The organism is Chelativorans sp. ZYF759 (assembly GCF_012911015.1).
Lineage (GTDB): Bacteria > Pseudomonadota > Alphaproteobacteria > Rhizobiales > Rhizobiaceae > ZYF759.
Genome location: NZ_WVVV01000005.1, coordinates 168,246 through 223,820 on the forward strand (window position 1 = coordinate 168,246; position 55,575 = coordinate 223,820).

The 55,575-nt window shown below is 64.3% G+C and carries 56 protein-coding genes (2 of these 56 running past the window's edge); 35 read left to right on the plus strand and 21 right to left on the minus strand.

The window, feature by feature from the left end; genetic code table 11:
* The 4 genes from GRZ55_RS10275 to GRZ55_RS10290 all read left to right on the plus strand — a co-directional run.
* Positions 1–1,793 carry the 3' portion of a YhaN family protein gene (locus tag GRZ55_RS10275; protein WP_169286819.1) on the plus strand. The gene continues 1,669 nt to the left of window position 1, outside the view, so the window shows 1,793 of its 3,462 coding nt (coding positions 1,670–3,462); the start codon falls outside the window, past its left edge; the stop codon is at positions 1,791–1,793.
* Between the two features lie 85 nt (positions 1,794–1,878).
* A complete protein-coding gene (locus GRZ55_RS10280; protein WP_169286820.1) occupies positions 1,879–2,409 on the plus strand; it encodes a MarR family winged helix-turn-helix transcriptional regulator in 531 nt (176 codons plus the stop codon).
* A 16-nt stretch (positions 2,410–2,425) separates the two neighbouring features.
* Positions 2,426–3,307, plus strand: coding sequence for an amidohydrolase family protein (locus GRZ55_RS10285; protein ID WP_210257305.1), 882 nt, complete (start codon positions 2,426–2,428; stop codon positions 3,305–3,307).
* A gap of 107 nt (positions 3,308–3,414) precedes the next feature.
* Positions 3,415–3,921 (plus strand): ferritin-like domain-containing protein, encoded by a 507-nt coding sequence (locus tag GRZ55_RS10290; RefSeq protein ID WP_169286821.1) that lies wholly within the window; start codon positions 3,415–3,417, stop codon positions 3,919–3,921.
* Between the two features lie 71 nt (positions 3,922–3,992).
* Here the strand turns inward: GRZ55_RS10290 and GRZ55_RS10295 are convergent, their stop codons facing one another.
* The 4 genes from GRZ55_RS10295 to GRZ55_RS10310 form a co-directional block, all read right to left on the minus strand.
* Positions 3,993–5,222, minus strand: coding sequence for a cytochrome c (locus tag GRZ55_RS10295; RefSeq protein WP_169286822.1), 1,230 nt, complete (start codon positions 5,220–5,222; stop codon positions 3,993–3,995).
* The gene (locus tag GRZ55_RS10300; RefSeq protein WP_169286823.1) at positions 5,219–6,982 is read right to left on the minus strand and encodes a GMC family oxidoreductase; all 1,764 of its coding nucleotides are present in this window, start codon (positions 6,980–6,982) and stop codon (positions 5,219–5,221) included. The genes GRZ55_RS10295 and GRZ55_RS10300 overlap by 4 nt, the downstream gene beginning before the upstream one ends.
* A gap of 23 nt (positions 6,983–7,005) precedes the next feature.
* Complete coding sequence (locus tag GRZ55_RS10305; protein WP_169286824.1) at positions 7,006–7,665, minus strand: gluconate 2-dehydrogenase subunit 3 family protein; 660 nt, start codon at positions 7,663–7,665, stop codon at positions 7,006–7,008.
* A 207-nt stretch (positions 7,666–7,872) separates the two neighbouring features.
* Positions 7,873–8,061, minus strand: a complete 189-nt coding sequence (locus GRZ55_RS10310; RefSeq protein ID WP_169286825.1) for a hypothetical protein — start codon at positions 8,059–8,061, stop codon at positions 7,873–7,875.
* 203 nt (positions 8,062–8,264) lie between these two features.
* On the opposite strand from GRZ55_RS10310, the gene GRZ55_RS10315 reads away from it, so the two are divergent.
* Positions 8,265–9,323: a DNA topoisomerase IB gene (locus tag GRZ55_RS10315; protein ID WP_169286972.1), complete on the plus strand. Its 1,059-nt coding sequence runs from the start codon at positions 8,265–8,267 to the stop codon at positions 9,321–9,323.
* Between the two features lie 26 nt (positions 9,324–9,349).
* Here the strand turns inward: GRZ55_RS10315 and GRZ55_RS10320 are convergent, their stop codons facing one another.
* Together GRZ55_RS10320 and GRZ55_RS10325 are read right to left on the minus strand one after the other, a co-directional pair.
* Positions 9,350–9,538, minus strand: a complete 189-nt coding sequence (locus tag GRZ55_RS10320; RefSeq protein WP_169286826.1) for a DUF3008 family protein — start codon at positions 9,536–9,538, stop codon at positions 9,350–9,352.
* Positions 9,539–9,608: 70 nt separating this feature from the next.
* A complete protein-coding gene (locus GRZ55_RS10325) occupies positions 9,609–9,896 on the minus strand; it encodes a hypothetical protein (protein WP_169286827.1) in 288 nt (95 codons plus the stop codon).
* A gap of 128 nt (positions 9,897–10,024) precedes the next feature.
* On the opposite strand from GRZ55_RS10325, the gene GRZ55_RS10330 reads away from it, so the two are divergent.
* The 3 genes from GRZ55_RS10330 (at position 10,025) to GRZ55_RS10340 (ending at position 12,952) form a co-directional block, all read left to right on the plus strand.
* Entirely contained in the window at positions 10,025–10,600 is a 576-nt protein-coding gene (locus GRZ55_RS10330) for a sigma-70 family RNA polymerase sigma factor (protein WP_246734660.1), read from the plus strand.
* A gap of 279 nt (positions 10,601–10,879) precedes the next feature.
* Complete coding sequence (locus GRZ55_RS10335) at positions 10,880–11,665, plus strand: hypothetical protein (RefSeq protein WP_169286828.1); 786 nt, start codon at positions 10,880–10,882, stop codon at positions 11,663–11,665.
* Positions 11,666–11,767: 102 nt separating this feature from the next.
* Complete coding sequence (locus GRZ55_RS10340) at positions 11,768–12,952, plus strand: PQQ-dependent sugar dehydrogenase (RefSeq protein ID WP_169286829.1); 1,185 nt, start codon at positions 11,768–11,770, stop codon at positions 12,950–12,952.
* A 105-nt stretch (positions 12,953–13,057) separates the two neighbouring features.
* Here GRZ55_RS10340 and GRZ55_RS10345 read toward each other — a convergent pair whose 3' ends face one another.
* The 5 genes from GRZ55_RS10345 to GRZ55_RS10365 form a co-directional block, all read right to left on the minus strand.
* Positions 13,058–13,420 carry a hypothetical protein gene (locus GRZ55_RS10345; RefSeq protein ID WP_169286830.1) on the minus strand — a complete coding sequence of 121 codons (363 nt, stop codon included), beginning with the start codon at positions 13,418–13,420 and terminating at the stop codon, positions 13,058–13,060.
* A gap of 236 nt (positions 13,421–13,656) precedes the next feature.
* A complete protein-coding gene (gene uxuA / locus GRZ55_RS10350; protein WP_169286831.1) occupies positions 13,657–14,865 on the minus strand; it encodes a mannonate dehydratase in 1,209 nt (402 codons plus the stop codon).
* 43 nt (positions 14,866–14,908) lie between these two features.
* The gene (locus tag GRZ55_RS10355; RefSeq protein WP_169286832.1) at positions 14,909–16,189 is read right to left on the minus strand and encodes a TRAP transporter large permease; all 1,281 of its coding nucleotides are present in this window, start codon (positions 16,187–16,189) and stop codon (positions 14,909–14,911) included.
* A 2-nt stretch (positions 16,190–16,191) separates the two neighbouring features.
* Positions 16,192–16,704 carry a TRAP transporter small permease gene (locus GRZ55_RS10360; RefSeq protein WP_169286833.1) on the minus strand — a complete coding sequence of 171 codons (513 nt, stop codon included), beginning with the start codon at positions 16,702–16,704 and terminating at the stop codon, positions 16,192–16,194.
* 66 nt (positions 16,705–16,770) lie between these two features.
* Positions 16,771–17,751 carry a C4-dicarboxylate TRAP transporter substrate-binding protein gene (locus tag GRZ55_RS10365; protein WP_169286834.1) on the minus strand — a complete coding sequence of 327 codons (981 nt, stop codon included), beginning with the start codon at positions 17,749–17,751 and terminating at the stop codon, positions 16,771–16,773.
* A gap of 76 nt (positions 17,752–17,827) precedes the next feature.
* On the opposite strand from GRZ55_RS10365, the gene GRZ55_RS10370 reads away from it, so the two are divergent.
* On the plus strand, positions 17,828–18,538 hold the full coding sequence (locus tag GRZ55_RS10370; protein ID WP_246734662.1) for a GntR family transcriptional regulator: 711 nt from the start codon (positions 17,828–17,830) through the stop codon (positions 18,536–18,538).
* Between the two features lie 10 nt (positions 18,539–18,548).
* On the opposite strand, the gene GRZ55_RS10375 is transcribed toward GRZ55_RS10370, so the two are convergent.
* Both GRZ55_RS10375 and GRZ55_RS10380 read right to left on the minus strand, forming a co-directional pair.
* Complete coding sequence (locus GRZ55_RS10375) at positions 18,549–20,045, minus strand: ATP-binding protein (protein WP_169286835.1); 1,497 nt, start codon at positions 20,043–20,045, stop codon at positions 18,549–18,551.
* An 88-nt stretch (positions 20,046–20,133) separates the two neighbouring features.
* Complete coding sequence (locus GRZ55_RS10380; RefSeq protein WP_169286836.1) at positions 20,134–20,829, minus strand: phosphoribosyltransferase; 696 nt, start codon at positions 20,827–20,829, stop codon at positions 20,134–20,136.
* Positions 20,830–20,892: 63 nt separating this feature from the next.
* Between GRZ55_RS10380 and GRZ55_RS10385 the strand changes: the two genes are divergently transcribed.
* Positions 20,893–22,083 (plus strand): M20 aminoacylase family protein, encoded by a 1,191-nt coding sequence (locus GRZ55_RS10385; RefSeq protein ID WP_169286837.1) that lies wholly within the window; start codon positions 20,893–20,895, stop codon positions 22,081–22,083.
* A gap of 5 nt (positions 22,084–22,088) precedes the next feature.
* Here GRZ55_RS10385 and GRZ55_RS10390 read toward each other — a convergent pair whose 3' ends face one another.
* From GRZ55_RS10390 to GRZ55_RS10415, 6 genes are all read right to left on the minus strand, one after another.
* Complete coding sequence (locus tag GRZ55_RS10390) at positions 22,089–22,997, minus strand: nucleoside hydrolase (RefSeq protein WP_169286838.1); 909 nt, start codon at positions 22,995–22,997, stop codon at positions 22,089–22,091.
* Positions 22,994–24,328: an amidohydrolase family protein gene (locus tag GRZ55_RS10395; protein ID WP_169286839.1), complete on the minus strand. Its 1,335-nt coding sequence runs from the start codon at positions 24,326–24,328 to the stop codon at positions 22,994–22,996. Before GRZ55_RS10395 ends, GRZ55_RS10390 begins: the two co-directional genes overlap by 4 nt.
* The gene (locus tag GRZ55_RS10400) at positions 24,325–25,386 is read right to left on the minus strand and encodes an ABC transporter ATP-binding protein (protein WP_169286840.1); all 1,062 of its coding nucleotides are present in this window, start codon (positions 25,384–25,386) and stop codon (positions 24,325–24,327) included. Before GRZ55_RS10400 ends, GRZ55_RS10395 begins: the two co-directional genes overlap by 4 nt.
* Before the next feature lie 11 nt (positions 25,387–25,397).
* Entirely contained in the window at positions 25,398–26,186 is a 789-nt protein-coding gene (locus tag GRZ55_RS10405; protein ID WP_169286841.1) for an ABC transporter permease, read from the minus strand.
* Between the two features lies 1 nt (position 26,187).
* A complete protein-coding gene (locus tag GRZ55_RS10410; RefSeq protein ID WP_169286842.1) occupies positions 26,188–27,012 on the minus strand; it encodes an ABC transporter permease in 825 nt (274 codons plus the stop codon).
* A gap of 100 nt (positions 27,013–27,112) precedes the next feature.
* Complete coding sequence (locus tag GRZ55_RS10415; protein WP_169286843.1) at positions 27,113–28,144, minus strand: ABC transporter substrate-binding protein; 1,032 nt, start codon at positions 28,142–28,144, stop codon at positions 27,113–27,115.
* Positions 28,145–28,433: 289 nt separating this feature from the next.
* Here GRZ55_RS10415 and GRZ55_RS10420 point away from each other — a divergent pair, with 289 nt between their 5' ends.
* Positions 28,434–29,369 (plus strand): nucleoside hydrolase, encoded by a 936-nt coding sequence (locus GRZ55_RS10420; RefSeq protein ID WP_169286844.1) that lies wholly within the window; start codon positions 28,434–28,436, stop codon positions 29,367–29,369.
* 52 nt (positions 29,370–29,421) lie between these two features.
* Here GRZ55_RS10420 and GRZ55_RS10425 read toward each other — a convergent pair whose 3' ends face one another.
* The gene (locus GRZ55_RS10425; RefSeq protein ID WP_169286845.1) at positions 29,422–30,330 is read right to left on the minus strand and encodes a LysR family transcriptional regulator; all 909 of its coding nucleotides are present in this window, start codon (positions 30,328–30,330) and stop codon (positions 29,422–29,424) included.
* Between the two features lie 163 nt (positions 30,331–30,493).
* On the opposite strand from GRZ55_RS10425, the gene GRZ55_RS10430 reads away from it, so the two are divergent.
* The 18 genes from GRZ55_RS10430 (at position 30,494) to ppsA (ending at position 50,664) form a co-directional block, all read left to right on the plus strand.
* The gene (locus GRZ55_RS10430) at positions 30,494–31,837 is read left to right on the plus strand and encodes an FAD-dependent oxidoreductase (RefSeq protein WP_169286846.1); all 1,344 of its coding nucleotides are present in this window, start codon (positions 30,494–30,496) and stop codon (positions 31,835–31,837) included.
* Positions 31,838–31,862: 25 nt separating this feature from the next.
* Positions 31,863–33,137, plus strand: coding sequence for an aconitase X catalytic domain-containing protein (locus tag GRZ55_RS10435; protein ID WP_169286847.1), 1,275 nt, complete (start codon positions 31,863–31,865; stop codon positions 33,135–33,137).
* Positions 33,134–33,580 (plus strand): DUF126 domain-containing protein, encoded by a 447-nt coding sequence (locus GRZ55_RS10440; protein ID WP_169286848.1) that lies wholly within the window; start codon positions 33,134–33,136, stop codon positions 33,578–33,580. The genes GRZ55_RS10435 and GRZ55_RS10440 overlap by 4 nt, the downstream gene beginning before the upstream one ends.
* Before the next feature lie 110 nt (positions 33,581–33,690).
* A complete protein-coding gene (locus tag GRZ55_RS10445; protein WP_169286849.1) occupies positions 33,691–34,911 on the plus strand; it encodes a TAXI family TRAP transporter solute-binding subunit in 1,221 nt (406 codons plus the stop codon).
* 101 nt (positions 34,912–35,012) lie between these two features.
* Positions 35,013–37,010, plus strand: a complete 1,998-nt coding sequence (locus tag GRZ55_RS10450; RefSeq protein WP_169286850.1) for a TRAP transporter fused permease subunit — start codon at positions 35,013–35,015, stop codon at positions 37,008–37,010.
* 25 nt (positions 37,011–37,035) lie between these two features.
* The gene (locus GRZ55_RS10455) at positions 37,036–37,914 is read left to right on the plus strand and encodes a TauD/TfdA family dioxygenase (protein ID WP_169286851.1); all 879 of its coding nucleotides are present in this window, start codon (positions 37,036–37,038) and stop codon (positions 37,912–37,914) included.
* Positions 37,911–39,008, plus strand: a complete 1,098-nt coding sequence (locus GRZ55_RS10460; RefSeq protein WP_246734664.1) for an amidohydrolase family protein — start codon at positions 37,911–37,913, stop codon at positions 39,006–39,008. Before GRZ55_RS10455 ends, GRZ55_RS10460 begins: the two co-directional genes overlap by 4 nt.
* Positions 39,005–40,108 (plus strand): amidohydrolase family protein, encoded by a 1,104-nt coding sequence (locus GRZ55_RS10465; RefSeq protein WP_169286852.1) that lies wholly within the window; start codon positions 39,005–39,007, stop codon positions 40,106–40,108. Before GRZ55_RS10460 ends, GRZ55_RS10465 begins: the two co-directional genes overlap by 4 nt.
* Positions 40,105–40,554 (plus strand): Rieske 2Fe-2S domain-containing protein, encoded by a 450-nt coding sequence (locus tag GRZ55_RS10470; protein WP_169286853.1) that lies wholly within the window; start codon positions 40,105–40,107, stop codon positions 40,552–40,554. The genes GRZ55_RS10465 and GRZ55_RS10470 overlap by 4 nt, the downstream gene beginning before the upstream one ends.
* 9 nt (positions 40,555–40,563) lie before the next feature.
* Complete coding sequence (locus tag GRZ55_RS10475; protein ID WP_169286854.1) at positions 40,564–41,085, plus strand: DinB family protein; 522 nt, start codon at positions 40,564–40,566, stop codon at positions 41,083–41,085.
* A 131-nt stretch (positions 41,086–41,216) separates the two neighbouring features.
* On the plus strand, positions 41,217–42,041 hold the full coding sequence (locus GRZ55_RS10480) for a universal stress protein (protein ID WP_169286855.1): 825 nt from the start codon (positions 41,217–41,219) through the stop codon (positions 42,039–42,041).
* Positions 42,042–42,250: 209 nt separating this feature from the next.
* On the plus strand, positions 42,251–43,507 hold the full coding sequence (locus tag GRZ55_RS10485) for an ABC transporter substrate-binding protein (protein ID WP_246734665.1): 1,257 nt from the start codon (positions 42,251–42,253) through the stop codon (positions 43,505–43,507).
* A 75-nt stretch (positions 43,508–43,582) separates the two neighbouring features.
* The gene (locus GRZ55_RS10490) at positions 43,583–44,485 is read left to right on the plus strand and encodes a carbohydrate ABC transporter permease (protein ID WP_169286857.1); all 903 of its coding nucleotides are present in this window, start codon (positions 43,583–43,585) and stop codon (positions 44,483–44,485) included.
* Positions 44,482–45,375 (plus strand): carbohydrate ABC transporter permease, encoded by an 894-nt coding sequence (locus tag GRZ55_RS10495; protein ID WP_169286858.1) that lies wholly within the window; start codon positions 44,482–44,484, stop codon positions 45,373–45,375. The genes GRZ55_RS10490 and GRZ55_RS10495 overlap by 4 nt, the downstream gene beginning before the upstream one ends.
* Positions 45,376–45,378: 3 nt before the next feature.
* Positions 45,379–46,497 carry an ABC transporter ATP-binding protein gene (locus GRZ55_RS10500; RefSeq protein ID WP_169286859.1) on the plus strand — a complete coding sequence of 373 codons (1,119 nt, stop codon included), beginning with the start codon at positions 45,379–45,381 and terminating at the stop codon, positions 46,495–46,497.
* 38 nt (positions 46,498–46,535) lie between these two features.
* On the plus strand, positions 46,536–47,480 hold the full coding sequence (gene glk, locus GRZ55_RS10505) for a glucokinase (RefSeq protein ID WP_169286860.1): 945 nt from the start codon (positions 46,536–46,538) through the stop codon (positions 47,478–47,480).
* Between the two features lie 431 nt (positions 47,481–47,911).
* Positions 47,912–48,271, plus strand: a complete 360-nt coding sequence (locus tag GRZ55_RS10510; RefSeq protein WP_169286861.1) for a carboxymuconolactone decarboxylase family protein — start codon at positions 47,912–47,914, stop codon at positions 48,269–48,271.
* A 5-nt stretch (positions 48,272–48,276) separates the two neighbouring features.
* Positions 48,277–50,664 carry a phosphoenolpyruvate synthase gene (gene ppsA, locus GRZ55_RS10515; RefSeq protein WP_169286862.1) on the plus strand — a complete coding sequence of 796 codons (2,388 nt, stop codon included), beginning with the start codon at positions 48,277–48,279 and terminating at the stop codon, positions 50,662–50,664.
* A gap of 67 nt (positions 50,665–50,731) precedes the next feature.
* Here ppsA and GRZ55_RS10520 read toward each other — a convergent pair whose 3' ends face one another.
* A complete protein-coding gene (locus GRZ55_RS10520; RefSeq protein WP_169286863.1) occupies positions 50,732–51,541 on the minus strand; it encodes an IclR family transcriptional regulator in 810 nt (269 codons plus the stop codon).
* Positions 51,542–51,709: 168 nt separating this feature from the next.
* On the opposite strand from GRZ55_RS10520, the gene GRZ55_RS10525 reads away from it, so the two are divergent.
* The 6 genes from GRZ55_RS10525 to GRZ55_RS10550 form a co-directional block, all read left to right on the plus strand.
* Positions 51,710–52,249 (plus strand): 2,4'-dihydroxyacetophenone dioxygenase family protein, encoded by a 540-nt coding sequence (locus tag GRZ55_RS10525; protein WP_169286864.1) that lies wholly within the window; start codon positions 51,710–51,712, stop codon positions 52,247–52,249.
* Between the two features lie 120 nt (positions 52,250–52,369).
* Entirely contained in the window at positions 52,370–53,176 is an 807-nt protein-coding gene (locus GRZ55_RS10530) for an ABC transporter permease (RefSeq protein WP_246734667.1), read from the plus strand.
* A complete protein-coding gene (locus GRZ55_RS10535; protein WP_169286866.1) occupies positions 53,173–53,979 on the plus strand; it encodes an ABC transporter permease in 807 nt (268 codons plus the stop codon). The genes GRZ55_RS10530 and GRZ55_RS10535 overlap by 4 nt, the downstream gene beginning before the upstream one ends.
* On the plus strand, positions 53,976–54,734 hold the full coding sequence (locus GRZ55_RS10540) for an ABC transporter ATP-binding protein (RefSeq protein WP_169286867.1): 759 nt from the start codon (positions 53,976–53,978) through the stop codon (positions 54,732–54,734). Before GRZ55_RS10535 ends, GRZ55_RS10540 begins: the two co-directional genes overlap by 4 nt.
* A complete protein-coding gene (locus GRZ55_RS10545) occupies positions 54,731–55,054 on the plus strand; it encodes a hypothetical protein (protein ID WP_246734669.1) in 324 nt (107 codons plus the stop codon). Before GRZ55_RS10540 ends, GRZ55_RS10545 begins: the two co-directional genes overlap by 4 nt.
* 10 nt (positions 55,055–55,064) lie before the next feature.
* Positions 55,065–55,575 carry the 5' portion of an ABC transporter substrate-binding protein gene (locus GRZ55_RS10550; protein ID WP_169286868.1) on the plus strand. It continues 554 nt past the right edge of the window, so 511 of the gene's 1,065 nt are visible here — the first part of the coding sequence; its start codon is at positions 55,065–55,067; its stop codon lies off the right edge, out of view.

Genomic DNA, 55,575 nt, shown 5'->3' on the forward strand with positions numbered 1-55,575 from the left:
AAGAACTGTCGCGCGAGATACGCGGCGTGCAGGCGCTGACGGCGGTGGCCGACACGTTGGTCGACACGGCCTTGCGCGAGACGGAGAGGCTGGCTCGGCTTGCTTCCGCCAGAGAGCGGCAGGCTGCAATCTCGGTGTCAGTCGCGACCGAGGAAACCATCCTGGACGAGGCGCGCGTTCAACTGGCGTCGCTACAGGCGGCCTACGAGGCCTCGTTCCAGGCGACGGGCATTCAGCCGCGTTCGCCCGAAAATATGCTCGACTGGCTCGCCGAGGTCGCACAACTCCTCGAACTCCGCGAAGAAATCGAGACCGAGGCAGAGCGGATTTCCGGCATGGATCATCTCGGGCACTCGCTCCTGGAGCCGTTGCGCCGGATCGGCGAGGGAGTTGGTCTTCCGAACCCTGAGGGCCTTCCTCTGGCTGCGCTCGCTCGTGCCGTCGAGGAGAGGCTCGAAGCGATCCAGCGCGTGTGGGAGGACAGTCGCGAGAACGCCATCCAGCGGAGCCAGTGCGAGGCACGGCTGGAGCAATTCCGCAAGTCACGAGAGGCAGTCTCAGCCGAGAGGCTGCGCCTGCTCGGTGAGTTGCATGAGCATGCAAGGCCGCTTGGCGTGGGAGATACGGCCACGCCCGTCGAAGTGCGGTCGGCACTCGCCGTCTGGAAGCAGGTGCCGCCGCTGCGGCTGGAACGCGAGAACAGGGACAGGCGCGTGCGCGGCATGGAGCGCGACATCGGGGCTTTCGAGAAGGACGTCGCGGAACTCGTGGCACAATTCGCGCCCGACCTGGAGGGGCAGCCGCCCGCTCAGGCCATAGGAGCGCTGAACGAGCGGGCGCGCGAAGCGTCAGTGGCCGCCGCCCGTGAGAAAGAAGCGCGCGCGGAACTGGAAGAGGCCGACGAGGCACTGACGCAGGCGCGTCATGGATACGAAGCTGCGCAAGCGGCTCTCGTGACCTTGCTTGGCGATAGCGCTGCGCCTGAGGAAGCCTCCGCGCTTGCCGAGCGACTCCGCGCGCGTGCGGAACTTCGCGGCAAGCTCGATGCCTGCCGGAACCGCTTTCGCCAGATAGCACCCGACCGAAGCGAAGAAAGTGTCCGCGAGACGTTGCGGGGCCTCGATCTCGTCGAGGCGGATACAGAACTGGCGCGCCTTGAAGCCGAAGAAAAGAGCCTCGATGCCGAGGTGAACGAGGTCTACGCGCAGCTGTCGGCTCTGCGCGCTGAGCGGACGAAACTCAGCCAGGCGCCGGGCGCGGAGGCAGCAGCATTCGAACGCCATGCAGCTGAAGCCGAGATGGTGGCGGCGGCGCGGCACTGGACTGTGTTGAAGCTTGCCTCCCTACTGCTGGGCGAGGCTCTCGAACAGCAGCGTCAGGCCAATGCAGATCCAACGCTGGAACGGGCCGGCGGCATCTTTGGCATGCTGACCGCGGGCGCCTTCGTAGCCCTGTCCAAGCGTTTCGACGAGAGCGACGCGGCCGAGTTGGTGGCTCTACGCGAGAACGGGGCGGAGGTCCGGCTGTCCGGCATGAGCGACGGCACTGTCGATCAGCTGCATCTGGCGCTGCGGCTTGCCTATCTCGCCGACTATTGCCGTAGCAACGAACCGGTCCCCTTCGTCGCAGACGACCTCTTCCAGACCTTTGACGATGCGCGGACGGCCGCCGCGCTCCGTGCGCTCGGCGAATCCAGCGAGATATTCCAGCCCATCGTCTTCACCCATCATGGCAGCGTGGCCGAAGCCGCGCGCGAGGTATGGGGTGACCGCGCCGATATTCTGTTGCTTTAGCGGGTCACGTCGGCGCGGCCGCCGTCGAGGGGACTTGACGCACGAACTCGGGATTGTTTACTAGAAAACAATTTCTGAGGAAACAATGCCGTCTGCAGAAGCCGAAATTGCTGGGCGTACCGCCATGTCGCATTTCTCCGATACGGGGACCGGCCCCAGCGTGGCGGAACGGCAGGCGGCGGTCTCGCTCGGCGAACTCGAACATGTCGCCGGCTTGGCGCTAAGACTTGCGCAGCTCGCGGTTTTTGAACGGCTGTTCGCGTGCCTGGAGCTCGGGGAGATGCGGCTGAGCGAACTGACCGTCCTTCACGCCGTCTCGCGCAATCCAGACATCCGCCAGGGCGTGCTGGCTGATCTCCTGGAGATCAAATGGCCGAACATGACAAAGCTCGTTCGTAGCTTGGAGAAGGGCGGCCTGATCGAGCGCCACGTCCCGCCCGACGACCGGCGCTCTGTCGCGCTGAGAGCCACGCCTGAGGGCGTTCGCCGCGCAGATGCCTTTGTCGGCACGCTGAAGGCGGGGGACCGCGAGGCGTTGGCGATGCTGGACGATGAGGAATATGCACGGCTGCTCGAGCTGTGCCGCAAGATTGCCGGCCGTGGAGCCGGTGCCTGACATTGGGAGAAGATGCATGATCAATCTGGACGAAATTGTTGCCATCGACATCCACACGCATGCCGAGGAACCCTGCTGCGGCCACCATCGCGATGACGGTTATCTGGAATTTCAGGCCGCGATGGCCAAATACTTCAAGAACCCGGCAGGCGCTGACGGCATGCTGCCAACCGTTCAGCAGACGGCCGAATATTACCGTGACCGCAAGATCGCCTGTGTGATCTTCCCCGTCGACGCCGAGCGCGAGACCGGCTTTCGCCGCTACAAGAACGAAGAAGTGGCGGAGATCGCCGCCGCCAACAGCGACATCATGATTCCCTTTGCCTCGATCGACCCGGCAAAGGGCAAGGCCGGTGCGCGCGAAGCGCGGCGCCTGATGCGCGACTATGGGGTGAAAGGCTTCAAGTTCCACCCCACCATGCAGGGCTTCTATCCCAATGATCGATCCGCCTACGTGCTCTACGAGGCGATTGCGGAGGAAGGCGCCATCGCGCTGTTCCACACCGGGCAGACAGGCGTCGGCTCGGGCATGCCGGGCGGCATGGGCATGCGACTGAAATACTCGAATCCGATGTATGTCGACGACGTGGCCGTCGATTTCCCGGCCATGAAGATCATTCTCGCCCACCCCTCCTTCCCGTGGCAGGAGGAGGCGCTGTCGGTCGCGACCCACAAGCCGAACGTCTATATCGACCTGTCGGGCTGGTCGCCGAAGTACTTCCCGCCGATCCTGGTGCGCTACACGAACTCGATCCTGAAGCACAAGATGCTCTTCGGCTCCGACTGGCCGGCCATCACCCCGGACCGCTGGCTGTCCGATTTCGAGCAGCTCGACATCAAGGAAGAGGTGCGGCCGCTGGTTCTCAAGGAGAATGCGCGCAAGCTTCTTTCTCTGTGATCCGACCTTCGTCGCAAGCGATGTACCTGCCCGGAACAATCAAGGGCAGGCGAGGTTCGGGGTGGCCACGTGACCGTGGCACCAATCGAACAACGAAGGAACGCATCATGGCGAAGGACAAGACACTCGAGGATCTTTTTCACGACACGCTCAAGGACATCTACTATGCCGAGCGCAAGATCCTGAAGGCACTGCCGAAGATGAAGCGCGCCGCCCAGTCGGAACAGCTCAAGGCAGCCTTCGAGAAGCACCACCAGGAAACCGAGGGCCACATCGAGCGCCTGCAGCAGGTGTTCGAAATCCTAGGCAAGGCGGCCCGCGGCAAGACCTGCGACGCGATCGAGGGCATCATCGAGGAAGGCGAGGAGATCATGGACGAGTTCAAGGGTACCTCCGCCCTTGATGCAGGCCTGATCTCCGCCGCCCAGGCGGTCGAGCATTACGAGATGGCGCGCTACGGCACGCTGAAGCGCTGGGCGGAGGAACTCGGCATGGCGGACGCCGCCAAGCTCCTCGACGAAACGCTCGCGGAAGAGAAGAAGACGGATGGCGACCTCACCAAGCTGGCGGACACTTCCGCCAACGAGGCAGCCAAGGCAAAGAAGGCCGCTTGACGGCGCCACAACAAAAAGACCCGGGCTTCGGCCCGGGTCTCTCCAAGCCAGTCCATCCCGTTCGGCCGTGACTACTCTTCCAAAGCCTCGCGCAGATCCGCCACTTCGGAAGCGTCGATCAGGCGGGCATTGTTGCCCCAGGCGTGGCGGGCGTAGTTGAGTACATCCGCGATCTGTTCATCCGTCAGTTTCCACGAGAAGGCGGGCATGGCCAGGCCATGCGGCCAGCGTTCGGTCGGCTGGGCGCGGGCCCCCTCCAGCACCACGCGGATGATGGTCGTGGCATCGTCGGAGTTGATCTTGTTGGAGCCATCGAGCCGGGCGAAGATGTGGTCGACGCCGGCGCCGTCACTCCTGTGGCAGGCCGCGCAATTGTCGAAGAAGATTGCCTCGCCCGTTTGCATCACGGCATCTTCCGGCGGGTCGTAAGTATCTCGCGGCTCGTCGTCGAGATCCTTGAGATAGACGGCGATCGCACGGAGATCGTCCTCGCGCATCAATTGCGTCGAATAACCCACGACCTCGCCCATGCGCGACATGGCCATGGTGTGCTCGGCTCGACCGGTCGCCAGATAATCGACGATGTCGTCCTCGGTCCAATGAGAGATGCCACCATCCTGGCCGCCGCGAATGTTGGGGGCGTGCCAGTTCTCGAGCACCCCGCCGCGAAGATCCTCGCCAGCCGCATCGCCGCCGGTGAGCGTCTTTTCGGTGTGGCAGGCCGCGCAATGACCCGGTCCGCGCACCAGATAGGCGCCCCTGTTCCAGTCGTCGCTCTTCGTGGGATCGGGCTCGAAAACTCCCTGGTCGAAATTGAGCAGCTTCCAACCGCGCACTGCCTCGCGCACCCGAAACGGTGCGGCGAGTTCGGCTTCGGGAACGACGTCGGAGCGAATGGGCTCGATCGTCTGGAGGTAATCATAGATAGCATCCACGTCTTCGCGCGGCATGCGGGTGTAGTAGGGATAGGGGAAGGCGGGATAGAGCTGGGCGCCGTCGCGGCGCACGCCTTCATGGAGCGCACGCCAGAAATCGTCGCGCGAGTAACGGCCGATGCCTGTATCGTCGTCGAAGGTGATGTTGGGCGTGGTGATCACGCCGAATGGCGTTGCCATTTCCCGCCCGCCAGCCCACGGGATCCCGCCATTGTCCACGTCGGTGTGGCAGCTCACGCAGTTCGAGGCGATGGCAAGATAGCGGCCACGTTCGATCTGCGAGGAAGACAGCTCCTGGGCAAAGGCGGAAGCGCCGCCGGCGATGAAGGTCGCGGCAGTGGCCGCGATGAGCGCCTGCCGCCTCATGCCTGCACCATCGGGCCGGGGTTGCGGAGATATTGCTGCCGGATCGCCTGCGCCGACCAGTAGGTGAGAGCGGCGACTGTATCGGTCGGGTTGTAGCCCGCGTTCTGGGGAAACACCCCGGCTCCCATAACGAAGAGATTGTGCAGTTCCCAGCTCTGCAGATAGCGGTTGACGACGCTGTCGGCCGGCGTCTGGCCCATGATCGTGCCGCCGGTGTTGTGTGTCGTCTGATAGGGCACGATATCGTAGGTGTCGTCGGTGTACTGGTTCACGTTGATCTCGCGACCGCCCATGTTCTGCGCGATCTCCTCGGCGATGGGCGTGATGTAGTCGGACAGCCGCCGGTCGTTCTCGGTGAAATCGAAGGTCATGCGCATCAGCGGACGGCCCCAGTGATCGGTGTAGTTCGGATCGAGGTCGAGATAGTTTTCGCGATGCGCCATGGATGCGCCGTGCACGGAAAGGGAGGTGTGCTTGAGAAAGTTCTTCTGCACGGCCCGCTTCCATTCGACACCCCATTCGGGCGTGCCTTCAGGAACGGGATGGGATTCGATGGGCCGCTGATTGGTGGTCCATGACGCGATATAGGCACCGCCGATGAAGCCCAGGCCGGAGTGGTCGAAATTGTCGCCATTGTAGTCGTCCACCACCATGCCGAGCGCGCCGGCCCCAATGAACTGGTTGGTGAATTCCTCCTCGTAGAAGATGTCGACGCCCGACATGACCTGGTAGGTGTAGTTCTTGCCCACCAGCCCTTCGCCGGTGCGCGGATTGTAGGTTTCGCCGACACCTGAAAGCATCATCAGCCGGGTGTTCGACAGCTGGTAGCCGCACAGGATCACGATTTCGGCGGGCTGTTCCCATTCCTTGCCGTGCGCGTCGACATAGGTGACGCCGGTTGCGCGCTCCCCGTTCCTGTCCTTGAGTACCTTCAGCACTTCGCAATGGGTGCGCAGGGTGAAATTCGGCTTCTGCATCAGCACGGGGATGATCGTGGTCTGGGGGCTCGCCTTGGAGTAGTTGCCGCAGCCGAATTTCTCGCAGAAGCCGCAATAGGTGCAGGGCGCAAGCTGGACGCCGAGCGGATTCGTGTAGCCGCGGCTCATATTGGCGGAAGGGGCGGGGAAGGGATTTAGTCCCAGCTCGTTCGCGGCTGCCTCAAAACGATTCTGCGCGAACGTCATCTCCATTGGCGGGTTGGGGTATTCGTCGCTGCGCCAGCCCTCGAACGGATTGCCGCCTTCGACGATCCGGCCCTGGAGGTTGCCGGCCTTGCCGGATATTCCGCAGAGCTTCTCGAACTTGTCGAAATAGGGTTCCAGCTCGTCATAGGTGACGCCGTAGTCCTGGACCGTCATCTCGTCCGGCAGAGGGCCGTAGCGCTCCTCATTGTGGGTCCTTGCGATGAAGTCCGAGGGCAGGAAGCGGAAAGTCTGGCCGTTCCAGTGCACGCCGGCCCCGCCCACGCCCACGCCCGGCAGGTAGGAACCCCAGCGGCGGATCGGCAGCGCGATCTGGTTGCGGTTGTTGCGGAAGGTCTGGGTCTCGCGCGCCGTCTCCAGGAACATGCCGTGGCGCCAGTAGTAGCGCAGTTCGTCGGGGGCATGGGTCGTGGGAAAATCGGTGCCGGTGTCGCGCCAGCCACCACGCTCCAGTGCGAGGACTTCGAGGCCTTCTTCAGTCAGTTCCTGCGCCATTATGGCAGCCGTCCAACCGAAACCCACGAGCACCACGTCGACCGAAGAGCGTTTTTCCGCCATGCGCTGATTTCCTCTGTTTTTGTTCAACGGGACCAGTGCGGAGCGCCCATCAGCCCGACGGGCGGCAGGTCGACCCGCGCGCCATTGTGGTGCAGATAATCGCGATAGTCGTAGCGGGCGCCCGGAAAGCCGACATAGCGCCATCCGGCCATGTCGCGGTTGCCGCCATAGGCTGGATCGCAAAAGAAGCCCTCGATGGTCATTTCCTTGGCGAAGTCGAAAAACTGCTTGGCGGAAATACTCTCGAACTCGACTTCCTCGTCGTCGATCGCCGTGAGGACCAGATCCTGCTCCTCTTCGGTCAAGTCCGCGAAATCACGACCGTCGTGGGTCTGGCGGCAGTGGGCGTCCAGGGCGGCGAGACCGTGGCGCCAAAGGCCGGCTGGCGCGTGTTCCGACTGATAACCTTGCGTTTCCAAGGGTTCGGGAAATGGCCCCCGCATGTACCAGCGCTGACCGCGACCGTAAAAGCCGCTCAACTGGCGATCAAGGAATACGACCACATCCGCCTCGCGTGCTCCCGGCCCGCTCTCGTCGCTCGGGATGATCCTCGACGTCAGGGCATCCGCCGCGCGGCGTTCGGCGGGCGTGAAGAAATGTCCGTATTCGGTTCCGTAATAAGGTTCGTCAGCGACGTTGGGCGACCAGGGTGGAGCACTTCCCCCCGGGAATTCGCGGCTCATCGCCAGCTGCGGACCAAGAAACAGCGCCGTCCCTGCCGCGAGCGAATTTCGCAACAGGCTGCGCCTCGATATGCGGTGTGATGGCATCCCCTCTGCCTCCCTCGCAGCGGGCACACGACAGTTGTGCCCCTTTTTGCGAACGGGCAAGGGAGATGAAAGTTCCGAGATTTGTGACGAATTGCTGCTCAGGCCGCGAGCGTGAGCAACTCAATCCTGGTCCGAAAGACCCTCGTTGCGCTTGGCGAGGAGTACCGCCTGCAACTGCTCGGCGAGGCCCAACAGCCGTTCCGGCACCTTCTCGTGTTGGATCTCTTCCAGCAGGATGGACAGATCGTCGAGTTCGGATGCGGGTGGTGCTTTGGACAATTCAGCGTCGTTGGGTATGCGCGGTTTCATGGGGCCATCTTAACATATGAGTGTCCCTTTACGGCAAGCTATCAAGGTTGGACCATCAAAATGCAAGGCCGGAATTGCGAATGGCCAATTGCGGCAGGCTGCTGGAACCTTCTTTCAGTTCGACCATTCGGCTCTGACCGGGAGGTGAGGGCACTGCGCCTTCCTCTTTCAGACATCGCGAAAAGGGGCGCGCCTTGCGTCGCATGGATGGTAAGAGCCAGGTCTTTCTCGATCCGCGCGACGCGGCCCGGCGAGCGGATCTCGTCTATGTCACCGATGAAGAACCCGGTATCCGGCGGCTGCCGCACGGACGCGGGTTTCGTCTGGTCGACGCCGAAGGCAAACGGCTCGCGGCGCCAGAAGATCTGAGCCGCATCCGTTCGCTCGCCATACCGCCCGCCTGGACCGATGTCTGGATTTCGGCCGATCCAAATGCGCATATCCAGGCCACCGGACGCGATCTGAAGGGACGCAAGCAGTATCGTTATCATCCCGCATGGACCGTATGCCGCGACGAGGCGAAGTTCTCGACCCTTGCCGCGTTTGGCAAAGCGCTGCCGAAACTCCGTGCGCAGGCAGCAAGCGATTTGCGCAAGAGATCACTCGCCAGGGAGCGAGTGATCGCCAGCGTGGTCCTGCTCCTGGACGATACGATGATCCGGATCGGCAATGAGGCCTATGCCCGTGAAAACAGAAGCTTCGGCCTGACGACCCTGCGCCAGGACCATGTCGATGTGGAAGGCACGCAGTTGCGCTTCGCATTTCGCGGGAAGTCAGGCCAGGAGTGGAACGTGAAGTTGCGTGACCGTCGTCTGGCTTCGGTAATGCGCTCGCTACAGGAGTTGCCTGGGCAGAAGCTGTTTCAGTACGCAAGCGAGGAGGGGCCGCGACCGGTCCATTCGCATGACGTCAACGATTATATTCGCGCGGCCATGGGAGCGGAATTTTCGACCAAACATTTCCGAACGTGGGGCGCCACGAAGGCAGCCGCCTTCCAGCTTGGCAAGCTTCCACTACCGGAGACCCAGCGTCAGCAGACGATCATGCTCAATGCCTGCATCGACAAGGTGGCCCGGCGGCTGCACAACACGCGTGCCGTCTGCCGTCGCTGCTATATTCATCCGCAGGTAACAGAAGGCTGGCTCGCAGGGCGGTTGGAAGAAGAAATGCGCGACCTTTCCAGCCGCCATCGGCGCGCGGTTGCCGGCCTGGATCGGGAAGAGACAATCCTGCTGCGCTGGCTTGAGCGCAAGGCGAGTTGATCGTCGCTAGCCGAGCGGCAATACGCTCACGATTTGGAATCGTGTTCCTTCTTGCCCTTCCGCTTGGTCGAGGCCATTTCGCGAAGCTCCTTCTCGCTCATGCTGTCGGCCATCTGGCGGGAGGCTCCTTGCAGATCGGTTTTCTTGGTATCGCCACGCTTGGCTGACAGTGCGGCGCCTGCCGCTTTCTGCTGGGATTTCGACTTGGCTGGCATTGCATCACTCCTTGGTTGGGCAGCTCCGCCCGAGCGCCAAACCGAACATCTGCGAGCCTTCCTGGTTCCCTCACTCGGCGTCGACGGGAGCGTTGAAGGCGATCAGCATGGCGCGCAAAATCGGAAACCCGATCACGATGGCCGCGATAACGGCTCCGGCCACGGTGGCGCCCAGCAACAGGCCCATCGGCCCGAAGCCGTGGGGCAGCCGGCGCCGATCCTCCACGGCCCGACTATCCGTCCGGCGGTCAGCCGCTTGCGGCCCCGGTCCGGCGCTTTGCGTTTGCCTGTAGAGCATGAAGATGGCGCCCGCGAAGAGCGGGACGATGATGAGCAGAACGAGCCAGATAATCTCCATGGGAAGCCTCCTTCGGACCGAACCGCCACGTCGGAGGATCGTTCCGAGGGATTTTCCCAGCCCCGCGGAACCTACGTCCGCGATCTGCATTGAACCCTCAGGCGGGAATACGAGTACGGGTCCTATCCATGAATATGGTACCGAAGCGGCCGGCGGCGCAGCCTGCCGGCGAAGCCGAGATCGTAAAACTTCTGCCGGCCCTGCGTGCGTTTGCCCGCACGTTCCACAGAGATCGAGACGAGGCGGACGACCTCGTACAGGAGACGCTCTCCAAAGGGCTCGCCAACATGCATCAGTTCCGGCCGGGCACCAGCATGAAATCGTGGCTGTTCACGATCATGCGCAACACCTTCTACACCCAGATCAAGCGTAGCCAGCGTGAGCAGCCTGGCGCGGCGGACTGCATATCCGCCAAGCCTTCGACCAACGCGACGCAGGAATGGTCCGCCCGCGGCAAGGAGATCGCGGCCGCTCTTCAGCGCCTTCCCCAGGAACAGCGCGAGATCATCATGCTCGTCGGGGTCCTTGGCCAAAGCTATGAAGAGGCCAGCGAGATCTGTGGTTGCGCGATGGGGACGGTCAAGAGCCGCCTCAACCGAGGCCGCCTCAGGCTGCTTCAGGAATTGAGCGAGGACACGATTTCTGGGGCCTTGACGAACTCCGAGCTTCATCCCGTCAACTCGCCGTCCGCGGTTCGCGGCTGAACGAAACAGCCGCGCGGAACAGGTGCCTGCGTCTTCGGGTTGGGTTTCCAACCTAAGCGGAGAGCAGACTATGAATTCCTATTTTTCGAGCATTCTCGCGGAGTTCTCGCCAGCCTGGCTGCGCAGCCGGCTCGCGAAACGCCGAATCCTGGCGTCCCGACCTGCCGAGACTCCGGGCGCGGATTCCGCCGGTTTCCTGGAACATCCCCAGGAAAGGCCGGTTAGGGCAGGGACCCGAGCGTACGGGCAGCCCCACAAAAACAGGAAGAGGAACAGTCAATGAAAACCCGGATCATCGCAGCAGTAGCATTTTCACTCAGCTTCGGCACCGCCGCCATGGCGCAGACCACCGACATGGAAACGGGCTATGGCGCAGGCATGCCGGCGGGCTGGGAAGGCGACATCAGCGAGGCGTTGTTCGAGGATGCCGACAGCGGCGTTCTGCGCTCCGAAGCCGATGTGCGCGACAACTTCGAAGGGCTCAGCCCCGATCAGCAGGCCATGATCCGCTCGCATTGCGCGCTGGTCGACACCGCGGGTGCGACCGGCTACGGCGCAGGCACCGGCGATCTGGCCCAGGATCTGGACACGGATATCGACGATGACGTCGCCGAGTTCGACACGGACGCTGAAATCGAAACGGGCGCCGCCGACATGGATACGGATCTCGACAACGGCCTCGACGACGATCTGGCCGATCTGGACGTCGACGAAGAGATCGAGACGGGCGCGGCGGACCTCGACACGGAGGTCGAAACCGACACGGCGGCCGGCACGAGTCTCGACGAGGAAATCGAGACCGGCGCCGCCATCGGCAGCACTTCGGATGTCGATACCGATGTCGAGCGCGGCACCAACGTGGGCGCCACTTCCGACCTCGACAGCGAGTTCGAGACGGGCGAGGCCGACCAGGGCATCGACAGCGAGATCGAGACCGGCGCAACAGGTGCCTCCGATGTCGACGCGTTCGAGACCGAGACCGAGTTCAGCCAGGACATGGACGCCATGGGCGACGCCCAGATCACCGCGTCCATCGAGCAGGTGTGCGGCTGGATCGACCAGTAGTCGAACGATCGCTCTCCGACCACAGGGGCACGGTTCTGACCGTGCCCCTTTCCATTTCACCCATCGGCAGGGCCGCCGTTCGGCCCAGCAAGGGAGATACGCATGATTACCAAATTCGCCACGGCCGTCAGCACGGCCGCCATCACCGTTGCACTCGCCGCGCCGGCATCCGCCCAGGTGCCCGACTCGGTCGACACACAGGCCTATCAGATCGGTGTCGAGACCATTGTGGACGGGCTCGCGCACCCGTGGGCGCTGGCCTTCATCGACGAGGACCGCTTCATCGTCACTGAACGCGATACCGGCCACATCAGGATCGGCACGGTCGGTGGCGATCTTTCCGATCCGCTCGACGGATCGCCGGAAGTGTTCCGTTACGAGGGCGAGACCGAACGCAGCCAGTCCGGGCTGTTCGACGTCAAGCTGCATCCGGAATTCGATGACAACGACTATGTCTATTTCAGTTACTCCAAGCCGACCGAGCGTGGGGCTGCCGTCGCCATCGATCGGGCGCGACTCGTCTTCAACGGCGATCAGGCCGGCCTGGAAGACGTCGAAACCATCTTCGAGATGCAGGAGGACGACCAGGATTCGAGCGGCCTGCATTTCGGCGGGCGGATGGCCTTCGATCCCGATGACAACAGCATCTATCTGACCATCGGTGATCGCCGGAACATCTCGCGGGCCCAGGATGGCGCCGATCAGGCCGGCAGCGTGCTGCGCATGACCGATGAAGGCGAACCCCATCCCGATGGCCCCTTCATTTCGGCAGACTGGGTCGAGGAAGGGGAGCCCAACGAATACATCTTCGCCATGGGCAAGCGTAACCCCCAGGGCATCGCCTTCCATCCCCATACGGGTGAGCTCTGGCTCAACGAGCATGGCCCGGAAGGCGGCGACGAGGTCAACCTCATCGAAGCCGGTCAGAATTACGGCTGGCCCTACATCACGGCGGGCGAGGACTATTCCGGTGCACCCATCGGCGTCGGACTCGACAATGAGGGCATGATCGGCCCGTTCCACTTCTTCGAGGAGACGGTGGCGCCCTCCGGCAAGGCCTTCGTCGATGGCGGACCCTTCGAGGAATGGCACGGCGACATGCTGATCGGCGGCCTCGTTGCGCAGGGGTTCATCCGCCTGACGATTGCCGACAACGCCGTGCAGGATGAGGAATGGGTCGAGATTGGCCGCCGCATCCGCGACGTGCAGGTGCATCCCGACGGTTCGATCTGGCTCCTCACGGAGCATGAAGACGGCGAGGTGCTGCGGCTGACGCCGCAGGGCTGAACGAGCTTGCTCACCACCGTCGACAAAGGCGCTCCGCTGGCCCTTGGCTGGCGGCGCGCCTCTGCATGTTCCGCGTCGTCGGCCCGTTCGCCGGGCCGCTCAAAGTCAGATGTCGGTGGCGGGATCGGTTACGAGCTGAGGCAGCAGAGGCCGTAGTGCAACGGAATCCGCGCGGACAGTCCTGCTCTTTATCGGCCAGCCGGGGACCGACCACGCGACCGGCAACTCGATCGTGTAGCGGTGAGCCTTGAGGTCGAAGGAGATCATGGTGAAGCCGGCAGCCACGGCGTGAAGCGCGATGAGCTGCGCCAGTTCGTCATCCGTGAGTTCGCATTCGGCGAGGTCGGCATGAACCTCTTCCACTGCCCGGGATATCACGAGCAACTGGTTCTTGCTGCACCGTTTCAGGTAGGCTTCGATGGCGTTGATCGTTGTCATCTGCTGGTTGGTGATTGGCCGCTTGCCCATGGACAGTCGCATTCCCTTCGAAAAGCCGCGGCCGGAAGACCGCTCTTGCCGGAAAGCTGCACCCGTCGATGGCCGAACCCGGCCCGTCGAAGGATGCTCCAAGCATCCGGCGCGCCCGGAACAGACGGGCAGCGCTTCCTAACCGTTTCGCGCGATTATGGTTTCGCCGGATCGCTGCTGTCGCTTAAATATTTTAGAAACGCCGCAAGAAAGGTGTTGCGGCAGCTCGGGGCAACCTATTGCGGGAATCCGTGTTCCAGCGCGCGCATGACGCCGCGCAGTTCCGCCAGGCCCTTCATGCGGCCAATCGTCGGGTAACCCGGTTGCGAGCGCCGGCCAAGGTCGTCGAGAATGTCCTGGCCGTGGTCTGGCCGCATCGGGATGTTGTGGTCGTCGCGACCTTCCTGCCGGCGCCGTGCTTCCTCTCCCAGGATTTCGCCGATCAGGGCCACCATGTCGACGTCGCCGTCGAGATGTTCGGCCTCGAAGAAGGAGCCGACCTGGTCGGCGGTATCGCGCTTGACGTTGCGCAGATGCAGGAAATGCACGCGATGGCCGAGCCGACGCATCATGCCGGGCAAGTCATTGTCGGGCCTTGCACCAAGCGAACCCGAACACAGGGTGATGCCGTTTGCAGGACTGTCGACGGCCTCCAGGATCGCGCGGTAATCCGCCTCCGTCGACATGACGCGCGGCAAGCCCAGAAGTGGGAAGGGGGGATCGTCGGGATGGCAGCAGAGCCGCAGTCCGAGCTTTTCGGCGGTCGGCACGATCTCCTCGAGAAAGGCGATGAGATTGCCGCGCAACTGGCCGGCGTCGATGCCGTCATATTCGGCGAGATGCGCGCGCACGCCCTTGAGCGTCAGGTTTTCGGCAGCGCCAGGAAGCCCGCAGGTGACGTTGGTTGCCAGTGCGCTTTTCACGTCATCCGACATGGAGGCAAAGCGGGCTTTCGCCCGGCTTTTGAGATCTTCGCAATAGTCCGCCGGTGCGCCTTTGCGGGCCAGGACAAAGAGGTCGAAGGCAGCGAAGTCGACGAGGTCGAAACGCATGCAGGTTCCCCCATGCGGTAGCCGCCAGGCGAGGTCGGTCCGTGTCCAGTCGAGAACGGGCATGAAATTGTAGCAGATCACCTCAATGCCGGCCGCCGCGATGTTTTCCATGGAGGCGCGGTAATTGGCGATGTGCTCCCGCCAGTCGCCGCTCTGCTTCTTGATATCCTCGGAGACCGGCAGGCTTTCGATGACTTCCCATGCGAGGCCCGAGGCTTCGCCATTGCGGCGCGCGGCGATCTCGCCCTGCCTTCTGGCGATCTCCTCGGGGCTCCAGACCGCGCCCGTCGGCACGTGGTGCAGCGCGCTCACCACGCCCTGCACGCCGCTTTGGAGCATGTCGTCGATGCTCGCGGTGTCGTTCGGTCCGAACCAGCGCCACGTCTGTCTCATGCACTCGCTCCTGCGGCGCTGGCCGCCATCAAATGGTCAGGGTTCATCCGAAAGCGAGCCTCGGCAGGAACAGCACGATGTCGGGTATGAAGAGCAGCACCGCCACCAGCGCGACGATGGCCGCAAGGAAGGGAAGCGATTCGCGGAAATAGTCCTCGATCTTGCAGTTCAGCAGGCTGCAGACCGTGTACATCGCTACGCCCACGGGTGGCGTCATCGAGCCAAGCGTGACGACCGTCATCATCAGAATGCCGAAATGCACAGGGTCGAAGCCCACGCTGCGGATGACCGGGACAAAGATGGGCGTGAGCAGCAGCACCAGGATCGTGCTCTCGAAGAGCAGGCCGGCCAGGAACAGGCTGAGCAGGATGATGGCCACGACGAGATGCGGGTTGGCGATCCCCTCGAGAAGGACGCCCGCCACCTGTTGGGGCACCTGGAGGAAGATGATGGCGAAACCGATCATGCCCGACATCAGGATGATGAGCATGATCAGCCCGATGTCCGAGACGGCCTTGCCGAAAGCGCGCTTGAGGGCAGCGAGACCGAGCGAGCGATGCGCGAGTCTGCCCACGACCATCGCGTAGACCACGGCGAAGGCACCCACCTCGGAGGGCGTGAAGACCCCGCCCCGGATCGAGATCACGAGAAGGACGGGGAAGAGCAGGGCCCATTTGGCATCCCAGGCGGCCGAACCGAGCGAGCGCCAGGTGGGCGGTACGGAATCGGCCACCACGTAATTGCGCCGTCGCGCCACCAGATAGGCCGCGACCATGAGAAAGAGCATCATCAGGATGCCCGGCACGATGCCGGCAAGAAAGAGCTGGCCGATCGAGACCTGGCCGACATAGCCGTAGAGGATGAGGCCGATGGAAGGAGGGATGGTCGCCGTGATGAGCGAGCTGAGCGCGATGACAGCGGCGGTGTAGCCCTTGGAATAGCCCTGGCTGATCATGCGGGGGCCGAGGATACGCGCCTGCATGGCCGCGTCGGCGACCGCCGAGCCCGAGACGCCGCCCATCAGCGTCGACAGGATGATCGAGACCTGGGCAAGTCCTCCGGCCATCCACGCAACGGCGACATGAGAGAAGCGAAAGAGGCGATCGGTGATGCCGCTTTCGTTTATCAGATGGCCGGCCAGCACGAAAAAAGGGACCGCAAGCAGCGGGAAGCTCTGCGAGACCGTGGCGATGCGCTGCACGCCGATCGACATCGGCATGATGTCCGAGGTCAGGAAGAACATGAAGCCGGAGATGCCGATGGCAAATGCCACCGGAGCGCCCAGCAGGAGAAGTACGAAAAAGACGACGCCGATCAAAAGCAAGGTCAAAGCTCCTGATGGATGTCGGTGTCGTCATTGCGGTTGAAGATGAGGAGGCTACCTTCGGCACGCGCGCGCCAGGCTTCGATGCCGTTGGTGAGGATGGCCAGCGTCAGGAACAGGCAGCCAACCGGCACCGCGATGGTCACATAGGCATAGGAGAGGCCGCTATCGCCAAAGAGGCGCTCCCGGTTGAGCATGGTCAGCTTGTAGCCCTCCCATGCCAACGCGCTCATGAAGACCACGAAGACGACAGCGAGCAGGATCTCGAGATAAAGGCGGTGTCGGTGCGCAAGGTTGCGGACCAGGAGGTCGACGCCGAGATGCGCACGCTCGCGCATCGCGCGGGTCGCGCCGATGAAGCAGAGCCAGATGAACAGCAGCTGGGCGAGGTCGACGGACCAGATCAGCGGGCGGTTGAAGAAGCGCATGATGGCGGCCGTGAAGACCAGTCCCACGATGATGGCGAGCAGGCTCATGCCCAGCCAGAGCTCGATCCGGGCGATACGGCGCGACATGTCGTGCTCCTGTGCGCGACCGGGGCAGGCGGTGCGCCTGCCCCATGCCTTGAGGGATGCCGGATGCTATTCTTCGGCCATGGCGCGAAGCTGGTCGCGCAATTCGCCATAGCCGAGCTTGTCGTAGACGTCGGCGGTGGCTTCACGGAACGGTTCCGTGTCGATCTCGGCGATCACAACTCCCTTGGCGGTCAGGTCTGCCTCGATCTGGTCGAGCGAATCCTGCGTTCCGTAGGAGGCGATGTCGCCGGCCTTGAGCGCTTCCTCGCGCACGATCTGCTGGAGGTCATCCGGCAGGCTGTCGAACCACGCCGCCGAGGTCACCAGACCGGTGATCAGGTTGATGTGGCCGGTCTTGGTGATGTGGGTCACCACCTCGTCGAGATTGGCACCCACGATCGCCGGAAGCTGGGCCTCCGCGCCGTCGATGACGTTTTGCTGGATCGCCGAATAGACCTCGCCCCAGGGCATCGGAGTCGGCGTCGCGCCCATGGCGCTGATCGTCTCCATCCATACCGGCGCGCCAGGTGTGCGCATGCGCACGCCGTTGAGGTCGGCGGGTCCGTTGATCTCCTTGTTGGTGAGCAGGTGACGCTCGCCCTGCCACCAGTTGAAGCTCAGGACCTGGTGGCCCGAAGCGTCACGCAGCTTGTCCACCCACTCCTCGAACATGTCGGAGGTGACAACCTTGCGGATGCCGTCGTAGCCGGACGCCAGGAAGGGCGCGCCGAGCACGCCGAACTCGTTCTGGAAGACCGCGAGGCGGCCGCCGTCGACGACCACCGCGACGGGTGCGCCGGCGCGGGCCTGTTCAAGCACGTCTTCGTCGGGGCCGAGCTGCGAATTCGGGTAGAGGTTCACCTCCAGGCGTCCGTCGGAAGCTTCCGCGACATTGGCCTGAAATGCCTCGAGCCCCTTGTAGAGCGGGTCGCTCGTGGCGAGTGCGGTGTTGACGTTTAGCTGGTAATCTGCCGCAAGAGCGGAAGCGGACCAGGCAATGCTGACGGTGGCGGCGAGCGCAAGCGCTCGTAGGGGCAGTGATTTCATGATTTCCTCCCTGATCGCGGCTGGCTTTGTCCGCGTCATTGAAATAGACTAGTATGGTAGTATAATTGATGTCAACATGAACATGCCCTTCCAGTTGAACGCACTTGATGAAGACAGCGCCCGGCTTCGCCAGGCGACCATGGGCTATCGCGTTTACGAAGCGCTCAAGCAGGCCATCGTCCAGCTTCAGTTGCGGCCCGGCAACCTCCTCTCGGAGGCCGAGGTCGCGAAACAATTAGGGGTTTCGCGGCAGCCTGTGCGCGAAGCCTTCATCAAGCTCGCCGAGGTGGGTTTGGTTGAGATTCGACCGCAGCGCGGTACGTTTGTGGTGCTGATCTCGCGCAAGGAAGTCGAGAATGCGCGTTTCATCCGCGAAGCAGTGGAGGTCGCGCTGGCACGACGGGCTTCCGCCGAGGCTGCGCCGGAGGCCATCGAGAAGATGGCCAAATCGCTGGAAAGGCAGCGCGAAGCGCATCAGCGCGGCGACATTGCCTGGTTCCTGCGCGAGGACGAGAAATTCCATCAGGCGATTGCCTTGAGCGTGGACTGCGAACGCGCCTGGCGGCTGCTGGAGAACCTCAAGGCCCAGATGGACCGCGTCCGCTACCTCTCCATGCCGCTGGCAACGCCCGTCGAGACCCTGATCGCCCAGCATGAACGTATCCTCTCGGGCATCGAGACGGGCGACGCGGATGCCGCCGCCGTGGCGATGCGGGACCATCTGGCCGAGATACTCAAGTCGCTGCCGAAGATCGCGGCGGCCCAGCCGGACCTGTTCGTGGACTGACGCGGCTAGCCTATTCCGCGGCGTCGCGCTGCGTCTCGTCAGGCGCATCGGGGTGACCCGGCTCTGTCTCACATTCGAGATCGGGGAAGGCGAGAACGCGACGCCCGTGGAAGTCGGTGCGCACCACGAGCAGTCCCCGCTCCTCGAAATAGGCGAGCAGGCGCCGCGCGCGACGCGGCGAATGGCTGCCATAGGCGCGCGCGAGCGTCGCGTCGGAAGGGCAGGGGTCCTTGTTGGTCGCCGCGCGCGCAACCATCAGAAAGACGCCCTGAAGATCGTCCGGCAGCGTTTCCGAAAGCGCGAGCGCCCGTGCCCAGGTCTCGCCGCCCGATCCCTCGTCCACCCCAGCGCGTGCGACCGCCAGCCGGCGGCGGAAGGCTGCGAGCTGCAGCGGTTCGCCCTGCACGCGGCGGATGCGGCTGCGCACCAGGAAGTCCTGGTAGAGTACCGCGTCGGACCGAAAAGCCGCGTCCGGATCTTCCAGGATTTCGCGCAGCACCGTCTCGATGCCGGCCTCGCGCTCGGCTTCGTCGACGATAGGAAACATCGGCTCCTCGACGGGCTCCGGCGCGGGCTTCGGCCGCGAGATCTGGGCCAGCAGATCGACGGTGGGAACAGGCTTGGGCTGCGGCCGGCGGATCGGCACGATGGGCTCGTCGGGCGAAGGGGTGAGAATCAGATCGAGCGCGTTCTCGGGTGCTTCGGGCAAGGGAATGAGCTTCGGGCTGCTGGATCGCGCCGAGGTCTCGACCGGGCCGATGGTGATCGGCAGGGGGCGGCGCGAGAGCGCGGGCCCGAGCGCCACGAAATGGCCGCGCGCCAGATCGCGGAACATCTCGGCCTGGCGGCGGTCCATGCCGAGAAGGTCGGCGGCGCGCGCCATGTCGATGTCGAGAAATGTGCGGCCCATGAGGAAGTTCGAGGCTTCCGCGGCGACGTTCTTGGCAAGCTTTGCCAGGCGCTGCGTGGCGATGACGCCTGCCAGCCCGCGCTTGCGTCCCCGGCACATCAGGTTGGTCATGGCGCCGAGCGAGAGCTTGCGCGCTTCGTCGGAAACCTCGCCGCCGACAGCGGGGGCGAAGAGCTGGGCCTCGTCGACCACCACCAGCACCGGATACCAGTAGTCGCGGTCGGCATCGAACATGCCGCCCAGGAATGCTGCTGCAGCCCGCATCTGCTGCTCGACCTCAAGCCCTTCCAGATTGAGCACGACGGAGACGCGGTGCTGGCGGACGCGCGCGGCGATGCGGGTCAATTCGGCCTCGGTGCGCGCGGCATCGACGACCTGGTGACCGTAGCGTTCGGCCAGCGTGACGAAATCTCCCTCGGGATCGATGATGCATTGTTGAACCCATGGCGCGCTCTGCTCCAGCAGGCGGCGCAACAGATGTGACTTGCCGGAGCCGGAATTACCCTGCACCAGCAGCCGCGTGGCCAGCAGTTCCTCGAGATCCAGCTTCGCCGGGTCGCCTTTCGGCGCGGCGCCCATGTCGATGTCGACCTTCATGAGATGCCCTTTCTGCGCCTGTCCTTAGCATCTGCGCACCGCCGCCGCGAAGCGCCGCGAAGGGATACCCACAGGCAGGACCTTGCCATCATCCGGCCGCGTCCCTGACCCAGCCCTCCGGTGTCGACCGGAGGAGAGGGGAGGAAATAGCGCCCTCCACAGGCGGGACGATCGCCAGATCGGCGCGCGTGAGCATCTCTTCGAACCGCCGGCTCTGCAGCATGGCCGCCACCACACCCACCACATCGGCTCTTGCGGCTGCCAGCAGGGCAAGCACAGCGGCAATGGAGGTTCCCGTGCTGACCACGTCGTCCACGACGACCACGCGCCGGCCCTCGAGGACGGGCAGCATGCGGGGATCGATGTAGAGGCGCTTTTCCTGGCCGGGGCTGGTGATGGATCGCATCGGCCGGGACAGTTGTTCCTCGTACCAGAATTTCCGTGACGTTCCGAGGGCCACCATGCGCGTGTGGCCAAGGCGGCGTGCGACCCCGTTGGCCAGTGGCAGACCCAGCGTCGGCACGCCGACGATGATATCCGGATCGAGACGGCGCGCGATGTCGCTCATCGCCTCGCTTAGCGCATCCTCGACTTCGAAACTCGCCTGATTCACGATCAATGAGGCGACCGCGCTACGACCATCCCCCGGCAGCACGCGGATCGGAAGCAGCAATTGCCGTCCGTCGGGGAGAACGGCCGGGTAGGCCTCGCGGAAGGTGGCGCCTTCCGATATGTCATGCGAAAGCGGCGGCGCGAGCGTCTGCCAGTATTGATGGGGCTGCATGCAATGGCCTCTGTGGAATCGGCGGCACGGTCGCCAGGACGCACATAACGGATCGCAGGCGATATGGCACTGGACGAATCGACGATCACCCTGGATGCGGCCGAGATCGAGACGCTGACGGAACTTAGGCGCGATCTGCACGCCCACCCGGAACTGGGCTTCGAGGAGGTGCGAACCGCCGGCATCGTGGCAAGGCAGCTCGAGAAGGCGGGCATCGCGGTGCATCGGGGTCTCGGCAAGACGGGGGTCGTCGGCACCCTGAAGGTGGGCAGCGGCGGGCGCGCCATCGCGCTTCGCGCCGACATGGATGCGCTTGCCATGCCAGAACTGGCTGACAGGCCCTATCGCTCGACGGTCGGCAATACGATGCACGCCTGCGGCCATGACGGGCACACGACCCTGCTTCTCGGCGCGGCGCGGCATCTGGCCCGCACCCGCAATTTCGACGGCACGGTGCATTTCGTCTTCCAGCCGGCTGAGGAAGGCCGGGGTGGCGCCAAGGCGATGGTTGACGAGGGCTTCTTCGACCTCTTCCCCGTCGATGCGGCCTTCGGTCTCCACAACATGCCCGGGCTGGCCACAGAAGAGATGGCTGTTGTCGCCGGTCCGCAACTGGCCTCCTCCGATTCATGGGAAGTGGTGTTCACCGGCGTGGGCACGCATGGTGCCAAACCCCATCTTGGCCGCGACGCGGTTACGGCGGCCGGGCATTTCCTGACAGCCCTTCACAGCATCGTGGCGCGGGTGGTCGACCCGCTGCAACCGGCCGTCATCAGTGCCTGTGCGGTCGAGGCCGGCGATTTCCGGGCGCTGAACGTGATTCCCGACGAGGTCAGGATCGGGGGGACGGCGCGCGCCTATTCGGCCGAGGTTCGCGACGTCCTGGAGGAAGAGATCGGCAGGCTGGCGCACGGGGTGGCGGCGACCTTCGGCATTGAGGCGCGCTATGATTTCCTGCGGCGTATTCCGCCCGTCGTCAACGATCGGGCGGCGACCGAAAGCGCCTACCGCGCGGCGTGCCGAGTTGTGGGCGCTGAAAATGTGCGGACGGACTTCCCGCCCTCCACGGCGGGCGACGACTTTGCCTTCTTCGGCGCGCGGGTTCCCGGCTGCTACGTCTGGCTGGGTAACGGACCGGCCGTCGATGGCGCGCTGCACCACAACACGCGCTACGATTTCAACGACGCGGCGATCCCGACGGGCGTTCGATTCTGGACGGCGCTGGTCGAGCACGAGCTGGCGCGCTCGGCCTGAGGCTTTCAGGTGAGTGTTTGCGCCAGCAGTTCGAGGGCGCCCTTCGCGTCGACATCCATCGCCACGGCGATCTCCGGCACCTCGCTCGAGGGCGCCAGCGCCCCGCGATCCACCCCATTGCCGCAATCGATGGCCAGCCGCATGCGCCGGACGTCGAACAGCGCGGGCTGCACCGCAAGCAGCATGACGCAGGGGTCGTGCAGTGGTCGGCTCTCCTGATCGCGCGCGCCGGCGAAATAGGCCGCGATCAGATCGGCCGCCACCGCGCCCGGCAAGGTGCCGGAAGACCGCAGCCGGTCGAGATAGTCCCGATCGGCGCGCACCTTGCGCGTCACGTCCAGGGGCACGAGCGTGACGTCAAGCCCCGATTCCAGGACCCTGGCCGCCGCCTCCGGATCGCAGGCAAGGTTGAATTCGGAGCGCGGACCGACATTGCCGCGTTCGTTCACCGCACCGCCCATCGCGATGATCCGGCCGATGCGGCCGGCCGCTTCGGGGCTTTCGTCCAGAAGCAGCGCAACGTTGGTGAGCGGCCCCAGCGCGAGAATGTCGATGCTGCCGGCCGGGCGCGACATGAGCATCTCCGCAAGGAAGCGGGCGGCCGGCGTTGCGACCGGCGGCGACATGGGGCCAGGCAGGGGCACCCCGCCCAGCCCGTCATCGCCATGAATGGCTTCTTCGGAAATGCCCCGACCCACCAATGGCTGGGATGCCCCGGCAGCGACCGGAATGGTGTCGTGCCCGGCCGCCGCCAGAAGACGACCGGCGTTCCGGGTCGTCCGCTCCAGGCCGATGTTGCCGGCAACGGTCGTGACAGCGGCCACGGAAAGAGCGGGGGAGGCCAATGCGAAGAGAATCGCGATCGCATCATCGAGGCCCGGATCGGTGTCGATGACGATCTGACGGGGACTCATCGTTGGTCGAGCCCCGCATCGATCGCGGCGATCTCCAACCGGAAGCGGTCGGCCATCTGCAGCGCGTCGCGCATCACGCTGGCCTTTTCCAGCGTCGTCACTGTGCGATCGCGCAGGATCCACTCGCCCGCGACCATCACATCGCGGACATCGGTCGGCATCGAGGAAAAGACCAGCATGGCGTAGGGGTCGTAGATGGGATGCAACCGGGCGGCGGCGAGATCGATCCGGATCAGGTCGGCCTGCTTGCCGGGCTCCAGCGAGCCGATGGCAGCATCCATTCCGAGCACCCGTGCTCCTTCCAGGGTCGCCATGCGGATGACGTCGCGGGCCGGCATCGGCTTGCGCGACTGTCCGCGAATCTTCGCGAAAATCGACACGACACCGAATTGCGAGAAGAGGTCGAGCGTGTTCCCGCTCATGGCGCCGTCGGTGGCGATGCCGACGGCAATGCCCGCGGCGCGCATGTCGTCGACGCGTGCCATGCCCCGCCCGCCCTTGCCGTTGGAGCGCGCATTGTGGGCCACGGCCGCGCCGCTCTCGGCAAGGATGCGGATGTCGGCGTCATCCACGAGCAGGAAATGGGCGCATACCGTCTTGGGGCGCAGGATGCCCGTGCGCATGGCGAGTTCGACGGTCGAGACGCCATGTTCCTTGCGCGCCCAGGCACTCTCCGCCTCGGTCTCTGCCAGGTGGATCTGGATCGGCAGGTCGCCATGGTCGGCGGCCCATTGCGCAACCCTTTCCATCACGGCCGGCCCCGTCGAATAGGGCGCGTGGGGCGCGATGGATGGCGTCACGCGGGGATGATCGGCGAAGGTCTCGACCAGTTCCCCGGCGAGCGCGAAGCCTTCCTCGAAGTCCTTGTGATCCGGCGGATCGAAATCGGCCAGTGTCTGTCCCACGACGCCGCGCATTCCCGCCTCGTCGATGACCTTCCCGATCTCGGTCTCGTGGTAGTACATGTCGGCGACCGTGGTTACCCCGCCGGCGATCATCTCATAGGCGGCCAGCCGGCTGCCGATGCGCACCATCTCGGGCGACACGAATTTGCGTTCCAGCGGTAGCATGTAGCGAAACAGGCGGTCGTCGACATCCTCGCCCAGGCCGCGAAACAGGCTCATCGGCATGTGACAATGCGGGTTGACCATGCCGGGAAGGACGATGTCGCCTTCGACATCGAGGATCTCGGCACCGGGAATCGCGGGTGGCTCGCCACCGCCCAGCGCCACGATCCGGTCGTCCTCGATATGAATCCAGCCGGGCCGATGCTCGCACATCGCTTCGTCGACGGCCAGCACCCAGGCATTGACGATGAGGCGTTTGCTCATTCCGGCGCCAGGATGGCGCATTGATCGATGACCGGCACGAGCCAGGCCTTCTCGCCGATGGAGAGGGGAGATGACAGGGGACCGTTGGCCACCAGATGGCCGGCTCCGGTCTCACATTGGTACTGGTAGGCCCGTCCGAGATAGGTCCGCAGCCCCAATGTGGCGGGGATGCCGCCAGTGGACGGGTCGCTCGTCACCAGGAGCCCGTCAGGGCGTGTCGCCAGGACGAAGCTGTCGGGGATCTCGCCGAAGCGCTGGGCCGACAGCTTCAGCTTCGCGCCATCAGCCGTACGGGCAACAACGCTTCCGCCCTCGCGCGTCTCGACCTGCATCGAAATGAGGTTCTCGAATCCCACGAAGCGCGCCACGAAGGCGTTGGCCGGACGCTGATAGAGCGTCTCGGGCGTGTCGAGCTGCATGATGCGGCCCTCGCTCATGATGGCCACGCGGTCCGAGATCGAGAAGGCCTCCTCCTGGTCGTGCGTCACATAGACCGAGGTCGTACCGTTGGCGCGCTGCAGCTGGCGAATCTCGACGCGCATGTCCACGCGCAGCTTGGCATCGAGATTGGACAGAGGCTCGTCGAACATTAGCAGCGGCGGCTCGATGACGAGCGCACGCGCCAGGGCGACGCGCTGCTTCTGGCCGCCTGACAGCGCGGCCGGCAGACGGTCGGCGAGATGGGCGAGGCCGACGCGCTCCAGCATCTGCGTGGCTTTGCGGTTGCGATCGGCGGAAGCCACACCGCGCTGCTTGAGGCCGAAGCCGACATTCTCGCGCACGCTCAGATGCGGAAACAGGGCGTAGTTCTGAAAGACCAGGCCAATGTTGCGCGCGTGGGCCGGCAGGCGCGTCAGATCCTTGTCGCCGAGCCGGATCGTGCCCGAGGTCGGCTCCAGGAACCCGGCCACGAGACGCAGCGTCGTCGTCTTGCCGCAGCCCGACGCGCCGAGAAGCGAGACGAGTTCACCGTCGCGGATGTCGAGGGAAAGATCCTCGAGCACCTTGGTGGTGCCGTAATGGGCCGTGACGGACTGAATGGATAGGGGAAGGCTCACGGGATTATCCCTTATTTCGCGACGATGGTCAGGCCGAGCGTGCGTTCGACGATGGCCATCACGATGACCGTCAGGACCATCAGCAGCACCGAGACCGATGCGATGGTCGGATCGAAGAACTGCTCGACATGGGCCAGGATCTGAATCGGCAGCGTTGAGATGCCCGGCCCGGTCAGGAACAGCGAGACCGACACGTCGTTGATCGAGGTGATGAAGGCCAGGATGAAGGCGGCGATCACGCCCGCCCGGACATTCGGCAGCACGATGGTGAAGAACGTCTTCAGCGGCGGGCTGCCGAGGCTGATGGCGGCCTCCTCGATGCTGAAGTCGAAGGAGGAGAGTGCCGCCGAAATCACCCGCACCACATAGGGCAGGACGAGCAGCGTGTGGCCGATCAGCAGCGTCATGAAGATCGGGAAGCCGGCGCCCACATTGATCGAGCGCAGCAGCGAGAAGCCAAGCACGATCTCCGGCACCAGGATCGGCAGGATGAACAGCGTCGAGAGCCAGCCCGGCAACTGGATTCGGTAGCGGTTGAGAGCGTAGGCCGCTGGGATGCCGATGATGAGTGCAAGGCCGGTCGCCAGGAACGCGATCTGCAGCGAGGTGACGATCGTGCGCCTGAAGGCGCTGATGTTCCAGATGTTCTCGAACCAGTGCAGAGTGAAACCCTGCGGCGGGAAGGTCAGGTAGCTCGTGTCACTCACCGACGCGCCGAAGATGATGATCAGCGGGCCCAGCAGGAACAGATAGACCAGCGCGGCAAAGGCGATCAGGAATGGGTTCACGCGTGTTGTCATCTCACACCGCCATCGGGTTCAGGCGGCGCGCGATGCGCGTCATGACCAGCACCGTGACGATGGTCACGACCACCATGATCGCCGCAATCGTCGAGGCGCCGGCCCAGTCGAAGGCGACCATCGCCCGCTGGTGCAGGAAGGTGCCCATGACCATCTGCTGGTCGCCGCCCAGAAGATGTGGGGTGGCATAGGAGGTGAAGCTCGCGGTAAAGACCAGCACCGCGCCGACGATGAGACCGGGTGTGGCGAGCGGCAGGATCACCTGCCGGAAGGTGCCGACCGGCGTGGCGCCGAGCGAGGCGGAGGCTTGCACCAGATCGTCGGGAATGTTGTCGAGGACGCCGACGAGCACCAGAACCATCAGCGGCACGAAGAGATAGACCATCGCCACGATCACCGCGCCCTGCGTGTAGAGCATGGTCACCGGCGCGTCGGTGAGGCCGATCCACTGCATGAAATTGTTGAGGATGCCGTTTCGGCCCAGAACGATCAGCCAGGCGAAGGAGCGCACCACCACGCCCGTCAGCAGCGGAAAGACGGCAAGCACGATGAGGATGGACTTCAGCCAGGGTGGGCTCTTGGAGACGACGTAGGCTGTGAGAAACCCGACGAAGAGAGAGATGACCGTCGTCGCGAAGGCGATCTCGAAGGTGCGCCAGAGCACCGTGCGGCGGAAGCCGGACTCGAAATACCAGATGTAGGGGCCGAGCAATCCGCGCGGGTCGGTGAAGGTGACGCTGATCGTTGCGGCGACCGGCAAGATCAGGAAGATCACGACCGCCAGCGTCGCGGGCGACGCCATGATCCAGCCTGCGAAGCGTTTCATGTGACGATATCTCTTCGATAGGATCCGCCGCGCGTGCGGCGGTCAAGCAAACGGGGCGGCCGGCGCCGCCCCGAAAGCGATTGCGGTTGTCAGCCGGCGCTTACATGCCGAAGGTTTCGTTCCAGCGGTCGATCCACTCTTCCTTGGCGGCGTTCATCTTGGTGTAGTCGATGCGCTGCAGGCTGGAGATCATGTCGTCGCCATAGGTCCACTGCGCGGCCTGCTCGTCGGTGAGGTCGACAGCTGTGTGGACGGGCGCGTCGATGCCCTCCTCTGCCAGGCGCTGCTGGATTTCCGGCGAGAGCACGAAGTTGATGTACTCATGCGCCAGTTCGACCTCTGCTGCGCCCGCGGGGATGTTGATGGTGTTCAGCGTGGCGATCGAGCCTTCCTCGAGATCGGCCCATTCGACCGTCGGCACCGCTGCCTTGATCTGGCCGAGCGCGAAATCCTGCGCGATGGATGTCGTGATCTCGCCGGTCGAGAACAGATTGATCATCTCTGAACCGGTATTGTAGTTCTTCACGACGTTGGGGCGCAATTCCTCGAGGGAGGCGAAGGCGGGGCCGGCGTCTTCGAATGCGTCCGTGCCGGCATGTTCGCCGGCCTTCAACACGACCATCGGACCAGCGGTCGTCGTGATGCCGGGCAGCGAAATCGAGGAAGCGAGGTCCTCGCGCCACAGATCGTTCCACGAGGTGATGGGTTCATCCACCTGCGCGGTGTCGTAGACGATGCCGACGCGGCCGATCGTATAGGCCGGGCCGTATTCGCCCTGAGGCGCCTGGGCCATCTCGTAGAGGCCTTCGATGTTGGGAACCATCGAGCGGTCGACCGGCTGGAACAGGCCGAGTTCGGCGCCCATCTGGGAGAAGCTGTCGGTCAGATAGATGACATCGACGCCGCCGCCCTGGCGCATCTGGACGCGGTTGAGACGATCGGCATTGTTGCCGGTCTCAATGACGATCTCGCATTCGCACATCTCCTGGAAGGGATCCAGGATGATCTCCTGCAGCTTGTCGCCATTGAAGCCCCACCAGGAAATGGTGAGGGTCTTCGACATGGCCGGCGTCGCCGCCATGGCGGCCGCCACAGCGAGGACGGAGAGGGCTGTTCCCCTTGCGATGTTCATGGAGGCAATTCCTTTCTGATTTGTCGGCCGCGACTTCTAACGGAACGCGGATGTGCCGAAAGCCTAATTTTTGTCCATCCACAGGGCAAGCTCATTTATAGGGCACACGCGGCGCGCGTGGTTTGCGATCGTCACAATCGCCGACACGAATTCACGGCACGGGTTGGCAGGACAACGGCCTCGCCGGTGGGAGGTGGGCTTGGTCGGCTGGGTCGTGGATTTGGGCGATGACAGCCGGTCGGGCGCAGGCTATCTGGCCCCAGTGGAACGATTCAATCAGGCGACACGCATGACCAACAGGCTGATACTCGATACCGATGGCGGCGTGGATGACGCCCAGGCGCTGATGATGCTCGTGGCCGGCGGCCGCGCGCCGGACGCCATCACCACCACATTCGGCAATGTCGGCCGCGCGCAGGCGACGCGCAACATTCTCGATACGCTCAGCGTGTTGAATCACGGCATTCCCGTTCACGAGGGTGCGTCACGCCCGCTCGTGCAGCCGGTCATCGATGCCGCGGCCATCCATGGCGCGGACGGTCTTGGCGGTGCGCCCCGGCCTGCCGCGGCGGCAGCGCCGGCAAGCGCCGATGCCGTGGAGTTTCTCCGCGCCTGCCTGGCCGAGGCGGCCGCGCAAGGGCAGGCCGTCGACATCCTCGCCATCGGACCTTTGACCAATATCGCGCTCGTCCTGCGTGCCGACCCCGCATGTGCGGCGGGTATTGGCCAGCTGACCATCATGGGTGGAACAGTCAACGGCCGTGGTAATGTCACTCCGGCGGCCGAGTTCAATATCTATGCCGATCCGGAAGCCGCCGAGATCGTCTTCTCGGCAGGTCTCGACATCGTGCTCGTGCCCTGGGAGACCTGTGCGGCACACTTCGTGGACGGTCCGGCCGTGGACGATCTGTTCGCCGGAATGGATGAGACAGATGTCTCCCGCTTCGCCAGGGCACTCGCCGATCACGCCAGGCGCGTCACGGCGGGTTATGGGCATGGCGACATCTTCCGTTTTGTTGATCCACTGGCCGCAGCGGTGGTCATAGATCCGGCCATCGCCACCGAGATGCTGCCGGCGGCTGTGTCGGTTGCGCTCGCTCCGGGGCTGACGCGCGGCATGACTGTCGTCGATCCCAGCGGACGGCTCGGGCCGAAGACCGTACGCGTCCTCATAAAGGCAGACCTGTCGCAGGTGGCCGGTCTTTTCGGGCGTTCGCTCCGCTAGCCACTTGAGAAGAGGATTGCGCGGGCGGCTAGCGCCGCATCCGCGATCTTCGTCATCTGAAGGGCGGGCGGTCCCATGGGGCCAGCGGCTGGCAGGCATCGATCAGCCATTCGAGCAGGGCGCGGATGGCAGGGCTCTTGCGACGGTTTTCCGGCACCAGCGCCTTCACCCAGAGATCGGGCACGGGAAAGTGACGCAGAACCTCGACCACGCGCCCAGCCTCGAGGCTGGCGCGGGCGATGTGCCGGGCCAGCATCGCGATGCCCATATCCTCCTCCACCGCGCGCAGCAGCACATGGCTGTCGTTGACGCTGAAATTGGTGGGCACGTCCACGGTGATCATTTCGCCGGCGCCCTTGAACTGCCAGTTGGTCCCGGTGGCGAGGAAGGAAAGGCAATCATGGTTCCTGAGGTCGCGCGGGTCGGTTGGCGTGCCTGCCCGCTCCAGATAGCCCGGCGCGGCAATGACGGTGCGCGGCATGGGACATAGCGGAATGTCGGCGACACTGGCGTAGGAGGTCGGCAGGGCGCCGATGGCCACGTCGAAGGCTTCCTCCAGCGGATTGACCGAGCGGTCGAGCAGCACCAGCTCCAATCTGACGCCCGGATGCGCGGCCTGGAAGCGGGTCAGCAGGTCCCCGAAATGGACGACCGTCAGCGTGGTGGGGCACTTGATGCGCAGGCGCTCCTCCAGGCGCGTGCCCGATCCGCCGATGTCCTTGAAGGCGTGGTCCACGTCTGTGACGATCGACAGGAAGCGCGCGTGGCAGCGATGCCCGACATTCGTCAATTCGAGCCGCCGGGTGGAACGGTGGAAGAGCGGCGCCTTCATCGTGTGTTCCAGCTGGTTGATCCGCTTGGCGACCACCGACGGCACCGTGTTCATCGCCCGTGCGGCCGCCGAAAAGCTGCCTGCTTTCACCACGTTGATGAAGGTCCTCATATTGTCGAGCGTATCCATCGCGGCCTCCCGGCAAACAATCATCATTCGCGAAACGCGAAAGCTCCTTGCATGAATTGCCTCTTTTTTTCGCGCTGCACAACTGTGTAGTGTGTCTCACGGAATGAGAAGACTGGCCCGTGCGGGAGGAAAACGCGCAGGCGCCGGATCGGGAGGAATTGGAATGGCCGCTTCGCCGAGCACCGAAACCGTCATCGTTCGCCGTCAGGCCAAATCCGCGCCGCGCAAGCTGGCTGCCGATATCTGCGTGGTCGGGGCCGGCATCGCGGGCATCACGGCCGCGCTCCAGGCCGCCAAGCTCGGCCGCAAGGTCATCCTCGTCGACAGCCAGCCCTCGCTCGGCGGCCAGGCGGTCAATTCCATCATCGCCACCTTCTGCGGCCTGTTCTCGAACGGGACGCATGGCTACCAGTTCACCTATGGCGTGGCCGACGATCTGCTTTCCTATCTCGAGGCGCATGAACAGGCGGTGCATTACCGCAACGGTCCGCGCACCACTGTGGTCTATTATGACGAGGTGACGCTCGGGCGCTGGGTCGAAACCAGCATTCTCGGCGCCGGCGTGACGCCTATCCTCGGGGCGACCATCATGGATGCCCGGGTCGAAAACGACCGGATCGCCAGCGTCGACTTCATGACGCGCTATGGTGCGGTGACCGTCGAGGCGGAGGGGTTCATCGATGCCAGCGGCGATGCGGCCCTTCTGTGGCAGGCCGGCTTTCCCTGCCGCGAGCCCGCCAATCATCGCGTCTTCGGCACCCAGATGGTCGTGCTCGAACACATCGACGAGGCGCGCCAGCCGCCGCGCGAGGAAATCTCCGCGCGCATGAAGGAAAAGGGCGATCAGTACGGCCTGCTGCGCCGCGAGGGCCTGGGCTTCACCATTCCCGGCCGTGGCATCGCGGCCATGAACATGACCCATGTGGAAACGCCGCTCGATCCGGTCGAAGCCTCCGCCAAGGCGCTGGAAGGCAAGGAGCAGGCCTCGCGCGCGGTGGAGTTCCTGAAGAAGGAATTCCCCGAATGCTACGGCAATGCGCGGGTGCGCTCCTTCGGCCTGCCGGGCATCCGCCAGACGCGTTGGATCGTCGGCCGGCACCATCTGACGGTGGACGAGATCAAGGCCCAGACGAAGTTCGACGACGCCATCGGCCGCACCGCATGGCCGATCGAGCTGCACGACCATGGCGACGGCCATCACTGGATCGTCTTCGACGAGGATCATGCCCACTACATCCCGCTCGGTAGCCTGGTTTCGCGCGACTGCCACAACGTCGTGGCGGCCGGCCGCTGCATCGACGCGGATTCGGCAGCCCTTTCGAGCGTGAGGGTCATGGGCCCCTGCATGGCGATGGGCATGGCTGCTGCCCATGCGCTCGATCTGGCGGGCTCGGGCAGCGTGCATCAGATCGACATGGACCAGATGCGCCAGCGCGTGGCCGACAATGTCGAGAAGCAGCACTATCGCTGGAGCGAGACGCAACTCGCCCAGGCCGTGACGGCTTGAGGAGGACGAGGGAGGAGATCTGCCAATGCGCCTGACCGATCATGAGAAGGCGATGCTTGACGGCCAGCATGGCGCGGCCAGGGCGCGCGCCATGGACCTCCTGGTTCGCTATGGTGAAGCGTTGGGTGCCGAGAGGCTGGTCGAGACCAACAATGTCGCCGGCGCCTTCAACGCATCGACGCCGTCGATCCGCCACATCGCCGAACAGGGTTTCGACAAGGTCTTTTCCGAACTCAATCTCGACAGCGACGAAACCGTCGAGATTCCCCGCATGGCGGTTCCCACCTGCCAGTTGATCACCGGCATCGACAACGACAATTGGGAAGTCCAGGGCGTCGACGCCGGGCTCGCTGAACTGCAGAAGCAGTCGGAGCGCTATCTTGGCCAGCGCGGCGTGAACCTGATGGCCACCTGCACGCCCTATCAGGTCGGCAACGTGCCGGTGAAGGGCGAGCACTGCGCCTGGATGGAATCGTCCGCCGTCATCTACTGCAACTCGGTCCTGGGCGCGCGCACCAATGTCGAGGGCAAGGAATCGACCGGCGCGGCAGCGCTGACGGGACGCATCCCCTACTGGGGCTATCACCTGCCGGAAAACCGCTTCGGCAGCCATCTGATCGAACTCGACATCGAGGTCGACGACATGATGGACTGGGGGCTGCTCGGCTACTTCATCGGTTACGCGGTGGAAGAGAACATCCCCGTCCTGAAGGGCGCCTCGCACCAGCCGACACTCATCAAGCTCAAGCATTTCGGCGCCGCCGCTGCCTCCTCCGGCGGAGTCGAGATGTACCACATCCCCGGTGTGACGCCGGAGGCCGATACGCTTGAGGCGGCATTCGGGCCGCGCAGCGCGGTCGAGACGATCCGCTACGGCGCCAAGGAGCGCCGCGAGACCTACGAGAAGATCCAGAGCGCGACCGACCGCAAGGTCGATTTCATCATGCTTGGCTGCCCGCACAATTCCATCGAGCAGATGGAACTGATCGCGCATCTGCTCGAAGGCAGGAAGATCCATCCGGATGTGCAGCTATGGGTGCACACGCCGCGCGCCATCCGCCAGGTCGCCGACCGCAGTGGCTATTGCGACATCATCAGCGCGGCGGGCGGGGTCGTGATGAGCGATACCTGTCCGGCCATCTCGCGCCGTCTGCCACCGGGCGTGCGGGTGATCGCGACGGATTCGGCCAAGCAGGCCCACTACCTGCCGGCAATCGCCAAGGTCCAGGGCTGGTTCGGCTCGGTCACCGACTGCGTCGAGGCGGCGGTGGCCGGCGAGTGGCGGGGAGGCGTCCAATGACCACCAACCTCGCCGCAACCGAAGAGACCTTCGTCATCAAGGGCCGCAAGGTCGTGGGCGGCCGGTCAGAGGGCGAGGCCCTGGTGACCACCGACACGATCTCGGGCTGGGGCGGCATCAACGAGCGCGACGGCTCGATCATCGAGCGTCTGCACGAGCTGCACGGCCAGTCCTTTGCCGACAAGGTGCTCATCTTCCCGGGCGCCAAGGGGTCCTCGGGCTGGTCCGCCTTCTTCCACATGACCCGGCTGAACGGCGTCGCCCCGAAGGCGATGATCTTCAACCGCATGACGACCAAGATCGCGCTTGGCGCGGTGGTGACACGCGTACCCGCGATGACGGAGTGCGACACAGATCCCATCGAGACGATACGCACCGGCGACTGGGTGGTCGTCGATGCCGATGCCGGAATCATCACCGTCACGAGAAGGAGCGAGAGCTGAGACTTGCGGGCACGCGCCCGCGCAACCCAAGACGCAAGGGACGGTTCGGGAGGATCCGGCCGACAGCCACACAGAACCCTTGTTTCGCGTTCGACAGAGGAGGAATCAACATGTCGAGATACCGCACATCCATCCTTGCCGGCCTTGCCGGCGTAGCGCTCACAATCGGCCTGATGGCCGGCACGGCCAACAATGCCGCCGCCGAAGACAATTACGAATGGCCGCAATTCTTCAACGTGATCACCCCGATCGTGGGCACCGCGAACCATTCTCTGGCCGTTGCCTGGACAGGTGAATTTACCGCCCAGACGGGTTCGCGCGCCCGCGTTCTGCCTGCCCCCAACGGCTTTTCGCGCGCCGCCTGGCTCAACCAGGACGAGGGACGTATCGTGCTCGTTCAGGCATCCGACTATTTCGACCAGATGGACGCCGCCGATGGCTATGCCACGCGCGACGCCGGACCGACCGACACACGCATGATCAACATGAACCAGGTGACCGGCTGGGGCTACATGGTTCGCGGCGATTCGGCGATCGAGAGCTTCAACGATATCGGGCCGGGCACGCGCGTTTCGTATTCGCCCAGCTCCTCCTTCCTGATTTCCGGCGTCCAGGCGTTGCTCGCCTATCGGGATCTTACGCCCGAGGATGTGACCCTGGTGGAGGTCGGCAATTACGGCGCCAATACGGCCGTCATTCCGGAAGGCCGTGCTGATGTGACCTTCACCTCGCCGACATCGGGTCCGAGCTACGAGGCGGAAGCCGGCCCGAATTCGATCCGCTGGCTGCCACTGCCACGTGAGGAGGAGGATCCGGAAGCCTTCGCCCGCTATCGCGCCCAGCATCCCGGCTACGTCGCCATGGAAGTCGAATCCGGCGTCACCACCTCGCACGGCCTCTACATGGACCATGCCTTCCAGGCCAACCATGTGCGCGCCGACGAGGATCCGGAGTTCGTCTATCAGCTGCTGAAGTGGATGGATGAGCAGCACGATTCCTTCAAGGAAGACTTCACCCACGCCCACATGATGAGCATCGACAACCTCGTGGCCTTCCTCGACAACGGCGCGCTTCAGCCGCTGCACGAGGGTGCGATCCGTTATCTCGAGGAAATCGGCCGGTGGACTGAGGCACACCAGACCCGCCAGGACCAGCTCGTCGAAATGGCACAGGCGCAGGAGGCCGGCTACCGCGCCGCCATTGAGGCGGCCGAGGCCGAAGGCATCGCGATCGAGCCCGACAACCAGGCCTGGATCGACTTCTGGCGCACCTATCGCGCGGAAAACGGCCTGCCTGAAAACTTCGGCCAGGCAGTGCTCGCGCTGAACTGATGTTGCCAACCGGCCGCCCGCGTCTCGCGGGCGGCCGGGCCATTCTTGCATGATCCCGCGTCGAGGCGTGCCAGGCACAGCCCATTGGAAAGGCTTCAGCTATGCTGAGCGAGAAGGATAAGGCCCTAAGTCAAGAAGCCGTCCCCGCCGACCTGCGGGACCGGACGCTTGAGCGCTGGCAGAGCATGCCGCTCGCCGTGCGCGTGATCCTGCAGACGATGTCGGCGGCTGGCGCACTTCTGGCGGTCGTCTACATCTTCGGTATCGTGCCGTTCCTGGACGTCACATACTACTTCCTTCTCATGGCGCTCTACCTGCCATGGGTCTACCTGCTCCTGCCCGCCTACAAGGGCGAGGTCCGGGTCGGCATCTTCTCCTATATTCCGGCTCTGGCGATCTGCGGACTGACATTCTTCATGGCCTATATGGGCCGCTCGCTGATCTTCCAGACCTGGGTGCCGGTCTCCCACACCTGGCAGCTGGTGGTGGGGGCAGGCATCTACATCCTGATCCTCGATGCGGCGCGGCGTGCCGGCGGCTACATCTTCCTCGGTATCGTTTTGGCCCTGTCGCTCTATCCGATCTACGCGGTCTACATGCCGGGCATGTTCTGGGGGCCTCCCACGACACTCGCGCGGACCGTCGCGTTCAACGTCTTTTCAGGCGATGCCATGCTGGGCGTCGTCACCCGAGTTGTCGGCGAGACCATCATTGGCTTCCTCATCCTTGCAGCGCTTCTGGTCGCCACTGGTGCCGCCGACTTTTTTCTCAAGCTCGCGCTCGCCCTGCTGGGCAAGGCGCGCGGCGGCCCCGCCAAGGTGGCGGTAATCGCCTCGGGCTTCTTCGGCAGCCTGTCGGGCTCGATCTTCTCCAATGTCGTGGGCACCGGTTCGGTCACGATCCGGGCCATGAAGCGGTCGGGCTTTCCCGGCTATTATGCCGGTGCGCTGGAAGCCTGCGCCTCGACGGGCGGCATGCTGATGCCGCCCGTCATGGGCGCGGTTGCCTTCATCATGGCCGACTTCACCAACACCTCCTACGGGGTCATCGTGCTGGCCGCGATCATCCCGAGCGCGCTCTATTATTTCGGCCTCTACTGCCATGTCGACGGCTATGCGGCCAAGCACGGCATCAAGGGCCTGCCGCAGATCGAACTGCCATCGGTGCGCAAGACGCTGATCGATGGCTGGCCGTTCATCATCGTACTGGGTTTCCTCATTTACGCCCTTGTCTTCCTGCGGCTCGAGCGCCTCGCGCCCTTCTACGCCTCGGGCCTGCTGATCTTCCTGACCTTCTTCAAGAAGGAACTGCGCATCACGCTGAGCCGCATCCCGAACATCATCTACGAGATCGGCAAGATGCTCAGCCAGACGATCGGCCTGCTTCTGCCCACCAGCTTCATCCTTGGCGGCCTGATGGCGACGGGCGTCGCCCCCGTCATCGCGTCGGAACTGGTGCGCATGGGCGGTGACAGCGTGATTCCCGTCCTGGCGATCGGCATTGCTGTCTGCATGGTCTTCGGCATGCTGGGCATGATCGTGGCGGCCTATCTGATGCTGGCCCTGACGCTGGCGCCGGCGCTCGAACAGATGGCGGGCCTCAACACGCTGGCGATCCACATGTTCATCGCCTATTACGCCACGCTCGCCGCCATCACGCCGCCGATCGCGCTGGCCGCCTTCCTGGCTTCCCGCATCAGCGACTCCGACCCGCTTCTGACCAGCGTGCATGCCGCGCGGCTCGGTATCGTGCTCTACTTCATCCCGATCTTCTTCCTGTTCGAGCCGGCGCTCATCCTGCAGGGACCGCTGCACCTCACCGCGATCTGGGTGACCTTCAACATCCTCGCGGTGGTGATCATCGCGGGCGCCTCGGAAGGCAGGATGATGTATCTTGGTCGGCTGAAGGCGTGGACGCGGCCGATCCTGTTTGCCGCGGGCCTGTGCATCGGCTTCCCCGAATGGATGAGCACGGTTGGCGGATTGGCGGTAACCGCCGGGATACTGGCCCTGCGCGGGCTGGCTTGGCAGCCGGATGCAGCCGAGGACGGTCCGGCACCTGCCACACCGGAGCCGCTGGCCGACACTCAGCGCGGCTAGGAGCAAGAGATAGGAGGAGGAAACCATGACCCTCACGATCACGCAGTTGCACAAGCATTTTGTCGGCGAAGCCGCCGGCGTGGACCTCTCGCAGCCGCTCGACGCGGGAACGATCGACGAGATCAACCGGGCGATGGACACCTATGCGGTCCTCGTGTTCCGCGACCAGCCGCTGACGCAGACGCAGCAGCTGGACCTCGCCAGATCCTTCGGTCCCCTCGACATGGGTCTGAAGAAGCTGAAGAAGCAGCCCGACCGCCTGGAACATGCGGAACTGGCCGACATCTCCAATGTGGGCGATGCCGGCGGGACGGTCGCCCGCGACAGCAAGAAGATCGTCTCCAATATCGCCAACCAGCTCTGGCACAGCGATTCCTCCTTCCAGCAGCCTGCGGCCCGCTATTCCATGCTGGCCGCGGTGCAGGTCCCTTCAAGCGGCGGCGACACGGAATTTGCGGATCTCAGGGCCGCCTATGATGGCCTGCCGGAAGAGATGAAAACCGAGATCGAGGGGCTGGAGGCCGAGCACTACGCGCTTCACTCGCGCTTCCTGCTTGGCGACACCGATTACACCGAGGAACAGAAGGCCGCCCTGCCGCCGGTCTGGTGGCCGCTGGTGCGCACCCATCCGGGGTCGGGCCGCAAGATCCTCTTCGCCGGCATCCATGCGCGCTCCATCAAGGGCTGGACGGTGGCCGAGGGCCGCATGCTGCTGATGGACATGCTGGAACACGCCACGCAGCCCGAATACGTCTATGCCCACAAATGGCGGCCCAACGACCTTGTCATCTGGGACAACCGCGCAACGCTTCACCGCGGCCGGCGCTTCGACCTGTCGCAGCCGCGCGAATTGAGGCGCGCCACCACGCTCGACGTCGGCACGAACGAACGGGCGGCCGCATGAGTACAAGCGCAGACGAGATGACCAAGACCGCCACCCCGCTGCCCATCAAGGGGCTCGGCGCCATCGATTGCGACGTGCATCCGCGCTCGCCGCGCCGCGAGGATCTGATGCCATTCCTCGACGCCTATTGGCGCGAGATATTCATGTCGCGCAGCATCGACCGCCTGGAACTGATGAGCTATCCGGAATCGACGCTGCCCTATCGACACGCCGATGGCGAGCGGGTCAATGCCGACGCCGCTGGGATGGCCGGGGCGCATCTCGATCCGCTGGGCCTGGAGGCCGCGATCCTCAATGTCGTTTCCGGCATCCACGCCGTCTACGACCCCTATCTGGCGACCGCGCTCTGCTCGGCCACCAATCGCTGGCTGGCCGAGGAATGGCTGGCCAGGGACAAGCGCCTGCGCGCCTCGCTGCTCGTGCCCTTCCAGCATCCGGACGAGGCGGTGGCGGAGATCGAGCGTCATGCGGGCGACAACCGCTTCGTTCAGGTCCTGGCGCTCGCCATGGGCGAGATGCCGCTCGGACGCCGGACCTTCTGGCCGATCTACGAGGCGGCGGCAAGGCACGGGTTCGCGCTCGCCATCCATGCCGGCAGCACCTATCGCCACGCGCTAACGCAAAGCGGTTTTCCCTCCTTCCTGGCCGAAGACCACATCCACCAGGCGCAGGGCTTCGCCAATCAGGTCGGCAGCCTAGTCGCGGAGGGTGTCTTCGCCAAATTTTCCGATCTCAAGGTTGTGCTGATCGAATCCGGCATCACGTGGCTGCCCGGTCTGATGTGGCGCATGAGCAAGGACTGGCGCGGCGCCCGCATCGAGGTGCCGTGGGTCAAGGAGATGCCTGCCAAGATCATCCGCAATCATTTCCGCATGACCACGCAGCCCTTCGACGGGCCGGCGAAGGTGGAAGAGGCGGCCAAAGCCATCGCGCATCTCAACAGCGAGGAGATGCTGCTGTTCTCTACCGACTTTCCGCACGATCACGGCCGCGACGTGTCGTACTGGCCGGAAAACCTGCCCCAGGACCTTGCCGCACGGCTGGTACGGGACAATGTCAGGGAAACCTATCAACGCCTGGAGATCGGCTCATGAACGAGATGACCCTCGAACGCGAACGCCAGGATACGAGCAAGATCGGCATCGTGGATTGCGACATCCATCCCGCCTTTTCCTCCCCCGATGAGTTGCCCAGCTACCTGCCGCAGCGCTGGCGCCAGCATGCGCATGATTACGGGATCCGCACGCCGAACGCCTTCCTGGGAGCCATGCCTTATCCGCGCATCACGCCCGGCAACGGCATGCGCCGCGATTCCTGGCCGCCCAATGGTGGCCCGCCGGCCTCCGACCTCGCCTTCCTTCAGGAACAGCTGCTTGATCCGCTCGGCATCGAGTTCGGTATCCTGCAGCCGCTGGCGGCCGGCAGTGCCGTCTTCAACCAGGAATTCGGCATCGCGCTGTGCACCGCGCTGAACGATTGGCAGATCGACAAATGGCTCGACAAGGAGCCGCGCCTGAAGGGCTCGATCTGCGTCACCAACGAGGATACCGCCAGCGCCATCGCCGAGATCGAGGCGCGGGTCTCCGACAAGCGCTTCGTGYAGATCTCGGTGCCGCCGCGTGCGCTCGAGCCGGCCGGGCGCAAGCGCTACTGGCCGCTCTACGAGGCCGCCGCCCATTACGGTCTGCCGATCGGCATGCATTCGGCCGCCTTCGGCAGCCGGGCCAACACCGGCAGCGGCTGGACGTCCTTCTACATCGAGGAACACTTCGCCTTCTCCAACGCCAGCCAGACCGTGCTGACCAGCATGATCTTCGAAGGCGTCTTCGATGCCATTCCCGACCTCAAGCTCGTGCTGGTGGAAGGCGGCTTCGCCTGGCTGCCGCCGCTGATGTGGCGCATGGACCGGGAATGGGAGCGCATGCGCGGCGAGCTTCGCCACGTGAAGAAGCGGCCTTCCGAATATGTGAAGTCGAATGTCTGGCTGACCACGCAGCCGATCGAGGAGCCGGAAATCAACCGTCACCTCTATGACGTGCTGGAGTGGGTGGGTCACGATCGGCTGATGTTTTCGACCGACTATCCGCATTGGGATTTCGATCATCCCGAATATGCCTTCAAGGTGCCGATCGACCCGGCCCACAAGCAGGCCATGCTGAGGGACAACGCGATCGCGCTGTTCGGCCTGAAATGAGCCAGGCTGCAGCAGGGCGCCCCAGGCGTGAAACGGTCCGCCATGTGGTGTGCCGCGTCGACGAGATCGCGCCGGGCAAGGCCAGACGCGTCGAGATCGAGGGCAGGGAGATCGCCATCTTCAACGTCAATGGCGAATTCGCCGCCATCGGCGACCGCTGCCCGCATGAAGGAGCCAGCCTGTGCAAGGGCCAGATCATGGGCCTCGCCCAATCCGACGAGCCAGGGCAGTATCGCATGATCCGCCAGGGAGAGTTCGTGCGCTGCCCCTGGCACGGCTGGGAGTTTGATCTGAAGACCGGGCGGTCGTGGTGTGATCCTGCGCGCACCCGGGTGAAAAGCTACGACGTTGCGGTCACAGACAGCGCGCAATTGCAGGAAGGCCCTTACCGCATCGACATCTACGAAGTGTCGCAGGAAGGCGACTATGTCGTCGTGTCGGTCTGAGCAGAGCGAATGATCGAACCCGACTACGTCACCTTCATGGCGCGCTACAATCAAGAGATGAACGGCCGCTGGCTGGCCGCGGCCGCCCGTCTCACCGACGCGCAAAGACGGGCCGACCGCGGCGCCTTCTTCGGTTCCATTCACGCGACCTTCAACCATCTGCTGTGGGCGGATCGCGTCTGGCTCTGGCGCCTGGCGGGAGCCAAGGAGCCGACCCATCCGCGCGAAAAGAGCACCAGCTTCGTCGAGGACTTCGAGGAACTGGCCATCTTGCGTCGGCGCACCGACCGCGAGATCGTCGATTGGGCGGAGACGGTCACGGTGGACTTCCTCGCGACCCCCATCGTGTGGTTCGCGGGCACGCCGCGTGAGTTCATTTCTCCCCAGGCGATGCGGGTGGTGCACATGTTCAACCACCAGACCCACCATCGCGGCCAGATCCATGCGCTTCTGACTGCTTTTGGCCAGGATACGGGGGCGACCGACCTCTGGACCGTCTGGGGTCAGGGCGACCCCATGGTCAGCGCATGAGCCGCGGCGCCTGATCGACCGACTCCGATCCCGGCTTGATCCCGGTCAACGCCGCTGGAGCCGGGTCGTCCTAGTCTTGCGCACCGTTCCCACCGACAATGCCGTGCGGCGGAGCACAAGGAGACCGTGCTGTGAGCATCAAGACCGTCATGGTTCAGCTCGACGTCGACGAACCCGCCGAGAAGCGGCTGCGGAGTGGATTGGACCTCGCGGGTCGCTTCGAGGCCGGACTCATCGCGTTTTGCGCCGCCGATTATCGCGTTCACCTTCCCTATGAAGGAGGGCGCGCCGTCGCGGAGGCCCAGCGCGGCCGCCGGGACGAGATCGCGGCGCGCCTGAAGCTGCTGCATCGGGAATTCGTCGATTTGGCAGGCGAAGGGGCAGGTGTCGTCTGGATGGGCCGGATCGGACATCCCACCGAACTTCTCGCGCTCCACGCCGCCGCGGCCGATCTGCTGGTGGTGGGAACACCGCGCATGGGCGAGGTCCTCCAGCGCGACCGGCGTGTCGATCTGGGAAGGCTGGTGGTGGCAGCGGGACGGCCCGTGCTCGTCCTCGGGGCGGACGAGGACGCGCCGGCCGCGCGAACGATCGTCGTGGCGTGGAAGAATGCGCGTGAGGCGCGGCGTGCCGTGGTCGACGCGCTGCCATTAATGGCTGCAGCGGATCGGGTCATCGTGGCCACGGTTCCGGAAGGTGACGAGACACGGGCTCGTGAAAGCTGTGCTGAGGCAGTGCGCCATCTTGCAGCGCATGGGATCAAGGCCGAGGAAGCGCTGCTTCAGGCAAGCAGCGCACCACCTGCGGTGGCCATTGCCAATCTGGCGCGCGACGTGGGAGCGGATCTCGTGGTCTCGGGAGCTTACGGACACAGCCGTCTTCGCGAGTGGGCCTTTGGTGGCGTCACTCGCTCGCTTCTCACCGACGGCTCCCTGAGCAGATTTCTGTCCAACTAGCTTGAGGCCGAGCTAAGTTCTGCCGTTTCTTCACCCATTCGCCGCTCGTTCGCGCACGTGAAGGCCTCTCCGATCGGAGGCACCCGGCTCCATTCTCAAAACCATGTCAGCCTGGCTGTCTGATCAGGGTCAAGGCAGCCCTTCCAGGCATTTGAAACAGTGTCTTCGGGTCGGCCCTCGTGGCCGGATCTGTCTTGGGAAGGAGACGAATGATGCGTAGTGCAAGAGGATTTCTATTGTCTGCCGGCGTCGCGATGATGCTGGCCGGCACATCGCATGTTCATGCCGGCGGAACCGTCGAGGTCCTGCACTGGTGGACCTCCGGCGGCGAAGCAAGGGCAGTCGGCGAACTGAAGCAGTCATTCGAGGATCAGGGCGGCACCTGGATCGATTCCCCGATCGCAGGCGGCGGCGGCGATGCTGCCATGACAGCGTTGCGCGCCCGCGTCGTGGCCGGCAATCCGCCGACTGCGGTCCAGCTCAAGGGCCCCGGCATCCAGGAATGGGCCGTCGAGGGCGCGGTCGCCGATGTCGAGGACGTCGCGGCGGCGGAAGGCTGGGACGACGTCCTGCCCCCGGCGCTGGCCGAGATCATGAAATTTGACGGCAAATACGTCGCCGCGCCGGTCAACATCCACCGCGTCGACTGGATCTGGGCAAACCCGGAACTCCTGGCGCAGGTCGACGCCGATGTGCCGACGAGCTGGGACGAGTTCAACACCACCGCCGAAAAGCTCATGGAAGCGGGCATCACGCCGCTCGCCCATGGCGGCCAGCCCTGGCAGGACGCGACCGTGTTCGAGGTTGTCGCCCTCGGCCTGGGCGGCGCCGATTTCTTCCGGGCCGCACTTGTCGAGCTGGACATGGATGCGCTCAACAGCGACACGATGATCCAGGTGTTCGACCAGATGCGCAAGATGCGCTCTTACGTCGATCCCGGGTTCTCAGGACGTGACTGGAACCTGGCCACTTCCATGGTGATGAATGGCGAAGCCGCCTTCCAGATCATGGGCGACTGGGCCAAGGGTGAGTTTCTGGCCGGGGGCAAGGTTCCGGGAGAGGACTTTCTCTGTGCCCCCGCTCCGGGCAACGCCTTCATCCTGAATTCCGATTCTTTCGTCATGTTCAACGTGCGCGGCGATGACCGGATCGAGGGGCAGCAGGTTCTGGCCAGCCTGATCATGTCGCCGGAGTTCCAGGAGACCTTCAACCTCGCCAAGGGCTCCATTCCCGCCCGGGTCGATGTTTCCCTCGACGCTTTCGACATCTGCGCCCAGCGCTCGCATGACGATCTGACCGCCGCCATCGCGGCCGATACGCTCGTGCCCTCGATGGCCCATGAGATGGCGGTGTCGCGCTCTGTACGCGGTGAGTTTCTGGATGTCGTGACCGAGCATTTCAACAGCGACATGAGCTCGCAGGAAGCCGTCGACCGTCTCGTCGCCGCCATTCAGCGGGCGATGTAGCCAACCCGGCACGCTGTCCACGCCCGGGCCGCGCCAGACGCGGCCCGGTACGGTTGTCCTTGGGGGAGAGAGCCCATGTCCGGTCAAGCGAGCAGAGCGCTGGCATTTGTGCGGCGCGCCGATATCTGGCTGCCCAAGGTCGTCGTCGCGCCGTCCTTCGCCGCCAGCCTGTTCTTCGTCTACGGCTTCATCGCCTGGACGGTCTACATCTCGTTCACCCGTTCGGGCATCCTGCCGCGCTATGAATGGGCGGGGTTCGTGCAATATGTGCGGCTGTGGAATACGCCGCGCTGGTACGTTGCGCTGGAGAACCTGCTGATATTCGGCGGCCTTTTCATGGTCGGCTGCCTCGTCATCGGCATCTTCCTGGCGATCCTGCTCGACCAGCGCATCCGCGCGGAAGGGGCGCTCAGGACCATCTATCTCTACCCGATGGCGCTGTCCTTCATCGTCACCGGAACGGCCTGGAAGTGGATCCTCAATCCAACTCTCGGGCTGGAGCGCGTGATGATCGATCTCGGCTTCACCAATTTCCAGTTCGACTGGCTCGTCAATCGCGAGATGGCGATCTACACCGTGGTCATCGCCGGCGTGTGGCAATCGTCGGGCTATGTGATGGCCCTTTTCCTGGCCGGGCTTCGCTCGGTCGACGACGAGATCGTCAAGGCCGCGGCCATGGACGGCGCCGGTCCCTTCCGAACCTATGTCGGCATCATCCTGCCGATGCTGAGGCCGGTCTTCCTGTCGGCGATCATCGTGCTCGCCCATCTCGCCATCAAGAGTTTCGACCTCGTGATCGCCCTGACGGCCGGGGGGCCGGGTATCGCCACGGATCTGCCCGCCACCTTCATGTACGCCTATGCCTTCCAGCGCAGCGAACTCGGGCTGGCGGCGGCAAGCGCGGTGATGATGCTCGTCACCATCATGGCGGTCGTGGTCCCCTATCTCTACTCGGAACTGAGGGCGAGCCGGAAATGAGCGCGCGTCAGATCCACGGCATCGTCCGCGCCACGAGCCCGCTGAACACGTTCCTGCGGCTCCTGCTTTTCGCCATCCTCGGGCTCTTCGCGCTCTACTATCTCATGCCGCTCTTCGTCATGATCGCGACCGCGCTGAAGCCGCTGGAGGAGATCAGGACCGGCACGCTGATCAGCCTGCCGCAGGAGCCGACGTTGGAGCCGGCGCTGCGCGCCTGGGATTCGGCCTGCGTCGGCGTGCGTTGCGAGGGGCTGAAGCCCTATGTCTGGAACTCCATGGCCATGGTCATTCCGGCCGTCATCATCTCGACCTTCCTCGGCGCGATCAACGGCTACGCGCTGACGAAATGGCGTTTTCGCGGCTCCGACCTGATCTTCGGACTCATGCTGTTCGGCGCCTTCATTCCGTTCCAGGTCGTCCTCCTGCCGATGGCGCGCACGCTGGGCATCCTCGGCATGGCCGGCACCGTCCCCGGTCTTGTGCTGGTCCACACGATCTACGGACTGGCCTTCACGACGCTGTTCTTCCGCAACTTCTTCGTCGGCGTCTCGGACGGTATCGTGCAGGCGGCCAAGATCGACGGTGCCGGCTTCTTCGGCATCTTTTTCCGCCTCATGCTGCCCATGGCACCGCCAGCGATCGTGGTCACGGTGATCTGGCAGTTCACCCAGATCTGGAACGACTTCCTATTCGGCGTCGCCTTCACCGTCGGCGACTCGAATCCGGTGACCGTGGCGCTCAACAACCTCGTCGCCTCCTCCACCGGCGTGAAGGAATACAATGTGGACATGGCGGCCGCCATCATCGCCGCCGTGCCGACGCTGATCGTCTACGTATTCGCCGGCAAGTACTTCATCCGCGGCCTGGCGGCCGGTGCAGTGAAAGGTTGATCCATGGGCAAGGTCCGGCTCGACAATGTCTGGAAACGCTTTGGCTCCAACGAGGTGATCAAGGGCATCGACATGGAGATCGAGGACGGCGAATTCGTCGTCCTCGTCGGCCCCTCGGGCTGCGGCAAGTCCACCCTGCTCAACCTGGTGTCGGGTCTGGAAACGCTGTCGGACGGCGACGTCCATATCGGCGAGCGGAAGGTCAACGACATCGCGCCCAAGGACCGCGACATCGCCATGGTCTTCCAGTCCTACGCGCTCTACCCCACCAAGACCGTGGAGGAGAACATCACTTTCGGCATGGTGACGCGCCGGGTGCCGAAGGAGGAGCGCCAGAAGGCGCTGAAAGAGGTCACCGATCTCCTGCATATCGAAATGCTGCTCGACCGGAAGCCCGGGCAGCTTTCCGGCGGCCAGCGCCAGCGGGTCGCCATGGGCCGCGCGCTCGTGCGCGACCCGGAAGTCTTCCTGTTCGACGAGCCTCTGTCCAATCTCGACGCCAAGCTGCGTGTCGAGATGCGCACGGAAATCAAGAAACTGCATCAGCGGCTGGGCAAGACGATCATCTACGTCACGCACGACCAGGTCGAAGCCATGTCGCTGGCGACGCGCATCGCCGTGATGGATGCCGGCACGATCCGGCAGATCGCGCCGCCCGAAGAGATCTACGAGCGACCGGTCGATCTCTTCGTCGCAAGCTTCATCGGATCGCCGGCCATGGCGCTCGTCAAGGGCAAGGTGGTTCAGTCGGACGGGCTGAAGCTCGACGTGACGGATGAGGAGGGCACGGTGCTGTTTCCCATTCCAAGGGAACTGACTGCCACGGCCAAGAGCTTTCTCGGTCGCGAACTGATCCTCGGGCTGCGGCCCGAATCCATCGTCAAGGAAGGCGAGCAGCGCGGCGGAAGGCAGACCTTCGCGTTCGAACGCAGGATCGACGTGGTCGAGCCGACGGGCCCGGACACGCTGATCATCTTCACTCTCGGCGGCGTCGAGGCGATTGCCCGAGTCCATCCCGAAGACAAGGCTCCTGTCGACTCCATGTATCGCTTCGAGGTGGATATGGAACGCGCCAAGCTGTTTGATCCCGAGACCGGCAAACGTCTTTCGGCCAGCAGCTGACTGGCGGGCGGTTTCAGGTGAAGAATTCAACGGCCAGCATGACGACGCGACAGGCACTGGTGGGCGACATCGGCGGGACCAATGCCCGCTTCGCTTTGGCAGACCCGGAGACGCTGTCCCTCGATCGGTTCGCTGCCTATCCTTGCCGCAATTTCTCTTCGCTCGAGGAAGCGCTGGGCGCCTATCTGAAGACGCTGCCTCGGGTGCCGGCCCGGGCCTGTCTTGGCGTCGCCGCGCCGCTGGGGGCCGAGCCGGTGCGGATGACCAATCTGAACTGGACCTTCACAGCCGACAGCCTGCGCGCGGCCAGCGGCATCGACGACCTGCGGTTGATCAACGATTTCGAGGCGCAGGCGCGGGCGCTGCCGCATCTGCTACCCCAGGATCTGCACCGCATCGGCGGCGGAGAGCCCGCCGGGCTCATGCCCAAGGTGGTTCTCGGCCCGGGTACCGGCCTCGGCATGGCCGGACTGGTGCATGGCGGGGAGGGCTGGATTCCGGTGGCCAGCGAGGGCGGGCATATCGGGTTTGCCGCGGAAACCGACGAGGAGGTGGCGATTGCCAGGCGTATGGCGGCGTTGGTCAAACGCGTCTCCACCGAGAGGTTGGTCTCGGGTCCGGGACTCGCAGAGGTGTATGCCATCCTGGGCGACTTGAGAGGTTCTCCGCGCGATCCGGTCACGGTCGCCAGGCTTTTCGAGCTGGCGTCGGAGGGAGGCGACACCATTGCCTCCGACGCCGCGACCTATTTCGCCAGGTGGCTCGGCCGTTTTGCCGGGGACATGGCGCTCGCCTATGGTGCGGCTGGCGGCGTCTACATCGCCGGAGGCATCGCGCCACGAATACTGGCCCTGCTCGAGACCGGCCCGTTCTGGGAGTCGTTCTGCGACAAGGGCCGGTTGTCCGGTTTGCTTGAGGCAGTCCCGCTTCGGGTGGTCATTGCAGCTGATGCCGGCCTGCGTGGTGCCGCCGTGGCGCTTTGATGGGTGCCGCGACTGCAACAGCTTGCAGCCGCTGGTTGATGGCGCGTGGGTTTGTCGATAGGGTGAGCATTCAGCTTCTCGCACCGCGCGGCCTCGATTGCCGCACCTCCGGCGGACTGGAATCATGGATAGGCGCATTGCCGAGCTCAATATCGAGCATCTCCGCAACAAGCTTGCGGAGGAGTGCGATGCCGAAATTCGCCAGGTCATGAATCGCCTGCTTGTGGAAGAGGAGGCAAAGCTTAGGGCTATCCTGAGGCGGCCTGCCAGCTCGAAGATTAGCGAATAAGAGACATCCGCTTGTGCGCTGCCGGCGGATTTGAGAGGCTGCGGTCGACGTTCCCGTTTTCCGCCGTGCCGCTTGGCTTGACGCGGATCAATGCCGCGTGTCGCCGTTTCGGGCTTCCCTGTCACGAACCCGGGAGATGCATATGGCCAAGGACTTCACGCAACTCGACCAGACTGTGCGGAGCGATGGCCGCCTGCTGGCGACAGCCGCTCCCGACACGATGAAGGCCTTTGGTGCGCTGGGCCGGGCCGCCTATGCCAGCGGCGCGCTCGACACCAAGACCAAGGAACTGATCTCCTTTGCGCTCAGCGTCGCGGCCCGTTGCGACGGCTGCCTTGCCTATCACGGTTCCCGGCTGGCCGAACTGGGCGCTAGCCGCGAAGAGGTGGTGGAGGCGATCGGTGTCGCCATCCAGATGGGCGGCGGTCCAGCGGTCGTCTATGCCGGCGAGGCGCTTCGCGCCTTCGACAGTTTCGCGACGGAACCGGCGGCAGCGGAGTGATCCCCATGACCCTCGTGATCCGGTTTGATGACGTCCGCCGCGCCGATGTCGGCCAGGTGGGCGGCAAGAATTCCTCGCTCGGCGAGATGGTGCAGACCCTGGAGCCCAAGGGCATCCGCGTCCCACCCGGCTTCGCCACCACCGCGGAGGCCTATTGGCGCTTCATCGAGGCCAACGATCTCACGAAGCGGATGACCGGGCTGCTGGCTGAGCTTGACCGGGGCGAGGCCACGCTCCAGCAGACAGGCCGCGAGATCCGGGAGGCGGTGCTCAAGGGACATTGGCCGGCCGAAACCGCGGAGGCCATCGCCGGCGCCTATCGCGCATTGTGCGCGCGCACCGGCAAGGCGGATGTGGATGTCGCCGTGCGTTCCAGCGCCACCGCCGAGGACCTGCCAGACGCCAGTTTTGCGGGCCAGCAGGAGACATTTCTCAATATTCGCGGCGAGAAGGCCCTGCTTGCGGCCTGCAAGCGCTGCATCGCGTCGCTGTTCACCGACCGCGCCATCAGCTACCGCATCGCCAAGGGATTCGACCACATGAAGGTGGCGCTCTCGGTCGGTGTGCAGCAGATGGTGCGCTCCGATCTCGGCGGCTCCGGCGTCATGTTTTCCATCGACACCGAGACCGGCTTCAAGGATGTCGTGGTCATCGACGCGGCCTGGGGGCTGGGCGAAAACGTCGTGCAGGGCGCGGTCGATCCGGATGAATACCAGGTCTTCAAGCCCCTGCTGGAAAAGGGCGACCTGGTGCCCATCATCGGCAAGAAGCGCGGCGAGAAGGCGATCAAGATGATTTACGCCTCGGGCAGCGAGCCGACCCGCAACGTGCCCACCTCCAAGGCCGAGCGCGCGGGCTTCGTGCTGGGCGACGCCGAGATCCTGCAGCTTGCCCGCTGGGCCGTCGCCATCGAGGCGCATTATGGTTGCCCGATGGACATGGAATGGGCCAGGGATGGCGAGACGGGCGAGATGTTCATCGTCCAGGCCCGACCCGAGACCGTCCAGTCCCAGCTTGGTGCGGGCGCGCTCAAGACCTACCATCTCGAAAACAAGGGCAGGAAGCTCGCGACGGGTCTGGCCATCGGCAGCGCGGTGGCGACGGGGCCGGTCTGCCTGATCGAAAACGCCCGCGATATCGACCAGTTCGTCGATGGAGCGATCCTGGTCACCGGCACGACCGATCCCGACTGGGTGCCGATCATGAAGCGCGCCAGCGCCATCGTCACCGACCATGGCGGGCGCACCTCGCACGCGGCCATCGTCAGCCGCGAGCTCGGCCTGCCGGCCATCGTTGGCACCGGAGACGCCACGCGCATCCTGCACACAGAGCAGGAGGTCACCGTCTCCTGCGCGGAGGGCGACCAAGGTTTCGTCTATGAGGGAGTGGCCGATTTTTCGGTCGAGACGATCGACCTGACCCGGCTTCCGGAAACGAAGACCTCCATCATGCTCAACCTGGCCAATCCGGCTGCGGCACTGCGCTGGTGGCAATTGCCCGCCGACGGCGTCGGACTCGCACGGATGGAGTTTGTCGTCTCCAACCATATCCGCGTGCACCCCATGGCACTGGTCCATTTCGACCGGCTGAAGGACGAGGCCGCACGCGCCGAGATCGTCGAGCTCACCGCAGGCTACGAGGACAAGACCGAGTTCTTCGTCGATCACCTCTCGCGCGGTCTCTCGCGCATCGCCGCCGCCGTGTGGCCGCGTCCGGCCATCGTGCGCATGAGCGACTTCAAGACCAACGAATATGCCGGCCTTATCGGCGGCGCGGAATTCGAGCCTGCCGAGGAAAACCCGATGATCGGGTTCCGCGGCGCCTCGCGCTATTATTCGCCACGCTACCGCGAGGGCTTCGCGCTCGAATGCCGGGCCATCCGCCGGCTGCGCGAGGAAATGGGCTTTACCAATGTCGTCGTCATGATCCCCTTCTGCCGCTCGGTCACCGAGGCCGACCGCGTGCTGGAGGTGATGGCCGAGAACGGGCTGAAGCGCGGCGAGAACGGGCTCGAGGTCTACGTGATGTGCGAGGTGCCCTCCAATGTCATCCTGGCCGCCGAATTCGCAAAACGCTTCGACGGCTTTTCCATCGGCTCCAACGATCTGACGCAGCTAACACTTGGCGTCGACCGGGATTCGGGCGAACTGGCCGACCTCTTCGACGAGCGCGATCCGGCAGTGAAGTGGATGATCGCCAGCGTTATCGAGGCGGCGAGGAAAGCCGGGGCCAAGATCGGCCTGTGCGGGCAGGCGCCCAGCGACCACCCGGAATTCGCCGCCTTCCTCGTCGAATGCGGGATCGATTCCATCTCGGTCAGCCCCGACAGCTTCGTGGCCGTCAAGCAGGAGGTGGCGAAGGCCGAAGAGGCGGCCTCCGAGCGCCCGGCATAGCGAAGGTTTCCCGGCGGGCCCGCGGGATGAGAGTCAGTCAGACCGCGCCCGCCATGGGCGTTTCCTCTCAGACAATGTCGGCCAGGCCGGCGGAGATCGCTGCCACCGTTTCACGAACCTTTTGCGAATAGACGTCGTGTCGCTCCTCGTCGTAGCGATAGATGGGTATGCTCAGGCTTACCCCGCCGACCGGCATGCCCGATCGGTCGACGATCGCGCCGCCGAAACACCTGATGTCGGGTTCGTTTTCCTCGTTGTCGTAGGAATAGCCACGCGTCCGCGTGCGCTCGATCTCGGCCAGAAGCGCGTCGACATTGGTGATGGTGTGCTGTGTGCGTGGGCGCATGTCGAGCGAGGACACGACCTGACGCAGGCGATCTACTGGCAGGGCCGCCAGATAGGCCTTTCCGACCGAGGTCGAATAGAGTTCCACCCGCGTCCCGATACGTGATGTCATCCGGACGGTGCGGGGACTTTCGAGCTTGTCGATATAGACCATGCCGGTGCCGCTCGGCACCGCGAGGTGAACCGTCTCGCCCGTCGCATTGCGCAGGGCCTCGATGTAGTCGCGCGCCGCCGAGCGCAGGTCCGAAGTCTCCCAGCTCTTGGAGGCGAGATGGATCAGCCGGTGACCGAGCTGGTAGGTACCATGGTCCCTGATCTCGGAGATCAGGCCCTCGGCCGCCAGCGCCGTGACGATGCGATAAACCGTGCCCCGCGGGTAGGGGAGGAGCTTCGTCAGCCGCACGATGTCCAGCCTGCCCGGGTCGTCGGCGATCGCCTGCAGAACAACCATGAACTTCGAGAAGGACGCCGTGCCCTTCACCTGTTGCACACCGGCTTGCGTGCGGCTGCGCGGCTGGTCGTTTTCGGCCATCAGGGTTCCTTCGATCCGAGCTTGACAAGCCCGAGGGGGCTGTCGATAATGTGGGCAAGTTGACCACAATGTGGACAACTGGTCAAATCCATCCTCTTTCGATTCATCTCTACACGGATGCGTCGGAGGGTCGCTAGTCCAGCGGGGTGGGGCTTTGGGAGGAGCACCATGACCGACAAAAAGCCGCAGGCGGCCGCTGCGAGCGATAAGTGGCTTCCCTATCGGAAGCCGCAGCCGGCCGAGTCTCCGCCGGAACTCGTCATTCCCGACGCCATCCCCAGGGACGAGCGCGTCTGGGTACCGGTGGAGGAGAATGTCTGGTTCCGTCCGCTTTTGATGTGCACCTCGCGCGGCTATTGGATGAACCTCCTCAAGGTCCGCAAATCCGGTGTCCTTTCCCGCCACAGACATCCCCAGCCGGTCCATGGCTACGTCATCAAGGGCGAGTGGCGCTATCTCGAGCATGACTGGGTCGCCCGCGAAGGTGGCTATGTCTACGAGGCGCCGGGCGAGACCCACACGCTGGTCGTCGACGAGCATGTCGAGGAGATGATCACGATGTTCCAGGTCAATGGCGCGATGATCTACGTCGATCCGGACGGCAATACCGTGGGCTATGACGACGTCTTCACCCGTATCGACAAATGCCGGGCGCACTACGCCGGCAACGGGCTCGGAAGCACATTCATCGACCAGTTCATCCGCTAGCCGCGAGGAGGCGGGCGGCGTGAAGGACTTACCGGGGAGGGGAGAATGATGGGGAGGAAGCAGGTTCGATGAAGCGAGCAGCCGCGTATCAGTTGACGCGAAACCGCGATGACGGCGCCCATGTCTGAGCAGGCGGTGACCTTTTCGCCGATGCCCTATCGGCGCACCTGGCAGGCGGTCAAGTTCCTCACGCCGTTGTTGCTGCTGGTGGTGCTCTGGCAGCTGATCGTGACGCTCTTCAACGTCAATCCGCGCATCTTTCCCGACGTGCCGACCGTGGTGCGCGCCGGCTGGGGCACGATTGCCGACGGGTCGCTGATCTCGCATGTCGGCGCCAGTCTCTGGCGGGTGTCGGTGGGGACCTTCATAGGCATCGTCACGGCCGTGCCGCTCGGCATCGCCATGGGCGTCAGCCGCGGCGTGTCGGATTTTCTCAGCCCGCTGCTGCGCTTCTTTTCGGTGCTGGCCGGCATCGCCTGGATACCCATCGCCACGCTGTGGTTCGGCTACGGCTTCGGCGCGATCACCTTCGTCATCTTCAATGCCGTCTTCTTCATCGTCGCCTACAACACGCTGCTGGGCGTCTCCACCATTCCGATGCCGCTGCGCCATGCCGCCGCCTCGCTGGGCGTCAGCCGCTGGCAGATGCTCACTCATGTCCTGCTGCCAGGCGCGCTGCCCAACATCGTGACCGGCATCCGCACCGGCATGGGGTTCGCCTGGCGCGGCCTGATCGCGGCCGAGATGATCGCCACCAATGTCGGCCTCGGCTACATGCTGTTCCTGGCCCGCGACTTCTACCGCACGGAAGTCATCGTCTTCGCCATGATCGTCATCGGCATCATCTGGCTGGTCCTCGACAGGCTTCTTCTTGCCCCGCTGGAGCGCTCCACCATCGAGCGCTGGGGAATGGTGCAGCGGTCATGATGGCGATCTACACCCTATGGGGCTATTATGCCCGCTGGACTGCGCGCTGGCCGATGCTGGCGGCTTTCATCCCCTTCATTCCGCTGATCGCGATCTGGGCTTTCATCGTGTGGTTGGAGCTGTTTCCGCGGGTGTTCCTGCCCGGCCCGCTCGACGTGATCGGCAAGGCCTGGGAGCTGACCTACAAGGGCATTCTCGGCGATTATCTGATCGACAGCCTGTCCAGGCTTGCCGTGGGGGCGGCCGCCGGCATCGCCATCGCCATTCCGCTCGGCATCTTCATCGGCCTCAACAAGCGGGCGCATGAATTCAGCTGGCCGATCCTGCTCTTCTTCCAGGCCATCGGCGACATTGCCTGGCTGCCGATCCTGCTGGTGTGGTTCGGCTTCGGCCTGACCACCATGACCTTCGTCATTGTCTACACGGTGCTGTTCCCGATCGTGCTCAACACGGTGCTGGGCATCCGTTCGGCTAAGCCCGACCTGCACCGGGCCGCGCAAAGTCTTGGCGCGCCGCGCGGCCGGATCCTGCTGGAGGTCACGCTGCCGGGCGCGCTGCCCAACATCATCACGGGTCTGCGCAACGGGCTAGGCTATGGCTGGCGCGCGCTGATCGCAGCCGAAATCATCGTGGGCACCAGCGGCATCGGCTTTCTGATGTTCGACGCGCGGCGGGCGGGATCGGTCGACGAGATCGTGGTCGGAATGATCGTCCTCGGGATCCTCTGGTACATCGTGGACAGTTGGCTTCTGGCGCCGATCGAGCGGGCAACCGGCGAACGGTGGGGATTGGTGACGAAATGAAAAGTCTGGCTCTCGAAAACCTGTCGAAAACCTATTTCGACCCGTATCGCGGCACACAGTTCACGGCCGTGAAGGATGTGTCGCTGAATGTCGAGGAGGGCGACTTCGTCGCCGTCGTCGGCCCTTCCGGCTGCGGCAAGTCGACAATCCTGAACATGATCGCCGGGTTTGTCCCGATCACCTCCGGGCGCATTCTGGTCGGCGGGCGCGAGGTCAAGGGGCCGGGGCCCGACCGCGGCGTGGTGTTCCAGTCCTTCGCGCTCTTTCCCTGGAAGACGGTGTCGGAGAACGTCACCTTCGGGCCCAAGATGCGCGGCGTCGGCAAGGCCGAGCGGGCGAAGATCGCGGAAGAATATCTGGCGCTGGCCGGGCTCTCGCATGCCGCCGACCGCTACCCCAACGAACTGTCCGGCGGCATGCAGCAACGTGTCGGCGTCGTTCGCGCGCTCGCCAACAACCCGGATGTTCTCCTGATGGACGAGCCTTTCGCCAGCGTTGACGCGCAGACCCGCATGACGCTGCAGGAGGAACTCACCCGCATCTGGGAGGAGAGGCGGCCGACGATCGTGTTCATCACCCACGATGTCTCGGAGGCGGTGTTTCTGGCCAACAAGGTGGTCGTCCTGTCGAAGGGCAATGTGCTCGAGCAGGTCGACATCCCGCTGTCGCGCCCCCGGTCCTGGGACAGGCTGGTCGAGGACGATGATTTCAAGGCCCTTTCCAATCAGGTGCTGCAACTGGTGCGTTCGGCATGAGCATGATGCGGGACGCCATAGCCTCGCCGCGCACGAAGGTCGTACTCGCCGTCATCGCGGTGCTGGTCGGCTGGCAGGTCTGGCTGAGCGTTGCAGCCGCGGGCAAGATCGCCGACGGCATCCCGACCGATACAAGACGCGTGGATGTTCTGGTCACGCTCAATTTTCCACCGGAACGCTTTCACATTCAGAAGTTCCAGAAGATCGGAAGAGTCTCGGGAACGAGTGGGAATTCCGTGCAGGTGCGCGGAGTAAACCGGGCGGATCTTTCCACGCTCGCGCGGCCCTTCTGGGTCGCGAGGGTGGAGCCGCTCAATTGAGGAGGAAATCATGATTGGACGACTGGTATTGGCCGTCGGTCTGGCGCTAGCGGTGCCCATCGCCGCAAGCGCACAGGACGACGACCTCATAGAACTGAATGCCGGTATGGTGTCTGCGATCGATCAGCTGGGACTGCCGATCGCACTCGAGCAGGGCTTCTTCGAGGAGCACGGGCTCGACGTCACGATCGCCAACCCCTACGCGACCGGCGTCGATGCGCTCAATGCCCTGCAGGCCGGGGAGGTAGATACGGTCCAGGTCGGCGTGCCCATGATCGGTGCCGTCGTTCGCGGTATGGAACTCGTCGCGCTTGCCAATTACAGCGGCAACGCAGCCCAGATGGGCTCGGACACCACCATGGCGCTCGTGGCACGGGAAGGCTCGGAGATTTCGGGCGACGATCTCTCCACGTTGCGCGGCAAGCGCGTTGCCGCGTCCTTCGGCACGATCAACCATCTCTACGTTCTGGCGCTGATCGATGCCGCGGGTCTTGAGGTTGCCGATGTCGATCTCGTCAACA

What these genes read in the sequence shown, in the direction of transcription:
- GRZ55_RS10485 (WP_246734665.1), top strand. Translation starts at nt 42,251, where the DNA reads ATGATGCGTAGTGCAAGAGGATTTCTATTGTCTGCCGGCGTCGCGATG.
- GRZ55_RS10370 (WP_246734662.1), top strand. Translation starts at nt 17,828, where the DNA reads ATGAACATGCCCTTCCAGTTGAACGCACTTGATGAAGACAGCGCCCGG.
- GRZ55_RS10380 (WP_169286836.1), bottom strand. Translation starts at nt 20,829, where the DNA reads ATGCAGCCCCATCAATACTGGCAGACGCTCGCGCCGCCGCTTTCGCAT.
- GRZ55_RS10375 (WP_169286835.1), bottom strand. Translation starts at nt 20,045, where the DNA reads ATGAAGGTCGACATCGACATGGGCGCCGCGCCGAAAGGCGACCCGGCG.
- GRZ55_RS10345 (WP_169286830.1), bottom strand. Translation starts at nt 13,420, where the DNA reads ATGGGCAAGCGGCCAATCACCAACCAGCAGATGACAACGATCAACGCC.
- uxuA (WP_169286831.1), bottom strand. Translation starts at nt 14,865, where the DNA reads ATGAGACAGACGTGGCGCTGGTTCGGACCGAACGACACCGCGAGCATC.
- GRZ55_RS10330 (WP_246734660.1), top strand. Translation starts at nt 10,025, where the DNA reads ATGAATATGGTACCGAAGCGGCCGGCGGCGCAGCCTGCCGGCGAAGCC.
- GRZ55_RS10490 (WP_169286857.1), top strand. Translation starts at nt 43,583, where the DNA reads ATGTCCGGTCAAGCGAGCAGAGCGCTGGCATTTGTGCGGCGCGCCGAT.
- GRZ55_RS10545 (WP_246734669.1), top strand. Translation starts at nt 54,731, where the DNA reads ATGAGCATGATGCGGGACGCCATAGCCTCGCCGCGCACGAAGGTCGTA.
- GRZ55_RS10500 (WP_169286859.1), top strand. Translation starts at nt 45,379, where the DNA reads ATGGGCAAGGTCCGGCTCGACAATGTCTGGAAACGCTTTGGCTCCAAC.
- GRZ55_RS10535 (WP_169286866.1), top strand. Translation starts at nt 53,173, where the DNA reads ATGATGGCGATCTACACCCTATGGGGCTATTATGCCCGCTGGACTGCG.
- GRZ55_RS10290 (WP_169286821.1), top strand. Translation starts at nt 3,415, where the DNA reads ATGGCGAAGGACAAGACACTCGAGGATCTTTTTCACGACACGCTCAAG.
- glk (WP_169286860.1), top strand. Translation starts at nt 46,536, where the DNA reads ATGACGACGCGACAGGCACTGGTGGGCGACATCGGCGGGACCAATGCC.
- GRZ55_RS10310 (WP_169286825.1), bottom strand. Translation starts at nt 8,061, where the DNA reads ATGAAACCGCGCATACCCAACGACGCTGAATTGTCCAAAGCACCACCC.
- GRZ55_RS10360 (WP_169286833.1), bottom strand. Translation starts at nt 16,704, where the DNA reads ATGTCGCGCCGTATCGCCCGGATCGAGCTCTGGCTGGGCATGAGCCTG.
- GRZ55_RS10280 (WP_169286820.1), top strand. Translation starts at nt 1,879, where the DNA reads ATGCCGTCTGCAGAAGCCGAAATTGCTGGGCGTACCGCCATGTCGCAT.
- GRZ55_RS10320 (WP_169286826.1), bottom strand. Translation starts at nt 9,538, where the DNA reads ATGCCAGCCAAGTCGAAATCCCAGCAGAAAGCGGCAGGCGCCGCACTG.
- GRZ55_RS10430 (WP_169286846.1), top strand. Translation starts at nt 30,494, where the DNA reads ATGGCCGCTTCGCCGAGCACCGAAACCGTCATCGTTCGCCGTCAGGCC.
- GRZ55_RS10445 (WP_169286849.1), top strand. Translation starts at nt 33,691, where the DNA reads ATGTCGAGATACCGCACATCCATCCTTGCCGGCCTTGCCGGCGTAGCG.
- GRZ55_RS10365 (WP_169286834.1), bottom strand. Translation starts at nt 17,751, where the DNA reads ATGAAATCACTGCCCCTACGAGCGCTTGCGCTCGCCGCCACCGTCAGC.
- GRZ55_RS10390 (WP_169286838.1), bottom strand. Translation starts at nt 22,997, where the DNA reads ATGAGTCCCCGTCAGATCGTCATCGACACCGATCCGGGCCTCGATGAT.
- GRZ55_RS10420 (WP_169286844.1), top strand. Translation starts at nt 28,434, where the DNA reads ATGACCAACAGGCTGATACTCGATACCGATGGCGGCGTGGATGACGCC.
- ppsA (WP_169286862.1), top strand. Translation starts at nt 48,277, where the DNA reads ATGACCCTCGTGATCCGGTTTGATGACGTCCGCCGCGCCGATGTCGGC.
- GRZ55_RS10450 (WP_169286850.1), top strand. Translation starts at nt 35,013, where the DNA reads ATGCTGAGCGAGAAGGATAAGGCCCTAAGTCAAGAAGCCGTCCCCGCC.
- GRZ55_RS10540 (WP_169286867.1), top strand. Translation starts at nt 53,976, where the DNA reads ATGAAAAGTCTGGCTCTCGAAAACCTGTCGAAAACCTATTTCGACCCG.
- GRZ55_RS10455 (WP_169286851.1), top strand. Translation starts at nt 37,036, where the DNA reads ATGACCCTCACGATCACGCAGTTGCACAAGCATTTTGTCGGCGAAGCC.
- GRZ55_RS10325 (WP_169286827.1), bottom strand. Translation starts at nt 9,896, where the DNA reads ATGGAGATTATCTGGCTCGTTCTGCTCATCATCGTCCCGCTCTTCGCG.
- GRZ55_RS10425 (WP_169286845.1), bottom strand. Translation starts at nt 30,330, where the DNA reads ATGGATACGCTCGACAATATGAGGACCTTCATCAACGTGGTGAAAGCA.
- GRZ55_RS10335 (WP_169286828.1), top strand. Translation starts at nt 10,880, where the DNA reads ATGAAAACCCGGATCATCGCAGCAGTAGCATTTTCACTCAGCTTCGGC.
- GRZ55_RS10405 (WP_169286841.1), bottom strand. Translation starts at nt 26,186, where the DNA reads ATGACAACACGCGTGAACCCATTCCTGATCGCCTTTGCCGCGCTGGTC.
- GRZ55_RS10295 (WP_169286822.1), bottom strand. Translation starts at nt 5,222, where the DNA reads ATGAGGCGGCAGGCGCTCATCGCGGCCACTGCCGCGACCTTCATCGCC.
- GRZ55_RS10495 (WP_169286858.1), top strand. Translation starts at nt 44,482, where the DNA reads ATGAGCGCGCGTCAGATCCACGGCATCGTCCGCGCCACGAGCCCGCTG.
- GRZ55_RS10305 (WP_169286824.1), bottom strand. Translation starts at nt 7,665, where the DNA reads ATGAGCCGCGAATTCCCGGGGGGAAGTGCTCCACCCTGGTCGCCCAAC.
- GRZ55_RS10395 (WP_169286839.1), bottom strand. Translation starts at nt 24,328, where the DNA reads ATGAGCAAACGCCTCATCGTCAATGCCTGGGTGCTGGCCGTCGACGAA.
- GRZ55_RS10285 (WP_210257305.1), top strand. Translation starts at nt 2,426, where the DNA reads ATGATCAATCTGGACGAAATTGTTGCCATCGACATCCACACGCATGCC.
- GRZ55_RS10415 (WP_169286843.1), bottom strand. Translation starts at nt 28,144, where the DNA reads ATGAACATCGCAAGGGGAACAGCCCTCTCCGTCCTCGCTGTGGCGGCC.
- GRZ55_RS10435 (WP_169286847.1), top strand. Translation starts at nt 31,863, where the DNA reads ATGCGCCTGACCGATCATGAGAAGGCGATGCTTGACGGCCAGCATGGC.
- GRZ55_RS10520 (WP_169286863.1), bottom strand. Translation starts at nt 51,541, where the DNA reads ATGGCCGAAAACGACCAGCCGCGCAGCCGCACGCAAGCCGGTGTGCAA.
- GRZ55_RS10385 (WP_169286837.1), top strand. Translation starts at nt 20,893, where the DNA reads ATGGCACTGGACGAATCGACGATCACCCTGGATGCGGCCGAGATCGAG.
- GRZ55_RS10510 (WP_169286861.1), top strand. Translation starts at nt 47,912, where the DNA reads ATGGCCAAGGACTTCACGCAACTCGACCAGACTGTGCGGAGCGATGGC.
- GRZ55_RS10300 (WP_169286823.1), bottom strand. Translation starts at nt 6,982, where the DNA reads ATGGCGGAAAAACGCTCTTCGGTCGACGTGGTGCTCGTGGGTTTCGGT.
- GRZ55_RS10315 (WP_169286972.1), top strand. Translation starts at nt 8,265, where the DNA reads ATGGATGGTAAGAGCCAGGTCTTTCTCGATCCGCGCGACGCGGCCCGG.
- GRZ55_RS10475 (WP_169286854.1), top strand. Translation starts at nt 40,564, where the DNA reads ATGATCGAACCCGACTACGTCACCTTCATGGCGCGCTACAATCAAGAG.
- GRZ55_RS10530 (WP_246734667.1), top strand. Translation starts at nt 52,370, where the DNA reads ATGTCTGAGCAGGCGGTGACCTTTTCGCCGATGCCCTATCGGCGCACC.
- GRZ55_RS10340 (WP_169286829.1), top strand. Translation starts at nt 11,768, where the DNA reads ATGATTACCAAATTCGCCACGGCCGTCAGCACGGCCGCCATCACCGTT.
- GRZ55_RS10410 (WP_169286842.1), bottom strand. Translation starts at nt 27,012, where the DNA reads ATGAAACGCTTCGCAGGCTGGATCATGGCGTCGCCCGCGACGCTGGCG.
- GRZ55_RS10440 (WP_169286848.1), top strand. Translation starts at nt 33,134, where the DNA reads ATGACCACCAACCTCGCCGCAACCGAAGAGACCTTCGTCATCAAGGGC.
- GRZ55_RS10460 (WP_246734664.1), top strand. Translation starts at nt 37,911, where the DNA reads ATGAGTACAAGCGCAGACGAGATGACCAAGACCGCCACCCCGCTGCCC.
- GRZ55_RS10470 (WP_169286853.1), top strand. Translation starts at nt 40,105, where the DNA reads ATGAGCCAGGCTGCAGCAGGGCGCCCCAGGCGTGAAACGGTCCGCCAT.
- GRZ55_RS10525 (WP_169286864.1), top strand. Translation starts at nt 51,710, where the DNA reads ATGACCGACAAAAAGCCGCAGGCGGCCGCTGCGAGCGATAAGTGGCTT.